This window comes from Pseudorhodoferax sp. LjRoot39 (genome assembly GCF_964253035.1).
In the GTDB taxonomy this organism is placed as follows: Bacteria; Pseudomonadota; Gammaproteobacteria; order Burkholderiales; family Burkholderiaceae_C; genus Pseudorhodoferax.
In genome coordinates, this window is record NZ_CAXUQL020000001.1 from 6,553,769 (window position 1) to 6,610,506 (window position 56,738).

Here is a 56,738-nt window from a genome sequence, read left to right on the forward strand (position 1 = left end):
GAAGCCGAGGGCGAGACGCTGGACATGCAGGCCGCCGTGGCCGCGCTGGCGGACCGGCGCCGCAGCCGCGCCTGGGACCCGCGCCTGTTCCGCCGCACGCTGCCGCCGGTGCGCGCCAGCGTATTGCTGCTGCTGGACCTGTCGCAGTCGACGCTGGCCCCCTGGGGCGGCGGGCCGCTGACCGTGCAGGCCGCGCAGCAGCAGGCAGCGCTGTGGCTGGCGCGCCGGCTGGCGTCGCAGGGTGCCCGCGTGGCCGTGCATGGCTTCGCCTCCAACGGACGCGCCGCGGTGGCCTACTGGCGCGCGGTGGAGTTCGGCGCACCCTGCGACGCGGCCGCCCTTGCCGCGCTGCCCGTGCGCCACTCCACGCGCCTGGGCGCCGCCCTACGCCACGCTCAGGCGCTGCTGGCCGAGGAAGGCAGCCCGCGCCGCAGCCTGGTGCTGCTCAGCGACGGGCAGCCCTGGGACATCGACGTGTTCGAGGCCGAGCATCTGCTGCACGATGCGCGCAGGGCCGTCGACGCACTGCGGGCGGCCGGCGCGCAGGCGCACTGCATCACCGGCGACGCCGCTGGCCTGGCAGAACTGCAGCCGGTGTTCGGGGCAGCCTGCCTGCACCTGCTCGACGCTGCCGCACCGATGGCGCGTTGCCTGTCGGGCGCCTCTCGGTCCCTTCTCGGCCGTTGAGGGACGCGGCCCTCCCGCACGCCCGGAGGCGCCGCGCGGCTGTTCGGCACCAGCGCCCGATCTCGTCTGAACTTGCCCACCACCCGTGCCTTTTGGTTTACAACCTGATACCAAGGAGGCAAGCATGGACGAACAGCTGTTGCTGGAACACCTGCGCAACGCCGTCGCGGCGGGGGAAATCTGGCCCGCCCTGCAGCCGCAGGTCGACCTGCAGACACGCCAGATCACCGGCTTCGAGGTGCTGGCACGCTGGAGTTCGCCCACGCTGGGGTCGGTCTCTCCGATGTGCTTCATCCCCGTGGCCGAGCAGGCGGGTTTGCTGGACGGCTTGATCCTGCACCTGGTCCGCCATGCCTGCGCGCAGGTCAGCACCTGGCCGGGCGACTTCCATCTCGCGTTCAACCTGGCACCGACGCAGTTCCTGGACCTGGGCATCGTCGACGATATCAGCGCGGCGGCCTCCGCCAGCGGCTTTGCGCTGCAACGCCTGTGCATCGAGATCACCGAGAGTTCGCTGTTCCACAGCAATACCACGGCGCAGCGCGCCATCACGCTGTTCAAGCAGGCCGGCATGCGGCTGGCGCTGGACGACTTCGGCACGGGCCATTCCAGCCTGACGCGGCTGCAAGCCCTGCCCTTCGACGAGATCAAGATCGACGCCAGCTTCGTGCGCGCCCTGGAGACCGACCCCAACAGCCTGAAGATCGTGACCGCCGTGCTGGGCCTGGGCCAGAGTCTGGGCGTGCATGTGGTGGCCGAAGGCGTCGAGAACGAGCGGCAGGCCGCCATCCTGGCCCGCATGGGCTGCGAACTGGGCCAGGGTTACCTGTGGGGGGCGCCCCAGGCGGCGCCGCAGGCGCAGCAGGCGCTCGTGCGGCAAGGCAGCTTCACCCGGCGCGAGCGCCCGCTGGACACGTCGCCGTTCCAGCGCTTCCACCAGCTCGAATCGCTGTACCAGGGCGCACCGGTGGGCCTGGGCTTCCTCGACGCGCAACTGCGCGTGGTCAGCGCCAACGCGCGCATCGGCGAGATGCTGGGGCTGGACGTGGCGCAGGCGATGGGGCGCAAGGCCGACCAGCTGCAGGGCGGCCGGCGCCACGCGGATTTCATCGCGCTGCTGCGGCGCGTGCTGCAGGGCGAAACGCTCGCGCCCATCGAGTACCGTCGCCGCGACGCCGGCACCACCAGCCTCATCGCGCTGCAGCAGGTGCGCAGCGTGTCCGGGCAGATCCTGGGGGTCTCGGTGTTCGCCATCGACATCTCCGAGCGGGTGGCTGCCGAGCGCACGCTGCAGGACACCATCGAACACTACCGCCAGGTGATCGCGCTGGCCCCCAATGTGGCCTGGGCTGCCGGCCCCGACGGCAGCATCGACTACATGGGCCAGACCTGGGAATGGTCACCCATGAGCACCAGCGCCGAACGCCACGCCCGCTGGCGCGAGCGCATGGACCCGGCAGACCAGTTGCGCGTGCGCGCCGAGTGGCTGGCACATTTGCCCAGCAAACAGCCGTTCGAGACCGTCTTCGGCATCCTGTGGCCGGATGGCACGCAAAAGTGGGTGCGCAGCCGGGCGTGCCCGCAGTTCGACGCGCAGGGGGAGGTCACGCGCTGGTATGGACTGATCACCGACATCACGGTCGAACATGAACTGCGCCAGCGCGTGCAGGCGCTGGAGGCCCAGCTCAGGCAGCGGGGTTGAGGCGAGCGCCCCTGGCGCGACAGTAGCGTGGCGGCGGGAATCACCACCGCGCCGAGGAAGGCGGCGCGGGCGCCACCGGCAGTGTCTTGCATGCGGGTCTCCTGGTGGGGGTTGGGTCGCGGCGGGGCTCAGTGCATGGCGGCCCCGGCGTCGAAGTCGGCGGCGCCGTCCAGCTGCGTCCACCGCGCGGGGCCCTGCGCGATCTCTTCCGGGGTCAGCAGGCAGGCGTCGAGTTCGCGCTGCAGGCCGGCGCGGTCCAGGTCCTGGCCGATGAAGACGACCTCCTGGCGGCAGTCGCCTGCCGGCTCTTCCCAGCGGGAGAGGATGGCGTCGCGCCGCGACGTGTCCTGCGGCCAGTCGCGCGGGGGCACGAAGCGCCACCAGCGCCCCACCCAGTCCCAGCGGAAGGGCCCGCCGGTCTGCACCAGCATGCCCGTCTCGCGCCAGCGGCTGGCGACCCAGAAGTAGCCCTTGCTGCGCAGCAGACGGCCCTGGCCCCAGGGCTGCCGCAGCCAGGCGAGCAGCCGGCCGGGGTGCAACGGTGCGCGCGCACGGTAGACCCAGCTGCCGATGCCGAACTCCTCGGACTCCGCAGCGCGCGCATCCTGCGGGCCCAGGTGGCGCATCCAGCCGGGTGCCTGCATCAGCCGCGGCAGGTCGAACTTGCCGGTGGCCAGCACCCTGGACAGGTCCACCCGGCCGTGGGCCATGGGTTCGATGTCGGCCTGCGGATTGAGGGCGCGCAGCAGGCTGCGCACCTGGGTGAAGCCCTCGTCGCCGATCCGGTCGGCGCGGCTCACCAGGATGACATTGGCGAATTCCACCTGCTCCGTCAGCAGCGCCGAGAGGTCGCGCACGGGCGTGGTGTCGGCTGTGGCATCTGGTGCCCCGCCACCCACGCGCTCGCCGCTGGCCAGCAGCTCGGTGAAGCGGCTGCCGTCCACCACGGTGACCAGCGTGTCCAGCCGCGCCAGCTCGCTCAGGCTGAAGCCATCGGCATCGAGGAAGGCGAAGGTCTCGGCCACAGGCAGCGGCTCGGAGATGCCGGTGGACTCGATGAGCAGGTGGTCGAAGCGCTGCTGGCGCGCCAGCTGGCTGACCTGCGCCAGCAGGTCGGCCCGCAGCGTGCAGCAGATGCAGCCGTTGTGCATCTCCACCAGCGCGTCCTGGCCGCGGTGCAACACCACCTCGCGCTGCACGTCTTCGGCGTCGATGTTGACCTCGCTCATGTCGTTGACGATGACCGCCACGCGCAGGCCCTGCCGGTTGCGCAGGATGTGCTGCAGCAACGTGGTCTTGCCGGCGCCGAGGAAGCCGGACAGCACGGTCACCGGCAGGCGCCGGAACCCCGCGCCTGGCGCGACCGCGCTGGCCGCAGCCGCAGCCTCGCTCATGCCGCGACGGGCTGCCGGCTGGGCCGGGCCGGCGCGCCTGCGGCCTGCCCGGCGGGGGCCTTGTCCAGGTAGCTCTCGAACAGATCCACGACCACGAAGCCGTCGTCGGCGGCGTCGCCCCACAGGTCCTTCACCTCGAACTGCACGTGGTACGTGGGCTGGTGGACGGCACTGGTGTCGCCATGGCCGATCGCGTCGGGGAAGGGCCACTTCTCGGTGGTGCGGTGCAGGACGACGCCCTGCCGGCCGCGCACATAGCCCGGCGCGCGAATGTGCCCGGCGACGTGCTCGTCGCGGACCACCACGCGGTCGCCCACCTCGAAAGGCGCGCGGCCGGTGATGGCCGGACGGCCGCCGGAACGGGCCGGGCTGGCCAGCTGGAAGTGCGCACCCAGTGCGGCGTCGAGTTCTTCCTGCGTGATGACGCCGCACTCCACCAGCAGCGTGGCCGAGGCGATGACGTAGCGCTCGTAGTAGCGCGTGCCCGCATGCTGGCGGAACTCGATGCGCTCGACCGCGTGCCGCACCTCGTCGATGCTGAACTTGCCCAGGTGGGCCGCACCCAGGAACATCAGGCCGTAGGCCAGGTGTTCCCAGTCTTCGTGGAAGACGGGCTTGTAGCTGTCGGTGTCGATGGCGTGCGCCACCTTGCCGAAGCCTTGGACACCGCCGAGGTCGTGAAAGCCGTCCATGGCTGGATCTCCGGAAATGGTTGGATGAAAGGAAGGACCGGGGCCGGGCGGCTCAGCCCACGCGCGGCAGGGCCACGCCGATGAGCACGTCCTTGGTGACGAGCGCGCGCAGCTGCTCCTCGTCCATGCCCTCGGTGCCGGCCGGGCGCATCGGCAGCACCAGGTAGCGGGTCTCGGCGCTGGTGTCCCACACCCGCACGGCCACGTCGTCGGGCAACGTGGTGCCCAGTTCGCGCAGCACCGTGCGGCCCTCGCGCACCAGGCGGGCGCGGAACTCGAAGCTCTTGTACCACTCGGGCGGCAGGCCCAGCACCGGCCAGTTGGTGCACGAGCACAGGCTGCACACGATGACGTTCTTGAGGGTGGGCGTGTCCTCCAGCGCGACGATGTACTCGCCCTGCGGGCCGGTGTAGCCGAACTGCGCGCAGGCGGCGGTGCCGTCGCGCAGCAGCAGCGCGCGGTACTCCGGGTCCACCCAGGCCTTGGCCACCACGCGGGCGCCATTGGCCGGGTCGAACTGGTGGGCCATCATGTCGGTTAGGCCCTCCAGGTAGCCGTCGGGAATCAGGTCCTTGTCCTTGAGGACCTGGAACAGCGCCCAGGCTCTCTGGCCCGGCGTGGGGGTGGCCGTTGCGGCGGCGTGCGTGCTCATCGTGTGCTCCTTGTCGCGTGGTGGAAGAAAAACGTGCGGCGTGCCGGGTTCACAGTGCCCTCCAGTCGCCACCGGCCTCGAACGCGGCCGCGGCCTGGTAGACGGTGGCCTCGGCCCAGGGCCGGCCGACCAGCATCAGCCCCACCGGCAGTCCGTCGACCATGCCGCAGGGAATCGACATGGCCGGGTGGCCGGTGATGTTGAACGGCGCGGTGTTGCCCAGCATCTCGAAGGCGCGGGCCACGTACTCGGCCACTGGCGCGTCGGCCGGTGGCAGCGGCGTGGCCGTGATGGGCACCGTGGGCATGGCCAGCAGGTCCCAGCTGCCCAGCGCACGGTCGTAGGCCGAGCTCAGCAGCCGCGTGAGGTTGCGCGCCTTGGCGTAGTAGCGGCCGTGGTAGCGCTCGATGCCGTACTGGCCCACCAGCATGCAGATCTGCAGCGTGGGCGAGAGCCGGTCGGCCTGCTCGCGCCACTGGGCATGGCGGTCGACCAGGCCCACGTCGTACAGACCCTTCCAGTTGAAGCCCATGCCGTTGCCATGCATCATCTGCGCGGTCAGCCCCTCGCAGCCCAGGGGCTGCCACAGCGCGGGGCCGATCGCGTGCTCGGGCACGGAGACGTCGGCAACGGTGGCGCCCAGCCGGCGCAGCCGCTCCAGCGCGGCGCGCACCTTCGCGGCCACGGCCGGGTCGAGGTTGGCCAGCGCGAAGCCTTCGGCCAGCACGCCGATCCGCAGGCCGCCGGCACCTTCCGAGAGCCCCGCCGCGTAGTCGTGCACGCGCACGCCGCCCTGCCGTGGATCCAGCCCGTCGGCACCGGCCAGCACCTGCAGCAGCAGCGCGTTGTCGCGCACGTTGGCGGTGATGGGGCCGACGTGGTCCAGCGTCGACTCGATGGGCATCACGCCCGTGTAAGGCACCAGCCCGTGCGTGGGCTTCATGCCGTAGGTGCCGCAGAAGGCCGAGGGAATGCGGATCGAGCCGCCCTGGTCGCCGCCGATGGCCATGTCGACCGCGCCGGCGGCGACCAGCGCCGCGCTGCCCGAGGACGACCCGCCGGCGCTGTAGCCGTGGCGCCGCGGGTTGTGCACCGGCGCGGGGTCGGAGGTGTGGCTGCCGCCGGACAGGCAGAAGTGCTCGCAGGTGGCCTTGCCCGCGATGGTGGCGCCCTCCTCCAGCATGCGCGTGACGAGGGTGGCGTCGAAGGCGGGCACGAAGCCCTCCAGCGTGGCCGAGCCGTTCATCATCGGCACGCCGGCCAGCGCGATGTTGTCCTTGAGCGCCACCGTGCGGCCCGCGAGCCGCCCCTGTGCCGCGCCCTTCACCTCGGTCCTGACGTACCAGGCGTTGTCGGGGTTCTCCGCCGCCGACGGGCGGCGGCCCGGTCCACGTGGATGGTCGACCGGCGGCACGTGGTCCGGCATGCCGTCGATGAGGTCGTAGGCGTCCAGGCTGGGTTGCATGAGCGCCAGGAAGGTCTCGGCGCGCTCGGGTGTCAGGTGGATGTGCAGCCGCCGGGCGATGTCGGCGAGCTGTTCGGCGTTGGGACGGGCGATGGCCATGCGGGAAGTTCCTTGCACAAGCGGTGGTGGACCGGCGACGCCTGCGGGCCACGGGGGCCGACGCACGGCGTGCAGGGCATGGCGCCATCGTAGGAAGGGCGTGCGGTTCCGACTTGGCTGTGCCCGCCATCTTCTTGGCTGGCATGGACATGCGTTGCCGCAGGCGCGCGGCAGCGCAACGCCGGCCCCGCGGACTCCGGGTGAATCCGGATCGCCTCCCGCAGGTGGCCGCCGCATGCTTGCGGGCGGTGCCGCGCCGCCTCGCTGGTACGTGTCTTGCACGCATGGCGGCCCCCGCAGCCGCCACCATCCAGACCAACCGCGATGACCATCGAATACACCACCACCGAGATCGCACCGGGCCAGCGCTTCGAGTACTGGAAGGAGGTCGTCTGCCGCCACTGCATCGCCGCGCACAGCGACCCGCTGGACACCAGCGACTTCGACGGCAGCCTGTGGGTCCGGCCCCTGGGGGCCATGGACCTGTGCACGGTGCGCGCGCCCGTCCACCACTGGGAGCGCACGTCCGGGCAGGTGCGCGGCGAGCCCGACGACGATCTCTGGCTCGGCTTCATGGACCGCAGTGCCGGCACCCTGGAGCAAGGGGGCCGGCAGGCATCGCTGGGTGCGCGCGACATCGTGCTCTACGACGCCGACCAGCCCTTCCGCTTCGACTTCGGCGGCCAGGCCGCGCACCTGATGCGCATCCCCCGGCGCCTGCTCGCGCAGCGGGTGCGCGGCGTGGAGCGGCTGACCGCCGTGGTGCTGGACGAACGGCGGCCCGGGCTGGTGCCGCTGCGCGAGATGCTGCTGCAGGCTGTCGTGCACCCCAGCGTGCAGGCCGACGCGGCCATGGCCGCGCGGTTTGGCGAGACGCTGCTGGAACTGCTGGTTCTGAGCCTGGAACTGCAGGACGCGCCCGGCCGCGCGGCAGAGCGCGACCTGTACGCAGCCGCCATGCGCCACATCCGCGCGCACCTGGCCGACCCCGACCTGTCGCCGGAGGGCGTGGCGCAGGCCATCCATGTGTCGCCACGCACGCTGGTCCGCGCCTTCGCCCGCCACCAGAAGACGCCGATGGCCACGATCTGGCACGAGCGCCTGCTGTCGAGCCGCCTGGCCATCGAGCAGGGACGCGCGCGCAGTGTCTCGCAGGCCGCACTGGACAGCGGCTTCACCGACTTCTCCCACTTCAGCCATGCCTTTCGCAAGGCCTTCGGTACCGCGCCGAGCGCGCTGCTGCCGCGGCGCTGAGCACGGCAGGCGGGAGGCGGGCGACTGGCACGGTTCCTGCACACCCACACCGGCTCCGCACCAGCGCAGACACTCCACCCACGACAGCCGATGGCCTCCCTCCACGACACCGCCCGCCTCCTGGTGCACGCGCGCGATCCGCACGAGCAGGCCTCCAGCTTCGGCTTGCTGGAGCAGTCCTACGAGCAGCTCTCGCCGGGCCGGTTCTCGGGCAGCCTCTTCGCGTTCAGCGCCAACGACATCACCGTCTTCCAGGAAACGCTGGACCAGAGCGTGTTCCAGACCGGCGTGTCCGACCCGGGCCACTTCACCATCGCCATGGCCTGCGAACTGTCGGAGCGGGCGTACTGGAACGGCCGCCACATCGACCAGGACGCGGTGGTGGCGTTCACGCCCGGGCGTGAGTTCGAACTGCGCACGCCCACGCACGCGGTGTGCGTGGGCATCACGCTGGCGCCCTCCGCCCTGCATTCGCTGGCACCCGAGCGCACGCCCGAGCAATGGCACAAGGTCTTCGCCGACCATGACTGCTGGTCGCGGGCCGGAGGATTGAAGACGGCGCTGCAGCGCCGGATCGCCGAACTCCAGCAGGCCGACGACGACACGGCGGCCGCCGACTGGCCAGCCCGGCTGCTCGGCCTGCGCGAACTGACCATCGACTACCTGGGCAGCGTGATCGAGAGCGGCGGCGCCGCCGCGCACAAGCTGCGCGCCGACAGCTATCCGCGCATCGCCAGGCGCGCCCGCACGGCCATGCTCGAGCGGCTGCACGAGCCGCTGTCGGTCTCCGACCTGTGCCTGCAGCTGGGCTGCTCGCGCCGCTCCCTGCAATACGCCTTCGAGAGCATCTACGGCCAGAACCCGATGGCCTACCTGCGCACGCTGCGGCTGGCGGCTGCGCGCCGGCAGCTGACCAGCGGTGCGCCCGGCGTGCTGGTCCAGGACGTCGCGGCTGCCGTGGGCTTCAGCCATCTGCCGCGCTTCGCCCAGGCCTATGCACAGATGTACGGCGAGCGGCCGTCGGAGTCGCTGGCCGCCAGCGCGCCTAGAACAGGTAGAAGGCCCGCAGGTTGAGGCGCGCCTGCTCGCGCAGGCCGTTGCGCACGTGCACGTCGCGTGCAACGGTGGCCATCAGCTGCAGGTTCGGGGCCACGAAGGTGCTGGCCATGAGCTTGACGGCAGTGGTGCCCACGGTGTCGTTCAGCGAGACACCGTCGACGCGGCTTTCGCCGCCCAGGGTGTGCGTGATCCCCAGCGCCGTGGAGACGCCTGCGGCAGGGTCGTAACGCAGGTACAGCTGGCCGGCGTACAAGGGCTTTTGCCGCAGGGTCGCATCGGCCGCCGCACCGCAGGCGGCACGGCAGGCGTCGTTCTTGCCGAAGAAGGTGACGTCGCCCACCGCATCGACGCGCCAACGCGGCGCGATGGCGCGGGTATAGGCCGTCTGCAGCGCCAACTTCCAGCGGTTCTCGCCGAGGTTCAGGGGCTGGTCCGCGTCGTAGCTGCCGGTGGGCACGTACAGGTAGGGCGTGAAGCCGAAGACCTCGCCGGATGCCGCGTCGATCTTGTACTTGAAGGCCGTGGCCAGGATGAGGTCGCCCACGCCCGAGCGGCTGCCCAGCGGCGCCAGGTCGCCGGAGGCGCGCAGGTGACCGAACGGCAGCAGCAGCTGCGGGTCGACCGTCCAGCGGTCGTCGATGCGCAGCACCTGCAGGTAGCGCGCGATGCCCACCGTGCTGGCCAGCCGCGGCGTGCCCGGCTGGCGGTCACCGGCGGCATAGGCCGCGTCGCGCCGGGCGTACTGGCCATAGACGATGAAGGCACGGGTGCCATCGGGCAAGGCGGTGTAGTCGCCGGCTTCGACGTCGATGGCGAGGGCCGTGCAGGGGCCGAGCAGGATGCCCGCGGCGAGCGCGCAGGCACCGAGGCGGGACAGGGGCACGGGGCGGCTTGGTTGGCTGGTCAATTGGTTTCTCCCACGCCCGACAGCAGGCGCGGAGGAAATTCTGTTGGGCGTGGACGGGCCCGCGTTATCCAGATTCAGCAAGTTCATGGCCGGCTGCCGAGATACACGAAACACGCCAGCACCTCGCCTGCGCCGCAGGCCACCGCGCGCACCGCCGGATGCGCCACGCGCGGGCCGCTGAGGGCCTTGCCGGCATAGCCCAGGGCCGTCGCGGCGCCCAGCACCGCGCCCAGCGAGGCCCCCACGCTCATCCATTGCTCGTGCGGTGGCACCTGCGGCACGTCGGTGGCGATGCGCGCCACCACGCTGAGCAGGCACGGCGCGCCGAAGGCCTTGGCGCACTCCTCGTCGCGCACCTGCGCATCGAGCAGCGCCGCACACGCCAGGCCGCGCGCCGCCGCGGCGTAGGCCAGGAAGGCCTGGGCATAGCGCTCACGCTGGTCGGTGTCGGCCGGCACGATGCGGCAGGGGCGCAGCCGGCCATGGTCGGAGACATTCGCCGCGACCTGCAGCAGCAGCGCACATTCGCCCGGCCCCGGGCCCGGCGCCACCAGCTTGCGCGGGCCGGTGGAGCGGCGCGTGAGCCAGGGGGCCAGCAGGGCGCTGGTGTCGTCGCACCCGGGTGCGGCCACGCAGGCGGTCCGGTGCGCCGGTGCGCCCTCGCCCGGCCCGGCGATGCTCATGCAGGGGCCAGGGTGGCCAGCGTGCGCAGCGCGTCGTCCAGCGACAGCAGCTTCTCGCGCGGCTTGCCCAGCGCAGCGCCCTGCGCGCGCTCGTGCGCATCGAGCAGGCACCAGCTGGCATGGCCGAACGTGGCGATGCCGCGCGACTGCAGCAGGGCGCCGAAGTCGGTGGCCTGCGGCGGCGGGCCCTGCAGCAGCGCGGGCAGGGTCGCGAGCAGCGTCGCGGCGGTCTCGTCGCCGCAGGCCCGGTTCGTACCGATGATGCCGGACGGCCCACGCTTGGCCCAGCCCGCCACGAACAGGCCGGGCACCGCATGCCCCGCCTCGTCCAGCACCTGGCCCGCGCGGTGGTGCAGGTGGCCTGCCGCGTTGCAGCCGGGTGCGCCCGGGATCGCACGGCTGGCGAAGCCGACGCAGGTGACGGCGATTCCGCAGGCGATCTCGACGTCCTGACCAGCGCCCAGGCCCGAACGCAGCCGCACGCCACGCAGCGTGCCGGCACCGACGAAGGCCGTCGGTGTGGCGTGGAACCACAGGTTCACCGTCAGCCTGCCGTCCGTCGCGTCCACCGGCACGTCGCGCTGGGCGCGCAGCCACTGCAGCACGCGCCGGGCGTCCGGGCTATCGGCCTGCTCCCACATGGCCTCGGTGAAGCTGTCGGCCTGCGGCAGCCGGATGCGCACATTGGGCAGGTCGGCCAGCTGGCGGAACTCCTTGAAGGTGAACTTCATGCTGCCCGGGCCGCCGCGGCCCAGCAGGTGCACCTCGCGGATGCCGCGCTGGCGAAACGCCTGCAGCATCGGCTGGGGGATGTCGGAGACGGCCAGGTCGTCGAAGCTGCGGACCAGCAGCCGGCACACGTCCAGCGCCACGTTGCCGTGGCCGACGATGGCCGCGCTGTCCACGGCGAGGTCCGGCGCCAGGCCGGCATGCTCGGCGTGGCCGTTGTACCAGCCCACGAAGGCAGCCGCGCTGAACACCTGCGGCAGCGACTCGCCTGCGATGCCCAGGCGGCGGCCCAGGGCGGCGCCATGCGTCAGCACGACGGCGTGGCTGCCGGCGCGCAGCGCGTCCAGTGCGAGGTCGCGGCCGATCTCGACGCCGGCATGCAGCTGCAGCCGCGCGTGGCCGGCGATGCCATCGAACACGGCGGCGACCTGCTTGAGCTTCTGGTGGTCCGGCGCCACGCCGTAGCGCACCAGCCCGTGCGGCGCGGCGGCACGCTCGAACAGGTGCAGCCGGCCACCGGGCAGTGCCTGCAGCAAGGCCTCGGCGACGTAGAAGCCGGCCGGGCCGGCGCCGACGATGGAGATGACCGGGGCGGGCGTCATGCTGCGGCCTGCGCGGTCAGTGGCCGAGCGCGGCGCGCCGCTCGGCCGCGGTCGGCAGCGGCACGGCGCGCTCGCGCACCGTGGGCAAGGCCTTGGCGCGCTCGGCGTTCACGCCGATCCAGATCTGCTGGTCGTCCTCCAGGTCGAAGCTGTCGACGATGGCGTGCACCGGGCATTGGGGCACGCAGGCGCCGCAGTCCACGCACAGGTCGGGGTCGATGTACAGCCGCGTGCCGTCGCCGCGGAAGCAGGCGACGGGACAGACGGTCACGCATTCGGTGTAGCGGCACTGCGTGCAGTTGTCGGTGACGACGTGGGTCATGGTGGGTGGTGTGTTGCTCTGGAAAGGTCAGCCCGGCACGACCTCGACCAGGTTGTCGGAGAAGGTCGGCGCGCGGCCCAGGTCGGCGAACGCCGTGGGATTGAGCGCCGCCGGGGTGGCGCCGGCGATGCTGCCCGCGACCCAGAAACCCAGCGGCGCGACGACCACGCCCGCCATCGCATCCTCGGTGACGCGCGCCTGCGCCTTGAAGCTGCCGCGCCCGTTGCGCACCGTGACGACATCCTCGTGCCCGATGCCGCGCGCCGCGGCGTCGGCGGGGTGGATCATCACGTACTGCGGGCCCTGGTGGGCCAGCTGGCGGCGCATGTTGCCGTAGTTGGAATTGAGGAAGGCGTGGCCCTTGGGCGACATCATCGAGAGCGGGTAGGAGGCGGTCAATGCCGCGTCCGTCGCCCCGGTCTCGTGGCGTGGCCGGAATGTGGGCAGCGCATCGACCGGCCCACCGTCCTGCAGGCCGGCGTAGCCCTGGCGGAACACCGGCAGCACGAAGTTGCCGCCCGCCGCCATCGAGGCCTTCAGCTCGACCTTGCCCGAGGGCGTGGGAAAGCCGCCTTCGGCATGCGGTGCATAGCTCTCGGCCGCGGGCAGGTTCAGCCGCGCATAACCGGTGGCGCGCAGGCCCTCCATGCTGATGCCCTGCAGGGCGGGGTGGTCCCACACCATGGACTCGCGCATGATCTGTTCGTCGTCGCGGTAGAAGAACGGGTCGTCGAACCCCATGGCGCGCGCCAGCCGCCGGAACAGCTCGGCATTGCTCACGGCCTCGCCGATGGGCGCGACGGACGGCTGGTTCAGCGTCAGGTAGAAGTGCCCCCAGGAGAACATCAGGTCGGCCTGCTCGACCTGCGTGGTGGCGGGCAGCAGGATGTCGGCGTAGCGCGCGGTGTCGGTCACGAAATGCTCGCTCACCACCGTGAACAGGTCCTCGCGCGACAGCCCCTCGACCAGCCGCGCCTGGTCGGGCGCCACCACCAGCGGGTTGCTGTTGTAGACGAACAGCGTCTCGATCGGCGTCTGCAGCCCCAGATCGTGCGTGAGCGCGCGGCCCAGTTGCCACTGGTTGACGACCGGCGTGCCCTCGGGGATGAAGTCCGCGCGGTGCAGGCCGTCCCAGTTGATCGGGAATGCCCACAGCGGCAGCTGCAGGATGCCGCCGCCCGGCTTGCGCCAGGCGCCGACCAGGGCCGGCAGGCTCGTGACGGCGCGCACCAGCTGCCCACCGCCGGCCGAGCGCTCGATGCCCACGCCGATGCGGATCGCGGACGGCTGCACCGTGGCGTACTCGCGCGCCAGCACCCGGATGACCTCGGCGTCCACGCCCGTCACTTCGGCGGCGAACTCCGGGGTGTACTGCTGGACGTGCGCCTTCAGTTCGTCGAAGCCGGTGGTGTACTTCTCCACGTAGTCGGCATCGGTGAGGCCCTCGTTGACGATGACGTGCATCATCGCCAGGGCCAGCGCGGCGTCGGTGCCCGGGCGGATGCGGATGTGCTGGTCGGCCTGCTGCGCGCCACGGGTGCGCACCGGGTCGATGACGATCAGCTTGGCGCCGCTGCGCTGCGCCTTCTCCACGAACGGCCACATGTGGGCGTTGGTGCTCAGCATGTTGCAGGCCCACAGGATGATCAGCCTGGAGTGCTGGAAGCTCTCCGGGTCCATGCCGGGCGTGGGCCCCACGGTCATGATGTAGCCGGTGCAGGCGCCCGAATCGCAGAACGTGCGCTCGGACACCGTGGCGCCCAGCTTGTTGAAGAACGGGTCGCCGACGGTCAGGCCATTCACCAGGCCCTGGGTGCCCAGGTAGCTGTACGGCAGGATCGCGTGCGGGCCCGAGCGGGCGATGGTGGCGCGCAGGCGCGCGCTGACCGCCTCCAAGGCCTCGTCCCAGCCGATGCGTTCGAACTGGCCCGCGCCCTTGGGGCCCGTGCGGCGCATCGGGTAGAGCACGCGCTCGGGATGGTAGACGCGCTCCTGGTAGTGGTTGGTCTTGGCGCACAGGCGCCCCTGGGTGAACGGATGGTCGGGATTGCCCTGCACGCCCGTGACCTTGCCGTCCTTGACCTTGACCAGCATGGAGCAGGTGTCGGGGCAATCGTGGGGACAGGCGCCGAGGACGGTGGTCTCACCGCCGGCCGATGGTTGAGTGCTCACGTGGTGTTCCGGTCGTCATCGTTGGGAAGTCCATTGAAGCACCAGGGCGCTGGCCGCGGTTATCCAGTTTCGGCAAGTTTTCTGGCCCTCCCCGGCCCGGCGAGGGTATGTTTATTGCATGGGCCAGGGGTTCCATGGACGACACCTCCGCCGCCGCAGCCCCCGCCCAGAAGATCTTCCGCATCCGCCGGGAGTACAACACCTGGGTCGCCAACGAGACCATGGAGGATTTCTCGCTGCGCTTCACGCCGCGGGCGCGCCGCCACTGGTCGGAATTCCGCGTGGCCAACACCGCGCTGGGCGCGGTCTCCTTCCTGGCGCTGGAGGCCATCGGCGCGGCCATGGCGCTGAACTACGGCTTTGCCAACGCGCTGTGGGCGATCCTGCTGGTCGGCGCCATCACCTTCCTCACCGCGCTGCCGATCAGCTACTACGCGGCGCGCTACGCGGTCGACATGGACCTGCTCACGCGCGGCGCGGGCTTCGGCTACCTGGGCTCGACCATCACCTCGCTGATCTACGCCAGCTTCACCTTCATCTTCTTCGCGCTGGAGGCGGCCATCATGGCCTCGGCGCTGCAGCTGTACTTCACCGGCTGGTCGATCACGGCCTGCTACCTGCTGTCTTCGCTGGTGGTGATTCCGCTGGTGACCTACGGCATCACCTTCATCAGCCGGCTGCAGTCGTGGACGCAGCCGCTGTGGCTGGCGCTGCTGGTGCTGCCCTTCATCGCCATCGCGGTCAAGAACCCCGGCGTGTTCGCACAGCTGCCCGGCCTGGCGGGCTTCACCTCGGGCGAGAGCGACTTCTCCTGGCTGATGTTCGGCGCGGCCGCCACCATGGCCTTCGCGCTCGTGGTGCAGGTCGGCGAGCAGGTGGACTTCCTGCGCTTCCTGCCCGAGAAGACCGCGGCCAACCGGCGGCGCTGGTGGGCTGCCGTACTGGCCGCCGGGCCAGGCTGGATCGTGCCGGGCATGCTCAAGATGCTGGGCGGCATGTTGCTGGCCTACCTGGTGCTGCAGATCCAGCTGCCGCTGGACAAGGCGCTGGACCCGACGCAGATGTACCTCGCGGCCTTCGGCCTGCTGTTCGCCGACCCGGCCTGGGCGGTGGCCATCACGGTGGTGTTCGTGGTCGTCTCGCAGATCAAGATCAACGTGACCAATGCCTACGCGGGCTCGCTGGCCTGGTCGAACTTCTTCGCGCGGCTCACGCACAGCCACCCGGGCCGCGTGGTGTGGCTGGTGTTCAACGTGCTGATCGCGATCCTGCTGCTCACGCTCGGGGTGTTCCGCGCGCTGGAGGAGGTGCTGGGCCTGTACGCCAACATCGCCATCGCCTGGGTCGGCGCGCTGGTGGCCGACCTGGTCATCAACAAACCGCTGGGCCTGTCGCCCCGGGGCATCGAGTTCCAGCGCGGGCACCTGTACGACATCAACCCGGTGGGCGTGGGCGCCATGCTGCTGGCCGGAGCCGTGGGGGTGGCCAGCTACGCCGGTGCGCTGGGGCCGGGGGCGCGCGCGTTCTCGCCCTTGCTGGCGCTGGGCACGGCCCTGTTGGCCGCACCGCTGATCGCCTGGGGCACGCGCGGGCGCTGGTACATCGCGCGCCCGCGCACGCCGCTGTGGCAGCCCGGCGAAAGCGTGGCCTGCTCGGTCTGCGAGAACCGCTTCGAGTCCGAAGACATGTCCTTCTGCCCGGCCTACGGCGCGGCCATCTGCTCGCTGTGCTGCACGCTGGAATCGCGCTGCCACGACCGCTGCAAGAGCCGCTCCAGCGCGTCCGAGCAGACCCACGACCTGCTGCGCAAGCTGCTGCCCGGCGCGGTGGCGCAGCGCGTGAACTTCCGGCTCACGCACTACCTGGTGGTGCTGGTGTCGCTGGTGCTGCTGCTGTCCACCGTGATGGGGCTGGTGTACTACCAGGACGTGGTGGCCGCCGGCCTGGACGCCCATGCGCGCGCCAGCATGCGCGCGGGCTTCCAGAAGGTCTACACGCTGGCGCTGCTGCTGCTGGCCGTGGGCGCTTGGTGGATCGTGCTGGGCGTGGAAAGCCGCGAGGTGGCACAGGACGAATCCAACCACCAGAACCAGTTGCTGCTGCGCGAGATCGACGCCCACAAGCGCACCGACGCCGCCTTGCAGAAGGCCAAGGAGGTGGCCGAGGCCGCCAACCTGGCCAAGACCCGCTTCGTGACCGGCATGAGCCACGAGTTCCGCACGCCGCTCAACAGCATCCTGGGCTATTCGCAGGTGCTGCTGCGCAGCGCCGACAACGAGGCCGTGCGCGGGCCGGTGGCCACCATCCAGCGCAGCGGCCAGCACCTGTCCAGCCTGATCGACGGCATGCTGGACCTGGCCCGCATCGAGGCCGGCCGCATGCGCATCGAGCCGGCCGCGGTCTCGCTGCGCGACTTCCTGGACGACCTGGTGCGCATGGTGGAGCCGCAGGCGCATGCCAAGGGCCTGGCGTTCCGGCTCGAACTGTCGGCGCGGGCCTTGCCGGCCTACGTGCAGGCCGATGCCAGGCGGCTGCGCCAGATCCTGCTGAACCTGCTCAGCAACGCGATCAAGTTCACGGCCACGGGCCAGGTGGTGCTGCGCGTGTCGCACCGCATGGAGGTGGCGCGCTTCGAGGTCGAGGACAGCGGCGTGGGCATTGCCGCGCACGACCTGGAGCGCATCTTCCTGCCGTTCGAGCGCAGCGGCTCGGGCCGCGTCGCGCACGAGCCCGGCACGGGCCTGGGCCTGGCGATCACGCGGCTGCTGACCGACCTCATGGGCGGCGAACTGTCGGTCACCAGCAGCATCGGCCAGGGCAGCTGCTTCAGGCTCAGGCTGTACATGCGCGAACTGACGGCCATCGACCAGCACCAGGTGGAGAACCACCGCCAGGTGATCGGCTACCGCGGCGAGCGGCGCCGGCTGCTGCTGGTGGACGACCAGCCAGAGCAGCGCCAGCTGCTGGCCGCGATCCTGATCCCGCTGGGCTTCGTCACGCAGGAGGCGGCCAGCGGCCCCGAATGCCTGCAGGCCGTGGCCGCGCATGCACCCGACATGGTGCTGCTGGACGTGAACATGGGCGAGATGGACGGCTGGGCCACTTGCCGCGCCCTGCGCCAGGCCGGCCACGCGGCGCTGCCGGTGGTGATGGTGTCGGCCAACGTGTTCCACGCGCCGGGGCAGCTGGACGGCAGCGGTTGCAACGGCTTCGTCACCAAGCCGGTGGCCGAGTCCGAACTGATGGGCCAGCTGGAGCGGCACCTGCAGCTCGAGTGGGTCCACGAGGAGCCACCCGAGCGGCTGGTGCCCGAGCCCGCGCAGGCGCTGGCGCACACCCTGTCCAACGAGGCCACGGCCGAGCTGATCTGGCTCGCGCGCATCGGCGATCTGGGCTCGTTGAAACGCGGCATCGCCCGCATGGCCGATCCCGCCACGCAGCGCGAGTGCGACTACCTGCGCCAGCTGGTCGAGCGGGTCGATCTGGAGAGTCTTCTGAGATGGTTGCAACGGGAATGACGGCCGCACCGCAAAAACTGGTCGTGCAGGTCGTGGACGACGCGCCGGACACGCTGGGCTTCCTCGTGGACGCCCTGGAGGCAGCCGGCTACGGCGTGCTGGTGGCGCGCAGCGGCGAGGCCGCGCTGCAGGGACTGGAGTGGGTGATCCCGGACGCCATCCTGCTCGATGCGCTGATGCCGGGCCTGGACGGCTTCGAGACCTGCCGGCGCATCAAGGCCCTGCCCGAGCGCGCCCACGTGCCCGTGATCTTCATGACCGCGTTGTCGGAAACGGCGCACATCGTCGCGGGCTTCGAGGCCGGTGGCGTGGACTACGTGGTCAAGCCCGTCAAGATCGACGAGGTGCTGGCGCGCCTGGGCACCCATGTGCGCAACGCACGGGTCTCGCGGCTGGCGCGCGAGGCGGTCGACCTGGGCGGCCTGGGCGTGCTGCTGCTGGACCACCAGGACCGGCTGGCCTGGCGCTCGCCACGTGTGGCCGAATGGCTGCAGCGCTTCTCGGCCCGGCCGGCCGAGCAATGGCCGGCCTGGCTGGCGCCGCAGCTCGCGCCGCTGCGCGCGGCCGGCGGCGGCTCGGCCCTGCTGGCCACCACGGGCGGCGAGGAGCTGCGGCTGCAATGGATCGGCGCCAGCGGCATGGCCGAGGCCATGGCGCTCCTGCAGGTGCGGCCGCAGGCGGCATCGCGGCTGCGCGAGGCCGAACTCACGCCGCGCGAGGTCGAGGTGCTGTCCTGGCTGGCCAAGGGCAAGACCAACCGGGACATCGGCGACATCCTGGGCCTGTCGCCACGCACCGTGAACAAGCACCTCGAACATGCCTACGCCAAGCTGGGAGTGGAGACACGCGCCTCGGCCGCCGCGCTCATGACGCGCGAAGGCGCTCTGCCTGACAACTGACGCGGGCATTCGCGCCGCGTCGCGCACCGGTGCGAAGATGGCCGCATGGACGCCTTCGCCGCCCTGCAGTCCCACCCCTGGGCCTACCCAGCCCTCGAAGTGGTGCACATCGTCGGCATCGCACTGCTGCTGGGCAACCTCGTGGCGCTCGAGGTGCGCGTGTTCGGCGGTGCCGCCGCGCTGCCGGTGCCGGCGCTGGCGCGGTTGTCGCTCACGCTGGCGCTGGCCGGCTTCGCGCTGGCCGCCGGCAGCGGCCTGCTGATGTTCGCCAGCCACCCCGGCGAACTGCTGGCCAACCGAAGCTTCCTGCTCAAGATGGGGCTGCTGGCGCTGGCCGGCTGCAACGCAGCCTGGTTCCACGGCCGCGGCGCGCTGGCGCGGCTCGACCGGCTTGCCCGGCTGCAGATGCTGGCATCCACCCTGCTGTGGCTGGCTGCCATTGCCTGCGGCCGCTGGATCGCCTACGAATGAACCACCACCAAGGAGCGATGCCATGACCCTGCACCTCACGCGCCGCCGGCTGCTCGCGCTGGCCAGCCTGGCCACCCCGCTGGCGCTGCAGCGCGCCCACGCCCACCACGGCTGGAGCAGCTTCGACCAGGACCGGCCGATCTACCTGGAGGGCCAGGTCGTCGAGAGCCGCTGGCGCAACCCGCACGCCGAACTCGTGGTCGAGACGCCGGCCGCACTGGCCCTGCCGGCCGATCTGAAGCAGCGCACTCTGCCCTCCCAGAGCGCCGGCATCGACGGTGCCGCCTTGCTGGCCAACACCGTACTGCCCACGCGCAAGGACCGGCGCTGGGAGCTGGAACTGGCACCGCTCACGCGCATGCGCGCCTGGCAGGCCGCGGAAATCCGCACGGGCGACCGCGTCGCAGCCGTGGGCTTCACGTTCAAGGGCGAGCAGGGCGATGCCGTCATGCGGGTGGAGTACCTGTTCGTGGGCGACAAGACCTACGGGCTGCGCTCCAGCCCCGCATGAACAGGACAGCATTCAATGTGAATACAAAACTGTTGCTTGACAACAATCCATACAATCATGGCCGTTTTACAGCACCGACACAGCCACCATGTCCGCCCCGCTCCCCCGCTCCGTCGACCCGACCGGTCGCGGGAGCGTGCGGCCCCGGCGGCGCAACCTCGCCGCCGCGGCAGCTGCGCGCGCCACCTGGTGGTTTGCCGGTGCCGCCGTCACGCTGTTGCTCGCCTGGTGGCAGCCGGCAGGCCTGCAGCATCTGGATCTGCTGGCCTACCACCTGCTGCAGCCCGACGCCGCAGCGCCTGCTGCAGTGCTCCCCCTTCCTCCCGTGGCCGTCGACCAAGTGCCGACGCCACTGGCCGCGCTGTTCACGCTGCTTCTGGTGAGCGCGGTGGCGCTGCGGCCACGCAAGGCACCGGCACGCCTGCTGCTGGCCCTGGCACTGCTGTGCCTGCCGCTGGCCGCCAGCTCGGCCTTGCTGACCCAGCAGCGCTGGCTGCCCCCGGCCTTGCCGGTGGCCGGCCTGGCGGTGGCGTTGGGCTTCCGTGAGGCAGCGCGGGCACGCGCGGAGCAGCGCCAGCAGCAGCGCACGCGCGCCCAGGCCCAGGCCGCACTGCGCGCCATCGACGATGCAGTGCTCACCGTCGACGGCGCCGACCACACCGTGCGCTTCGCCAATCCCAGCGCGGTGCTGCAGGCCGCGCCGAGGGTGCTGGACGGGCGCCCGCTGGCCATCGCCTATCCATTGGAGGCGCACAGCCACGAGGCGCTGCATGCTGCCATCACGGCCTGTGTGGCCCAGGGTGTCAGCGTGCGTGTGCGCGAATTGCTGCGCCTGCGCTCGGCCGAGGGCCTGCGCAGCCTGCGCGCGACAGCCAGTCCGCTGCGCGCCACGGACGAGGTGATCGACGGCGCCGTGCTGGTGTTCACCGACATGACCGGAGCACTGGAAGCCGCCCGCGAGCGCGAGCATGCCGCGACCCACGACGCCCTGACCGGCCTGCCCAACCGCGTTCTGCTGCAGGAGCAGTTGCAGCTGACGCTCTCGCGCGTCAAGCGCCAGCACAGCGTGGCGGCCATCCTGTTCGTCGACCTGGACCGCTTCAAGCACATCAACGACACGCTGGGCCACCGCACCGGCGATGCCATGCTGCGCGTGCTGGCCCAGCGGCTGCAGGCCCTGTGCCGCAACACCGACACGGTGGCGCGCTGGGGCGGCGACGAGTTCGTGCTGATCCTCGAAGACGTGGGCGGGCCGGAGGGCGCCGCGCTGGGCGCCACAAAGATCGTCGACGCGCTGTCGCGCGACGTGGCGCTGGGCCCGGAGTTCAGCCACCGCCTGCTGCCCAGTTCGGCCAGCGTGGGCGTGGTGCTGGTGCCGCGCGATGGCACGCAGATCGAGGACCTGCTGTCCAAGGCCGACATGGCCATGTACCGCGCCAAGGGCCAACCCAAGGCCAGCTTCCACATCTGGGCCGCCGACATCAACGCCCGCATGCACGACCGCCTGGCGCGCGAGGTCGACCTGCGCCAGGCCCTGCTGCACGAGCGCCTGCAACTGCACTACCAGCCGCAGTTCGCCTTCGATGGCGGCCGCATGATCGGCATGGAAGCCCTGATGCGCTGGCATCCCGCGCCCGGGCAGTCCGTGCCGCCGTCCGAGTTCATCCAGCTGGCCGAGGAATCCGGCCTGATCGTCGACATGGGCGCCTGGGCCGTGCGCCAGGTCGCCCGGCAGCTGGCCAGCTGGCAGGCCGCCGGGCTGCGGCCGGTGCCCGTGGCCGTCAACGTGTCGGCGCGCCAGTGGACCAACGGCGAGATCGTGCAGGTCGTGCGGCTGGCGCTGCGCGAGGCCGCGATCCCGCCGGCGCTGCTGCGGCTGGAGATCACGGAAACCGTCGCCATGGGCGAAGGCGACCAGATCATCGCGCTGCTGCACGACATCCACGCGCTGGGCATCCGGCTTTCGCTGGACGACTTCGGCACCGGCTATTCGTCGATGGCCTACCTCAAGCGCTTCCCGCTGGACGAACTCAAGATCGACCGCAGCTTCGTCACGGCGCTGCCGCAGGACCAGCAGGATGCCGCCATCGTGCACGCCACGGTGGCACTGGCGCGCGGCCTGGGCCTGCGCGTGCTGGCCGAGGGCGTGGAAACGCAGGCCCAGGCCGAATTCCTGGCGGCCTGCGGCTGCGACGGCGCGCAGGGCTACCTCTACAGCCCGCCCGAACCGGCCGAAGCGGCGGCGCTGCGCCTGCAGAACTGAGCAAAACTGCGGCGTCCGCGCCACAACGGCGCGGGAAAACAGCGTGCATGTGGAAAGCTTGCATGCCTGCATCCGCTCCTTTGGCGAACATACGCACCGCACGATTTCGTCAGTTTTTGCAACAAGTTCAGATGCAGCCGCCACCCACATTCGATTGGTCCCGCTGGTTCCTGCTGGAGCCGGTGCCACCGGCGCAGCAGATCGCGGGCGGCTACAACCCCTGGCTGGTGGCGCTGTCGGTGCTGGTCGCGGTCGCCGCCTCGTGGGCCGCGATGCAGCTGGCCGCTGGCGCCCGCCGCACCACGCGGCCGGCAGCGCGCTGGTCTGCTTTGGGTGCCGGCTCCCTGGCGCTGGGCGCCGGCGTCTGGGCCATGCACTTCATCGGCATGCTGGCTTTCCAGTTGTGCACGAACGTCGACTACAGCCCGGGCATCACGCTGCTGTCCATGCTGCCCAGCCTCGCGGCCGCCGTCGCCGCCTTGCACCTGCTCGCGCGCCCGCGCGTGAGCGCCGGCCAACTGCTGCTGGGCGGCCTGCTGGTGGGGGCCGGCATCGGCACCATGCACTATGGCGGCATGCTGGCCATGCGCATGGACGCTCGGCTGGCGTTCGATCCGCTCGGCTTTGCCGCCTCCATCGCGCTGGCGGTGGTGCTGGCCGTGCTCGCGCTGTGGATCCGCTTCGGCCTGGCGCACCGCCTGCACCTGGGCGGCCAGGCGCTGAACCTGCTGGCTGGCGTGGTCATGGGCCTGGCCATTGCCGGCATGCACTACCTGGGCATGGCCGCCGCGCGCTTCATCGGGGAGACCGATCCGGCCTTCGACCCCACCCAGGACACCCAGGCCGTGCTGGCGCTGGGCATCGCCTTCGTGGCCGTGACCATTGGCGCGCTGGCCGTCACCGTGCAGGCACTGCTGCGCTCGCAACACCTCAACCAGCGCCTGCGCGACAGCGACGGCCGGCTGCGCGCGGTACTGGACGCGGCGGTGGACGGGATCGTCTCGACCGACCGCGAGGGCCGCATCCTGTCCTTCAACGCATCCGCCGAACGCATCTTTGGCTGGCCCGCGCAGGAGATCGTGGGCCGCAACATCGCCCTGCTGATGAACAACATGCCGGCCGATCCGCGCTCGGCCGCCCATGCCGCGCAGCTGCAGGACCGTTTCGGCCCGCTGCTGGGCGCCAGCCGCGAAGTCGTCGGCCGGCACCGCGACGGCCATCCGGTCGCGCTGCGGCTGGCGATCAGCCGTACCGAAGACACGGGCGAGCCCATGTACCTGGGCATCGTGACCGACATCTCCGAGCGCAAGGCCATCGAGGGCACGCTGCGCAACCGCGAAGCCCAGTACCGCACGCTGATCGCCAACATGCCCGGCGTGGCCTTCCGCAGCGAGGCCAGGCTGCACGCGCAGATGCTGTTCGTCTCCAAGCGCATCGAGACGCTGACCGGCTGGCGCGCCGATGAGTTCACCGGCAAGCTGCGCAGCCTGGAAGCCTTGATCCCGCCGGCCGACCGGCAGGCACGCAGCACCGCCATCGCCCAGGCGCTGGAGCAGGACCAGCCCTATGCAGTGGAATACCGCATCCGCCGCGCCGACGGGGCCGAGCGCTGGGTTTCCGAATCGGCCGGCGGCGTGCGCGATGCCGACGGCGTGCTGCAGTGGATCGACGGCGTGATGCTGGATGTGACCGACGAGCGCGCCCGCGCCAAGGCACTGGAGACCACCGGCTCGGTGCTGAACCGCGCCATGGCCGTGCTGGAGATCGATCCCGACGGCCGCATCCTGGCCTGCAATGACAACTACGTGGCCATGGTGGGCTACGACCGAGCCGCTGAACTGATCGGCCGGCCTTACCAGGACATGTTGCCGCAGCACCAGCGCGCCTCGCCGGAACAGCTGCGCATGATGGAGGCGCTCAAGCGCGGCGAAGTGCTGGCCGGCGAGTTCGAGCGCGTGGGCAAGAACGGCCGCGAACTGTGGGTGCAGGCCACCTACAACCCGGTGTTCGACGGCGCCGGCCGTGTCGTCAAGACGATGGCGTTCAAGACCGACATCACGCTGCGCAAGACCATGGAGCGCGAACTGCGCCGGGCCAAGGCCGCCGCCGAGCAGGCGGCCCAGGCGCGCAGCAGCTTCCTGGCCAACATGAGCCACGAGATCCGCACGCCCATGAATGCCATCCTGGGTTTCACCGACGTGCTGCTCAACACCGCGCTGGCGCCCACGCAGCGCCGCCACCTGGAGACCGTGCGCCAGGCTGGCCAGTCGCTGCTGGGCCTGCTCAACGACATCCTGGACACGGCCAAGCTCGAGAAGGGCGCGGTCGAACTGGAGATCGCCGACTTCTCGCTGCGCCAGCTCTGCGAGCAGGTGGTGAACTCCATGCGCCTGTCCGCCGAAAAGAAGGGCCTGGCGCTGACGCTGGACTACCCGGCCCTGCTCTCCGACTACCGCCAGGGCGACGCGCTGCGCATCCAGCAGGTGCTGGTCAACCTGGTCGGCAACGCGATCAAGTTCACCCACAGAGGCCATGTCGGCATCCACATCGAGCAGCGTGACCAGATGACCGTGATCGCCATCGTCGACACCGGCATCGGCATCGCGCCGGACCGCGTGGAGCGCATCTTCGACGCGTTCGCGCAAGCCGATGCCACCATCACGCGCCAGTTCGGTGGCACCGGCCTGGGCACCACCATCGCACGCCAGCTGACCGAGCGCATGGGTGGGCGCATCGTGGTCAGCAGCCAGCTTGGCGCGGGCAGCCGCTTCGAGGTGCAGCTGCCGCTACCGGGCGGCCAGGAGCCGGTGGCGAACGCTGCCGCCAGCACCAGCCAGCTGCCGCCGCTGTCGGTGCTGGTGGCCGACGACGTGCCGCAGAACGTGGAACTGCTGGACCTGCTGCTGCAGGCCGATGGCCACCGCGTGCGCAGCGCACGCAACGGGCGCGAGGCACTGGCGCTGCTGGCCGAGCACAGGTTCGACCTGGTGCTGATGGACATGCACATGCCCGAGCTCGACGGCCTCAGCGCCACGCGCACATGGCGCACGCGCGAGCGCGACCAGGGCCTGGTGCCCACGCCCGTCATCGCGCTGACAGCCAGCGTGCAGGCGGCCGACCGGCTTGCCGCACAGCAGGCCGGCATGGACGGCTTCGCCACCAAGCCGGTGGTGACCGGCCAGCTGTTCGGCGAGATGGCGCGCGTGCTGGGTCTGCAAACGCAGATGCCGGCCACGCGGCCACTGGAGCTGCGCGAGAGCGCCTCCGATGTGGTCGACTGGAACCAGGGCCTGGCCTTGTGGAAAACCCGCGAGCGGCTGCAGAACGCGATCGCCAACTTCGTGCGATCGTGTGCCACCACCCCGCTGGACCTGGCCGACGCACTGGACCGCCAGGACGCTGCCGCGCTGGCCGCGCTGGCCCACCGCGTCGGCGGCGCCGCCGGCAACCTGGCGCTGCCGGCCCTGCGCCTGGCCGCGCAGGCGCTGGAGCGCGCGGCACGTGCCGGGCAGCTGGCCGCCATGCAGGCCGGCGTGCCGGCCCTGCTGGCCCAATTGCAGGCCGTGGTGGCAACCCTGCCGGCTGCGGCGCCCGAGCCAGCGCCCGCGCAGCGCCCGCCCACCATGCTGGCCCCGTTGGAACAGCGCAGCGTGCTGTCGGACCTGGAGGACCTGCGGCGGGCCTTGAAGCGCAACGAACTCGACGAAGACGCGCTGAACCAGCTGGCCGACGTGCTGTCGCCAGCGGACATGTGCCAGTTGATGGACGCCATCGACAACTTCGACTTCGAAGCTGCAGTACGCTGCGTGGACAGGCTGCGCGCCAGCCTGCAGACCGAGCTGGGAACCTTGCCATGACGACCGAGACCGACCGCCGCCCGCGCCTGCTGCTGGTGGACGACGAACCCACCAACCTGCAGGTGCTGCGCGGCGTCCTGCAGTCCGACTACCGGCTGCTGTACGCGCGCGACGGCGCCACGGCGCTCAAGCTCGCGCGCGAGGAAAAGCCCGACCTGCTGCTGCTGGACGTGATGATGCCGGGCATGAGCGGCCACGAGGTCTGCCGCACGCTCAAGGCCGACGCCGTCACCCAGTCCATCCCGGTGGTGTTCGTCACCGCACTGTCGGACGCCGGCGACGAGGCGCAGGGTTTCGACGCCGGTGCGGTCGACTACATCATCAAGCCCGTGAGCCCGCCCGTGGTGCGCGCGCGCGTGCGCACCCATCTGTCGCTGGTGCGCATGGACGAGCTCAGGGCCTCGCGGCTGGAGATCGTGCAGCGCCTGGGCCGCGCCGCCGAATACAAGGACAACGAGACCGGCCAGCACGTGCTGCGCATGAGCCACTACGCCCAGGCGCTGGCGCTGGCGCTGGGTTTCGATCCGCGCGATGCCGAAGACCTGCTGCACGCCGCGCCCATGCACGACGTGGGCAAGATCGGCATTCCCGACCACATCCTGCGCAAGCCGGGCCAGCTGACGGCCGAGGAATGGGCCGTGATGCGTTCGCACGCGGCCATCGGCGCCGACATCATCGGCCAGCACGACAGCGGCGTGCTGCACATTGCCGCCAAGATCGCGCTGAGCCACCACGAAAAATGGGACGGCAGCGGATACCCGAACGGCCTGGCCGGTGAAACCATTCCGCTGGAGGCGCGCATCGTCGCCATCGCCGACGTGTTCGATGCGCTGACCAGCGTGCGGCCCTACAAGGCGGCCTGGAGCGTGGACGACGCCGTGGCGCTGCTCGAGCGCGAGGCCGGCAAGCAGTTCGACCCCGCGCTGGTGCCGGTCTTCGTCGATATCCTGCCGCAGGTGCTGGTGATCCGGGCCCGCTTCTCGGACGTGCCCACACCAGCCTGAATCAGCCCTGGAACTGCGGCTGCAGTTGCCGCACGCGCTGCAGTGCCACCGTAGCCGCCGCGGTACGCGTCTCCACACCCAGCTTGACGTAGACGCGCTCCAGGTGTTTCTTGATGGTGGCGGGGCTCGCGCCCAGGATCTCGCCGATGTCGCGGTTGGTCTTGCCCTTGACCAGCCAGTACAGCACCTCGGCCTCGCGCGCGGTCAGCGCCAGCGACAGGCCCAGCGCCTCGATCACGGCGGCATCGGACTCCTCGCGCATGACGATGAGCCAGTCGCCGCCCCCCTCGCCGTCGCCGGTCTGCTGGTGCAGCCGGAAGCTCAGCGCGCGGGGGCCTTGCTCCAGGCGCAGCGGCGGCGGCTCGATCTGGCGCTGTTCGGCATCGGCCGCATGGCGCCGCAGCCAGTCCAGCACGGCCTCGGGCGCCACGCTGCCCACGTTCGGGTCGCCGCAATAGCGCTGCAGCAACTCGCGCGCCAGCACGGTCTGCCACATCAGCCGGCCGTCGCTCAGGCGCACGGTGATGCTGGCGTAGCCGAAGGCGTCGAGCGCATTGCGCGCCTGGCGCCGCTCGCGCGCACTGGCCAGGTGGACACCCATGCGGGCGAGCACCTCCTTGGGCTTGATCGGCTTGGTCACGTAGTCCACGCCGCCGGACTCCAGTGCCGCGACCAGGTGCTCGGTCTCGGTTAGGCCGGTCATGAAGATGATGGGGATGTGGGCAGTGGCCGGCGAGGCCTTGAGCCTGCGCGCGACCTCGAAGCCGTCCATGCCCGGCATCATGGCGTCCAGCAGCACCACGTCGGGCAGCGCCTGGGCCGCGCGCTGCAAGGCCATCTCGCCGCCCGTGGCGACCAGCACCGTGAAGCCCGATTCGTCGAGCGCGTCGTGCAGCACGGCGAGGTTGTCGGGCACGTCGTCGACGATCAGCACCACATCGCTGTTGGCGCGGTCCAGGGTCTGGTCAAGGGGTGGGTGCGGCATCGGCTTGTTGCAGCAATCGGCTCATGGCCTCGAACTGGAATTGTCGGGCCAGCGCGCGCATCTGCTGCACGAAGCCGGCGCAGGCCGGCTGGCTGCGCTCGATGGCGTCCAGCGCATTCATGATGCCGCGGTGGAAGCCCAGGTCGACCGCCTGCTGCAGCGCTTTGCGGCTGGCCGCGTCGGGATAGGCCAGCGGTGCGGCCGGGGCCGGCTGCGCTGCCGCGGCGTCGGCGGCCGGCGCCTTCTCCAGCCACTCCAGCGCGAGCTGGCGGCCCAGCCAGTCCAGCAGTTCGGACAGGCGCACGGGCTTGACGAGAAAGTCCTCGGGCCGGATTTCCACGTCGTTCTCCAGGCCCTTGTCGAATGCGTTGGCCGAGACGATGGCGATGCGCGGCGGCCGCGGCAGCAGTGCGCGCACGCGGCGGATGGTCTCCCAGCCGTCGATGCCGGGCATGGCCAGGTCCATCAGGATGGCGTCGGGCCGGTAACCCGCGACCAGCAGATCCAGGCAGTCGTGGCCGCTGGCGGCCGTGCGCAGCTGCAAACCCAGCGGCTCCAGCAGGTGCACGAGCAGTTGGCGGTCGACCTCCTCGTTGTCGACCACGAGGATGCTGCGGCGCGGGCCGGCATAGCCATGGCGCGGCGTGGTGGTCCGCGCCACCTGCCGCCCGGCGCTGCCATGCTGCGCGGGCAGGAACAGCCGCACCCGGAACTGCGAGCCCACGCCAGGTTCGCTCGTGGCCGTGAGCTCGCCGCCCATGAGGTCGGTCAGCATCTTGGCGATGGTCAGGCCCAGCCCGGCGCCGCCCGGCGCGCTCTGGCCCGGCGCCGGCGCGCGCGCGAAGGGTTCGAAGATCTGCGCCAGCGCATCGGCCGCGATGCCGGGGCCGCTGTCGGCGATCTCCAGGGTCGCCATCTCGCGCTGGTAGCGCACGCGAAAACGCACATGGCCCACGGCCGTGAACTTGATGGCGTTGCCCAGCAGGTTGATGAGGATCTGGCGCAGCCGCTGCTCGTCGGCGCGCACGAGCTCGGGCAGCTGGCCCTCGGGCTCGAAGTGGAAGGCCAGGCCCTTGCCCTCGGCCTGCAGCTCGAACATGGCGGCAACCTCGTGCACGGTGTCGGCGAAGGCCATGGGCCGGATGTTCAGCGTGAGCTTGCCCGACTCGATGCGCGCGATGTCCAGCGTGCCGTCGACGAGCTGCAGCAGATGCTCGCCGCCGCGCTTGATCACCTGCACGGCATGGCGCCGGTGCGGCGGCACGGCGGCGTCCTCGCCCATCAGCTGCGCATAGCCTAGGATGCTGTTGAGCGGCGTGCGCAGCTCGTGGCTGATGGCGCTGATGTAGCGGCTCTTGGCTTGGTTGGCCTGGTCGGCCTGGCGGCGCGCTTCCTCGGCGACCTGGCGCGCACGCTGCAGCTCGGCATCGGTCTGGCGGTGCAGCGCGATCTCGCGCACCAGCAGGTGGGTCTGGCGGTTGGACTCTTCCTGGGCGACCTGGCGGCTCTTGTGCGCCAGCACCAGCCACCAGGCCACGATGCCGGCCGCCAGCAGCAGCGCCATGTAGGCCTTGGTGAAGCCCGAACGCAAGGCGTCCTCGGCCAACCGCGCGCCGGCCATGCCTTCGGTGACCGCCGTCTCCTGGCTGTAGAGCAGGCCGAAGACGGCCGCCAGCAGCGGCACCAGGATCAGCATGAGCAGCAGGTAGTGCGCGAGCCCGGTCTCCAGGTACGGCCAGATGCGCCGTGGCAACAGCCAGCGCAAGGCGGCCGACCATTGCCAGGACAGAGACGCGCGCGGCTTGCAGAGGTCGCCGCAGCGCGCGTCCAGCGTGCAGCACAACGAGCAGATCGGCCCCTGGTAGGCCGGGCAGTGCGCCATGTCGGGGCCCTCGTACTCGCGCTCGCAGATCACGCAGCGGTGGGCCTGGGGTGTCGACTCCCTGGCGATGTAGTAGCGGCCCTTGGTCAGCCATGCCAGCAGCGGCGAAGCCACGAAGGCCGTGCCCAGCGCGATCAGCGCCGAGAAGGCCTGCGCCAGCGGACCGAACAGTCCGATGTAGGCGCTGATGGACAGCGCCGAGGCGAGCGCCATGGCGCCCACGCCCACGGGGTTGATGTCGTACAGATGGGCACGCTTGAACTCGATGCCCTTGGGCGACAGGCCCAGCGGCTTGTTGACGACCAGGTCGGCCACCACCGCCATGATCCAGGCGATCGCCAGGTTGGAGTACAGGCCCAGCACCTCGCCCAGGGCCTGGAACACGTTCATCTCCATGAGCATGAACGCGATCAGCGTGTTGAACACCACCCAGACCACGCGCCCGGGGTGGCTGTGCGTCACGCGCGAGAAGAAGTTGGACCAGGCCAGCGAGCCCGCGTAGGCGTTGGTCACGTTGATCTTGAGCTGCGAGACCACCACGAACAGGGCCGTGGCCGCCACCGCCCAGCCGTAGTTCGGAAACACGTACTCGTAGGCCGCCAGGTACATCTGGTTCGGATCGACCGCACGCTCCTTGGGCACCATGTGGGTGATGGCCAGGTAGGCCAGCAGCGCACCGCCCAGCATCTTGACCACGCCCAGCACCACCCAGCCCGGCCCGCCGACCAGCACGCCCAGCCACCAGCGCCCCCGGTTGGCGCGTTCGCGCACCGGCATGAACCGCAGGTAGTCGGCCTGTTCCCCCATCTGGGTGATCAGCGCGATGCCTACGGTGAGGGCTGCACCAAACAAGTGCAATTCAAACCCATCACGCGAGGATTTTTCACCGACATAGTGCGTAACGCCCAAGAACGCACCAGGATCGCGCATCAGCACATAGACGAAGGGCACGACCAGCATGACCAGCCACAGCGGCTGCGTCCACATCTGCAGCCGGCTGATGGCCGAGACGCCGTGCGTGACCAGCGGGATCACGACCAGCGCACAGACAAGGTAGCCCCAGGTCGGCGGAATGCCCAGCGCGAGTTCCAGCGCATAGGCCATGACGGCGGCCTCGAGCGCGAAGAAGATGAAGGTGAAGCTCGCGTAGATCAGCGAGGTCAGCGTCGAGCCGATGTAGCCGAAGCCCGCGCCGCGCGTGAGCAGGTCCATGTCCAGCCCGTAGCGGGCGGCGTAGATGCTGATCGGCAGGCCGGCCAGGAAGATGATGAGCCCGGTGGCCAGGATGGCCCAGAACGCGTTGACGAAGCCGTACTGCACCAGCAGCGTGGCGCCCACGGCCTCCAGGATCAGGAACGATGCCGCGCCGAAGGCCGTGTTGGCCACGCGCCAGGACGACCACTTGCGAAAGCGCGTGGGCGTGAAGCGCAGTGCGTAGTCCTCCATGGTCTCGCGCGCGACCCAGCTGTTGTAGTCGCGCCGGACCTTGACGATGCGCTGCGGGGCGTTCTGTTCGAGGGGGGCGGAAGTCTCTTGCACGGGGCGTTGACAGCGCAGCTTTCATGCCACGTGCTCACACCACGGCACGATGCTTGCTGAATAATTGTTCGACACCACCCACCACAGCCCGATCTTCGAGCGACATGGAACTCACACCGCGAGAGAAAGACAAGCTGTTGATCTTCACTGCCGGCTTGCTGGCCGAGCGCCGCAAGGCCCGCGGGCTGAAGCTCAACTACCCCGAAGCCGTGGCCCTGATCTCGGCAGCCGTCATGGAGGGCGCCCGCGACGGCAAGACCGTGGCCGAACTCATGAGCGAAGGCCGCAACGTGCTGACGCGCGACGACGTCATGGACGGCATTGCCGAGATGATCCCGGACATCCAGGTCGAGGCCTCGTTCCCCGACGGCACCAAGCTGGTCACCGTGCACCAGCCGATCCCGTGATGACGCCGGGCGAACTGCTGGTCGACGCGGGCGACCATGAACTCAATCCCGGGCGCCGCACGCTGACCGTGCTGGTCAAGAACAGTGCCGACCGGCCGATCCAGGTCGGCTCGCATTACCACTTCGCCGAAACCAACGGCGCACTCGACTTCGACCGCGATGCGGCACGCGGCATGCGGCTCAACATCGCGTCCGGCACCGCCGTGCGCTTCGAGCCCGGCCAGCAGCGCACCGTGGAGCTGGTGGACTTCGCCGGCGACCGCACCGTGTACGGCTTTCGCGGCCTGATCCAAGGAAAACTCTGACATGGCGACCATCTCGCGCCGCGCCTACGCGGAGATCTTCGGCCCCACCACCGGCGACCGCATGCGCCTGGCCGACACCGACATCCTGATCGAGGTCGAACGCGACTACACCCTGGCCGCAGGCGGCTACGGCGAAGAGGTCAAGTTCGGCGGCGGCAAGACCATCCGCGACGGCATGGCCCAGGGCCAGCGCACCCGGGCCGAAGGCGCCGTCGATTGCGTGCTGACCAACGCGCTGATCCTGGACCACTGGGGCATCGTGAAGGCCGACATCGGCCTGAAGGGCGGGCGCATCGTGGCCATCGGCAAGGCCGGCAATCCCGACGTGCAGAGCGGCGTGGACATCGTCATCGGCCCGGGCACCGAGATCATCGCGGCCGAGGGCAACATCGTCACGGCCGGCGGCATCGACAGCCACATCCACTTCATCTGCCCGCAGCAGATCGAAGAAGCCCTGGCCTCGGGCGTGACCACCATGCTGGGCGGCGGCACCGGCCCGGCCACGGGCACCTTCGCGACCACCTGCACGCCCGGCCCCTGGAACATCGAGCGCATGCTGCAGGCGGCCGATGCGTTCCCGATGAACCTGGGCTTTCTGGGCAAGGGCAACGCCAGCCTGCCGGCTGCGCTGCACGAGCAGATCGACGCCGGCGTGATCGGCCTGAAGCTGCACGAGGACTGGGGCACGACGCCGGCCGCGATCAGCAACTGTCTGGACGTGGCCGACGCCACCGACACGCAGGTGGCGATCCACTCGGACACGCTCAACGAATCGGGCTTCGTGGAGAACACCATCGCCGCGACCAAGGGCCGCGCGCTGTGCGCCTTCCACACCGAAGGCGCAGGCGGCGGCCATGCGCCCGACATCCTGCGCGTGGTCGGCGAGGACAACTTCCTGCCCTCCTCGACCAACCCCACCATGCCGTACACCGTGAACACGCTGGACGAGCATGTGGACATGCTGATGGTGTGCCACCACCTGGACGCCGGCATCGCCGAAGACCTGGCCTTCGCCGAGTCGCGCATCCGCAAGGAGACCATCGCCGCCGAGGACGTGCTGCACGACCTGGGCGCGATCAGCATGATGAGCTCGGACAGCCAGGCCATGGGCCGGGTCGGCGAGGTCATCCTGCGCACCTGGCAGACCGCGCACAAGATGAAGGTGCAGCGCGGCGCCCTGCCCGAGGACAGCGCGCGCAACGACAACTTCCGCGCCAAGCGCTACGTGGCCAAGTACACGATCAACCCGGCGATCGCGCACGGCATCAGCCACGAGGTGGGCAGCATCGAGGTCGGCAAGTGGGCCGACCTGGTGGTCTGGAAGCCGGCCTTCTTCGGCGTGAAGCCCGCGCTGATCCTGAAGGGCGGCAGCATCGCGATGGCGGCCATGGGCGACCCCAATGCGTCCATCCCGACGCCGCAGCCCGTGCACTACCGGCCGATGTTCGGCGCCTACGGCGGCGCCATCGCCCGGGGCTCGCTGACCTTCGTGTCGCAGGCCGGGCTGTCGGCAGGCATCAAGGAGCGCTTCGGCCTGGCCAAGAACCTGAGCGCCGTGAAGAACATCCGCAATGTGCGCAAGCAGCACCTGATCCACAACGGCTACCTGCCGAAGATGGAGATCGATCCGCAGACCTATGCGGTGCGGGCCGACGGGCAACTGCTGACCTGCGAGCCGGCCAAGGTGCTGCCGATGGCGCAGCGGTATTTCCTGTTCTGACACGGCCGACCCGCCGCGGGTCTAGGATGGGGGCCGATGGCCGCCGCACGCTGCGGCGGCCCCGCTCCCACGCACACCTTCTTCGCCAATCATGCTCACCACCAGCAAACTCATGCCCCAGGGCGCCGGCCTCGCGCCCGTGCTGCTCAAGCGCGCCGCCACCGTCGAACTGGACTGGGACGTGCGCCAGAAGAGCCGCTTCGACGCCACCGACTCGCAGGGCCGCCAGCTCGGCGTGTTTCTGCCGCGCGGCACGGCCGTGCGTGGCGGCGACGTGCTGGTGGCCGAGGACGGCTCGCTGATCCGCGTGCTGGCCGCACCGCAGGACGTGCTCAGGATCACGCACTGCTCGGCCCACGGCACGCCCTTCGACCTCATCCGCGCGGCCTACCACCTGGGCAACCGCCACGTGCCGATCGAACTCAAGCCCGACCACCTCAAGATCGAGCCCGACCATGTGCTGGCCGACATGCTGCGCGCCATGCACCTGATCGTGACGCCCGTGGCAGAGGCCTTCGAGCCCGAGGGCGGCGCCTACAGCGCGCAGGGTCATGGGCATGACCACGACCACCATGACCATGACGACCATGGCCACGCGCACCACGACCACGACCACGCGCATGGGCACGGACATGCCCATGCGCACCAGCACGGCCACGCCCATCACCACGATGGTCAGGACCAGCAGCAGCAACAGTAACAGGCACACGCCCGACGCCGACCCTTGCCAGAATCCGTCCATCCCATTGCAGAGCGAGGCTCCCCATGCGCCAACTCTCCCCGACCGGCCAGCAGGCCATCGACGACATCGCCCGGCGGCACGGCATCAGCGCGGATGCCGCAATGAGCATGCTGGACGCCGTGGTCCGCGGCAACGGCGGCATGGCCCAGTTCAGCCATCCGGAGTTCGGTGGCTCGGGGCAGTGGATGCGCGGCGGCATGACCATGGTGTCGGACATGTTCAACAACCAGCTCAGGTCGCGCGTCGACGCGCTGTGCTTCGAGCTGGCCAACCTTGTCGCCAGCCAGCCGGATCTGCTGCGCAGCGGCAGCTTCCAGTCCCAGAGCCAGAACGGGCAGGAGCAGTTCAGCGGCAGCGGCACCAGCCACACCGGCGGCGGCAACAGTGCCAGCCTGTTCGTGCCACCGCCGCCCGACTGGTGGGGCCCCACGCTGCGCTGGCCTGACAGCACGGGTTCGCAGAACGGCATTCGCTATGCCAACTTTGCGCAGGCGCGGCGCCTGGCCATCGAAGCCAACGGCGTGGTCACGATCTACGACACGCTGGACCACCAGATCGGCGGCTTCTCGCAGCAGCAGTCCTACGGTGGTTCACTGAGCTTCAACAGCCAGTACGGCCTGATCGACGTGGCCAGCCTGCCGGTCGTCTCGGTCAATGGCATGGAGCCCGTGGCCGCGCCGCCGTACCAGCCCACGCCCGCGCCCTACCAGGCGCCTGCCGCAGCGGCACAGGGGAGCGGCAACGCGCAGGACATCTTCGCCACCATCGAGCGCCTGGCGGAACTGCGCGCCAAGGGCGTGCTGGACGAGGCCGAATTCCAGGCCAAGAAAACCGAACTGCTGGGCCGACTCTGAACACGCTGAGCATCTCTTCCCCCACCTTGCTGGGGCTGATCTGGCTGGCCTCGCCTGCACTTCCAGTGGGCGGTTTCAGCTACTCCGAAGCGCTGGAAGCGGCCATCGATGCCCAGCTCGCCAATGGCGAGCAACAGGCCGGCGACTGGCTGCTGGCGCAACTGCAGCTGAGCCAGGCGCGCAGCGACCTGGCCGTGGTGGCCGAGGCCGTCGCGGCCTGGCAGGCGGGCGACCACGACCGCGTGCAGGCGCTGGACGCCTGGCTGCGCTGCACACGCGAATCCGCCGAATTCGTGCTGCAGACCGAGCAGATGGGTCGCTCGATGCTGGAGTGGCTCAAGCTGCAGCACGGCGACGCCGTGGGCGCGTTTGCCGGGCTCACGCCCTGCTACCCCATTGCCTTCGCCTTCGCCGCGGCGCGCGCCGGCGCGCAGCCGCGCGAGGCCTGCCTGGCCTTCGCCTTCGGCTGGGCCGAGAACATGGTCGCCGCCGCCGTCAAGGCCGTGCCACTGGGCCAGAGCGCCGGCCAGCGCATGCTGCAGCGGCTGGCGCAGGCGATTCCGGCGGCCGTCGAGCAGGCACTGGCCACGCCCGACGATGCGCGCCAGGCCTTCTCGCCCATGCTGGCCATCCTGTCTGCGCAGCACGAAACCCAATACTCCCGACTGTTCCGTTCCTGAGAAGCCCTTGACCATGACCGCCCTGCACCACATCGCCCACCGCACCAAGAAACTGCCCCCGCTGCGCGTGGGCATCGGCGGCCCGGTCGGCTCGGGCAAGACCACGCTGCTGGAGATGCTCTGCAAGCAGATGCGCGCGCAGTACGACCTGGTCGCCATCACCAACGACATCTACACCAAGGAAGACCAGCGCCTCTTGACCGTCAGCGGCGCGCTGCCGGCCGAGCGCATCATGGGCGTGGAGACGGGCGGTTGCCCGCACACGGCGATCCGCGAGGACGCCTCCATCAACCTCGAAGCCATCGACCGCATGCTGGAGGACTTCCCCGATGCCGACGTGGTGTTCGTGGAAAGCGGTGGCGACAACCTGGCCGCCACCTTCAGCCCCGAGCTGTCGGACCTCACGATCTACGTGATCGACGTGGCGGCCGGCGAGAAGATCCCGCGCAAGGGCGGCCCTGGCATCACCAAGAGCGACCTGTTCGTGATCAACAAGACCGACCTGGCGCCGCACGTGGGTGCCGACCTGGCAGTGATGGAGGCCGACACGCGCCGCATGCGCACCAACGCGCGCGGCGAACTCAAGCCCTTCGTGATGACCAACCTGAAGACCAACGACGGGCTGGCCGAGGTGGTGCGCTTCATCGAGCAGCGCGGGATGCTGCAGACCGCCTGAGTAGAATCCGCGGCCTCGGAAGCTTGGCAGAGTGGTCGATTGCACCGGTCTTGAAAACCGGCGATGGGAAACCATCCGTGAGTTCGAATCTCACAGCTTCCGCCAGACCCGATTCGCGCCCATGCCCCAGACGCACCGCCACCGCACCCTCGCACCGCTGTTGGCGGCCCTGGTCATGACGGGGTGCGCGACAGCGCCGACGCCCCAACCCACGACGCCCCCTGCCTCCACCACGCCGGCTGCACCACCGTCGGCGTCCGCGCCAGCAGGAGCCGCGGTGCCCGCCCCCGCCGCAGCGGTGCCGCTGAGCCAGGACTTCGCCCAATGGGTCGAACGCTTCCGCGCCGAAGCGCGCGCGGGCGGAATCACGGAGGCCACGCTGCACGCGGCCTTCGACGGTGTCCGCCACCTGGACCAGGTGGTCGCGCTCGACCGCTCGCAGCCCGAGTTCACGCGCGCCGTCTGGGACTACCTGGACACCGCGGTCTCGCCCACGCGCGTGGCGCGTGGCCAGGACAAGCTGCTCGAGGTGCGGGCCTATGCCGATGCTGCCGCGGCACGCTACGGCGTGCCAGCCGAGATCGTCGTCGCCATCTGGGGCATGGAGAGCAACTACGGCAGCAACTACGGCGACACGCCCACCATCGATGCACTGGCCACGCTCGGGTTCGAGGGCCGGCGCGCGGCGTGGGCACGCGGCCAGTTGATGGCGGCGCTGCGCATCCTGCAGAACGGCGACATCCCGCGCGAACGCATGCTGGGCTCCTGGGCGGGGGCCATGGGCCAGACCCAGTTCCTGCCTTCGAACTTCCTGGCCTACGCGGTGGATGCGGACGGCGACGGACGGCGCGACATCTGGGGCAGCATGGCCGACGTGACGGCTTCCACCGCGCATTTCCTGGCGCGCGAAGGCTGGCAGCGCGGCCAGCCCTGGGGGCTGGAAGTACATTTGCCGGAGGGTTTCGACCTGGGCCGCGCCGACGACGCGCTGCGCCAGTCCAGTGCGCAATGGGCTGGCGAAGGCGTCCGCGCCGTGGACGGCACGACCCTGCCCGACCTGCCCGACGCGAGCCTGTTGTTGCCGGCTGGCGCGCGCGGACCGGTGTTCCTCGTCGGACCGAACTTCCGCGCCATCCTGCGCTACAACAACGCGACCAGCTATGCCCTCGGTGTGGGCCTGCTGGCGCAGCGCATCGCGGGCGGTCCTGCGATCCAGGCGGCCTGGCCCCGTGATCTCAGGCCGCTCTCGCGCAACGCGCTTCAGACACTGCAGCAGGCGCTGCAGTCCAAGGGCTTCGACCCCGGCAGCATCGACGGTGTGCTGGGGCCCGCTACGCGTGGCGCCATCCGGCGCTGGCAACGCAGCGCGGGCATGGCAGCCGACGGCTTCCCGACGCAGGAACTGCTGGACCGACTGCAGCAGCGCTGAACAGCGCCCTGCGCCTACGCGCACGCGGGAAAAATACAAACGCGCGGCAGCGGCGCGGGGGCATACCATGCTGCAGATGCACAATTCCAACGCGCGGCCTGGCCGCAGACCGCCATGTTGATCCGCATCGGCTATGACATTGCGCTCCGCGTCAATGCACCCACCGCGCTGATCTATCTGCTTCAACTGCATCCTTCGCGCGCAGGCGACTTGCTGGCACCAGAGGACATCACGCTGAGCCCGCCACTGGCCACGGACTTCTACCTCGATGGTTTTGGCAACCAGTGCGCGCGCGTGCGCGTCGACGCAGGCACGGGCGAGGTGCGGCTGCGCAACCAGGCTGTCGTGCAGGACAGCGGGCTACCCGACCCGGTGCACTGGGGTGCCTGGGAGCACGCCGTTGGCGACTTGCCTGTGGACAGCCTGCAGTTCCTGCTGCCCAGCCGCTACTGCGACTTCGACGGCGAACTGCTGGCCTTTGCCTGGAGCCGCTTCTCTGGCGTACAGCCCGGTTGGGGCCGTGTGCAGGCCATTTGCGACTACGTGCACCAGCACCTGCGCTTCGACTACGGCTGCGCGCGGCCGACGCGGACCGCCCTGCAGGCATGGCATGAGCGCGTGGGCGTGTGCCGCGACTTCGCCCACCTGGCTGTCGCCTTGTGCCGGAGCATGAACATTCCGGCACGCTACGCCACCGGTTACCTGGGCGACATCGGCATCCCGCCCGTGCCCTATCCCATGGACTTCAGCGCCTGGTTCGAGGTCTACCTGGGCGGACAGTGGCACACCTTCGACGCCCGCCACAACACGCCGCGGATCGGGCGCGTGCTGCTGGCGCGCGGACGTGACGCTGCCGACGTGCCCATCACCATGGTGTTCGGCGAGCACCAGTTGGCCCGGTTCGAGGTGGTCACGGAACTGGCGTAAGACCAGGGTCGTCCAGGCGCCGTTCGCTGTCGACGGCCAGATAGAACCACTCGCTCCCAGGTGTGGCCTGCGGATTCGGAAACACGATGACGCCATCGCACGGCGCTTCGACCGGGCGCCCATCGGCGCGCACGCCGATGGACTGGCCACGCTGCACCGGGTCGAAGCTGGCCCAGTCGCGCAGCAGGCGGTCGCCTTCGGCGTGGCGATCGACCACATCGACCAAGCGCAGCAGCCGCGGCGCCCTGGGCGGCCGCGGCGGGGCGCCTGCCATGTCCAGCAGGGCCAGGCTGGCCAGGATCGCGCGGTAGGCCACCTCGGGGGCCTGCGGATCGCGGTGCTGGCCGCATTCCAGCGTCACCGCGTAGCCGCCCTGGCTGCGCATGTACTCATTGGTGCCCCAACCGAAAGCCATGGCGCGCGCGTCCGTGGACCGACCGAGCCGGGCGAGCCGCGCGGCATACACGTCCAGCCATGACTCGACGACGCACTCCATGCCCAGATGCAGCGCCAACCGGCCCTCCTCCCGTGCCCGGCTGAAAGGTTCCAACGGCCCGCTGTTGTCGCGCGGTCCGATCATGGCGAACGGTGCCCCGGCTGTGTGGAAGGAGTGCAGATCCAGCAACACGTCGTGGCGTGCGAGCAGGGGGCACAACAGGTTGGTGATGCGTGCCTCGAAATCCGGCGGCTGTGGATCGGGCTGGAAAGAGCGGTTCAGGTTGCGCTCGCCCTCGCGGTGCTGGCGCTGGCGGGCCAGCGGGTTGGCAACCGGCACCAGGGTCAGCTCGCCGCGCCGCAGCGCCAGCCGGCCGGATTCGAGCTCGGCACGCACGCGCTCGATGGCGGCGGTTCCACAGGTCTCGTCGCCGTGCACCCCTCCCAGCACGACCAGCCGCGCGCCAGGCCGGGGGGAGGCGAAGGCATGCGAGCGCAGGGTCTCGTCCATGCGCGTTCAGTTCTTCGTCGCCGGAGCCGCCGTCGCCGGCCGGCGCGACTGGTCCAGCATCAGCGCGCGCTGGCCGGTGTTGCGCGGCGCGCTGGCTCCGCGCTCCGGATGCTCCGCCATCAGTTCCCGGCTCTGGCGTTCCGCGCGCGGGCCGACCAGTGCACCGTTACCCGGTGGCCGCGCCGTGTCCAGGCTTCCCGCACTGCCCGGCACACCAGGCCCGACACCGCCCAGGCCCACGCCGCCAGTACCGCCATTGGCCGAGTTGCTGCTGCCACCGCCTGCCGCAGCCGCCTGGGCAGCTGTCGACTGGGCGCCGGCGGGCAATGCCATCGCCGCCATCCACAGGGCCAGGCACCCACCGAGTTGAACAGTCCATGTCCGCATGTCTCGCTCCTGCTGCTGTTGTAAAGACGCAGTATCGAGGCCGGTCTGCGGGCCGGTGCTGCGCGCTGCCACAAATGGAACACCGCCGACAGCGAGCGCGACCGACCGGCTGACAAATGTACTTGCCAGCAACAAAAAACCCCGCACGTGGCGGGGTTCCTGGGAGCGGGCAGCCGTCACACGTGGGCAGAACGCAGGCGGACGGAGAAGTCCTGCAGCGCCTGGATGCCACTGCTCTCGGCGCGGTGGCACCAGGCTTGCAGGTTGGCGGTCAGCTGCTCGCGCGTCAGCGAGGTCGACAGCCACATCTGGCGCAGTTCCTCGCGCATGGTGACCATCTTGTCGAGCACCGGGTGCGCAGCCCGCGCCTCGGCGATCTTGGGCTGGACCGAGGCCGGCACACGCTCGTCGTCGCGGTGCAGCCAGCGGCGGGCGGCCACCAGCACCGAAGCGTCGGCCTGCTTGGCCTTGAGCGCGGCGATCTCGTCCTGGCAGGTACGCTTGAGCTCACGCGCATAGCCGGCCATGACTTCGTAGCGGTGGGCGATCAGGGCCTCGAGCGTCTTCTCGTCGGCAACCGGCTTGATCTGGCCCAGTTGCAGACGCGGCGGCGTCTTCTTGACCTTGGCCAGACCCACACGCTGCATCAGGCTGATGTACATCCAGCCCACATCGAACTCGTAGGGCTTGACCGAGAACTTGGCCGAAGTCGGGTAGGTGTGGTGGTTGTTGTGCAACTCCTCACCGCCGATGATGATGCCCCAGGGCGAGATGTTGGTGCTCGCGTCCGGTGCCTCGAAATTGCGGTAGCCCCAATAGTGGCCGATGCCGTTGACGACACCGGCGGCCCAGAACGGGATCCAGACCATCTGGACGGCCCAGACGACCAGGCCCGCCGCACCGAACAACGCCAGGTTCAGGACCAGCATGAGGCCCACACCCTGCCAGCTGTAACGCGAGTACAGGTTGCGCTCGATCCAGTCGTTGGGGCAACCCAGGCTGAACTTGTTGATGGTTTCCTGGTTGTTGGTTTCCGCGCGGTACAGCTCGGCCCCCTTCCAGAACACGGTCTCGATGCCGTGGGCATGGGGGCTGTGCGGGTCGTCGGCGGTTTCGCACTTGGCGTGGTGCTTGCGGTGCACGGCCACCCATTCCTTGGTGACCTGGCCCGTGGCCAGCCAAAGCCAGAAACGGAAGAAGTGCGCAGGCAGCCAATGCAGATCCATTGCACGGTGCGCCTGGTGGCGGTGCAGATAGATCGTCACGCTGGCGATCGTGATATGCGTTGTGAACAGTGCATACAAAACGATCTGCCACCAGGAAAAGCCCAGCAGGCCATTGGCGAGCCAGTCCACGGTAGCGTTCAGCACGGCCCAATCGGGTAGCAACATATAGGTATCAGCCCCTTCTCCGTTTCCCGCAGGCGCGCACATAGCACAGATGGCGCAGCCGCAAAAACCCGGTATTGTAGGACGCTGACCCGTTTCGGCCTATGGTGCCGAAACAACCTTTTCTCAGTCCTGTCTTTGCCAGATGGCGGCGAAAAAGCCGTCGGTGGCATGCCGGTGCGGCCACAGGCGCAGGAATCGGCCGTCGTCGCCGGCGCACAGGGCCTGCGGGCCTGCGACCTTGAGCCGCGCCAGTTCCTGCGCCACGGGCACGGGCATGAACGCTGGTTGCGCCGCTGAGAACGCGGCAGCGATGGCCTCGTTCTCTTGCGTGAGCAGGCTGCAGGTGGCGTAGACCAGCCGCCCGCCCGGCTTGAGCAGCCGCGCCGCGCTCTGCAGCACGGCCAGTTGGATGGCGGCCAGCGCATCGACGGCCGCCTGGTTCTGGCGCCACTTGAGGTCGGGGTGACGGCGCAGCGTGCCAGTGCCGCTGCAGGGCGCATCGACCAGCACGCGGTCCATCTTGCCGGCCAGGCGCTTGATGCGTTCGTCGCGCTCGTGCGCGATGGCGACCGGGTGCACGTTGGACAGGCCGCTGCGGCCCAGGCGCGGCTTGAGTGACTCCAGCCGGTGGGCCGAGGTGTCGAAGGCGTAGAGCCGGCCGGTGTTGCGCATGCTCGCGCCGATGGCCAGCGTCTTGCCGCCAGCGCCGGCGCAGAAGTCGGTCACCATCTCGCCGCGGCGTGCGTCCAGCAGCAGCGCGAGCAGCTGCGAGCCCTCGTCCTGGACCTCGACAGCGCCGCGCGTGAATGCGTCCACGCGGTTCAGGGAAGGCTTGCCCTGCACGCGCAGGCCCCAGGGCGAGTGCGGCGTGGGCTGGGCCTCGATGCCCGCGGCCTTCAATTCCTGCTGCACCTCGGCGCGCTTGGCGCTGAGTTGGTTCACCCGCAGATCGAGTGGTGCCGGGCCCAGCAGGCTGTCGGCCAGCGGCCAGAACTCCTGGCCCAGCTGGGCGCGCAGCGGCTGCGCAAGCCATTCGGGCAGGTTGTGGCGGTGGCGGTCGAGCAAGTCGGCCGTGGCCACGGTCTCGCACTGCTGCAGCCACTCCTTTTCCTGCGGCGTCAGCGCGGAGAACAGGAAGTCGCGCGGCCCGCCGAAGCCCAGGATGGCCAGGCGGCGTTCGCGCGGGCCCGAGCCCGAGGGCGCGAAATGCTCGTACTGCAGCTTGCGGCGCAGCACGGCGAACAAGGTATCGGTGAGCGTGGCACGCTCGCGCGGACCGAGGCCTTTGTGGGTACGGAAGAAGCGCGCCGCCACGGCGTCGGCGGGGTGGTCGAAGACCAGCGCCTCGCGCACGAGCTCGGCGCAGGCGTCCAGAATGGCTTTGGGATGCATGGTGCGATGGTCCTCAGGCGGCAGTCAGCAGGCGCTCGATCACGCGCGGGTACATGCGGTGCTCCTGCGCCAGCACGCGGGCCGACAGGGCCGCCTCGTCGTCGCCGGGCAGCACGGGCACCACCACCTGGTCGAGGATGGGGCCGTGGTCCAGTTCCTCGGTCACGCGGTGCACGGTGGCGCCGGCCACGCGGCAGCCGGCTTCGATCGCACGCCGGTGCGTGTGCAGGCCCGGGAAGGCCGGCAGCAGCGAGGGATGGATGTTGACGAGCCGGCCGGCGTAGTGGCGCACGAAGCCGGGCGTCAGGATGCGCATGAAGCCGGCCAGCACCACGAGATCGGGCGCGTACGCGTCGATGGCATCGGCCAGTGCAGCATCGAAGGCGGCGCGCGGGTCGGGCGCCTGGGCGAAGGCGCGGTGGTCGACGGCCGCAGTCGGCACGCCCAGGGCCTGGGCGCGTGCCAGGCCGGCGCAGTCGGGGCGGTTGCTCAGCACGGCGGCCACGCGGGCTTGCAGGCGGCCGGGCCAGTCGCGCTGTTGCGCGGTGCGCACGATGGCTTCCATGTTGGAGCCACCGCCGGAAATCAGGATCACAAGGTTCTTCATCAAGGCGCGGGATTATCCCCACACGCAGGTGACAGCCCAAAGTGCACGGTCGTGCTACAAAGCTGCGGGCCGTCGCTGGACGGCTTGAGACGACCCACAGGAGACCACCATGGATTTGGCTTTCACGGCCGAAGAGCAACAGTTCCGGGAGGAGGTGCGCGACTGGGTGCGCGCCAACCTGCCCCAGGACATTGCCTACAAGGTACACAACGCGCTGCACCAGACGCGTGACGACATGCAGCGCTGGGCCAAGATCCTGGGCAGCAAGGGCTGGCTGGGCTATGGCTGGCCCACGCAATTCGGCGGCCCCGGCTGGAGCGCCGTGCAAAAGCATTTGTTCGAAGAGGAATGCGCGCTGGCCGGTGCGCCGCGCATCGTGCCGTTCGGCCCGGTCATGGTGGCGCCCGTGATCATGGCCTTCGGCACGCCCGAGCAGCACAAGCGCTTCCTGCCCGGCATCGCCAGCGGCGAGGTCTGGTGGAGCCAGGGCTACAGCGAACCGGGCTCGGGCTCGGACCTGGCCTCGGTCAAGACCCGCGCCGAGCGCAAGGGCGACAAGTACATCGTCAACGGCCAGAAGACCTGGACCACGCTGGGCCAGTACGGCGAATGGATCTTCTGCCTGGTGCGCACCAGCACCGAAGGCAAGCCGCAGACCGGCATCAGCTTCCTCTTGATCGACATGAAGAGCCCCGGCATCACGGTGCGCCCCATCATCATGCTCGATGGCGGCCACGAGGTGAACGAGGTGTTCTTCGACAACGTCGAGGTGCCTGCCGAGAACCTGATCGGCGAGGAGAACAAGGGCTGGACCTACGCCAAGCACCTGCTGAGCCACGAGCGCACCAACATCGCCGATGTCAACCGCGCCAAGCGCGAACTCGAACGCCTGAAGCGCATCGCCAAGGCGGAAGGTGTCTACGAGGACATCCGTTTCCGCGACGAGATCGCCAGGCTCGAGGTCGACGTGGTGGCCCTGGAAATGATGGTGCTGCGCGTGTTGTCGGCCGAGAAGTCGGGCAAGAACCCGCTCGACGTGGCCGGCCTGCTCAAGATCAAGGGCAGCGAGATCCAGCAGCGCTACAGCGAACTCATGATGCTGGCCGCCGGCCCCTACAGCCTGCCCTTCATCAAGGAGGCCATGGAAGCCGGCTGGCAGGGCGACCACGTGGGCGCTGCGCACTGCGCGCCGCTGGCCGCCACCTACTTCAACATGCGCAAGACCACGATCTACGGCGGATCGAACGAGGTCCAGCGCAACATCGTCGCCCAGACCGTGCTGGGTTGAGCAGGAGACGCGAATGGACTTCAACTTCAGCGACGACCAGGAACAGCTGCGCGACGCCGTGCGCAAATGGGTCGACAAGGGCTATGGCTTCGAACACCGCCGCGGCTTGGTCAAGGCCGGCGGCTTCTCACGCGAGGCCTATGGCGAACTGGCTGGCCTGGGCCTGACCGGACTGTACGTGGCCGAGGAGCATGGCGGCATGGGCATGGGCCCGGTCGACGCCATGGTGGCCCTGGAAGAACTGGGCCGCGGCATCGTGCTCGAGCCGCTGGGCCAGACGCTCATCGCCAGCGGCGTGCTGTCGGGCTATGCCGACGCCGCGCTCCAGGGCGCCTGGCTGCCGCGCATCGCCGCGGGCGAGGCACTCGTGGTGCTGGCCTACCAGGAGCGCGCCGCGCGCTACCGGCTGGATGTCTGTGCCGCGCACGCCAAGAAGACGGGCGATGGCTGGTCCGTCAGCGGCCACAAGAGCGTGGTGCCGGCCGGCGACCAGGCCGACGCCTTCCTGGTGCCGGCCACCATCGACGGCAAGATCGCGCTGTTCCTGGTGGAGCGTGCCGCCTCCGGTGTCGCGGCGCGCGGCTACGCCACGCAGGACGGCTCGCGCGCGGCCGAGGTCGTGTTCCAGGACGCCGCCGCGGCGCTGGTCACGGCCGACGGCCTGGCCGCGCTGGAACATGGCGTGGACATCGGCATCGCCGCGCTGTGCGCCGAAGCCGTGGGCACCATCGACAAGACCATGGAGATCACGGCCGAGTACCTGAACACGCGCAAGCAGTTCGGTGTGGTGATCAGCAGCTTCCAGGCGCTGCGCCACCGCATGGCCGACATGAAGATGCAGCAGGAGCTGGCGCGCTCGATGAGCTACTACGCCACGCTCAAGCTCAATTCCCCGGCCGACGAGCGCCGCCGTGCCATGGCGCGCGCCAAGTACCAGCTGGGCCAGTCCATGCGCTTCGTCGGCCAGAACTCGGTGCAGCTGCATGGCGGCATCGGCGTGACCGACGAGTACGTGGGCAGCCACTACTTCAAGCGGCTCACGCAGATGGAAATGCTGTTCGGCGACACCCTGCACCACCTGGGCGAGGTCTCGGCCCGCATGCAGGACAAGGCCGGCGTGTTCGCCTGAAGCACTTGGTTCCAAAAGAAGAAGCCCCGCTCAGCGGGGCTTTTTCATACCAGGAGCCGAGACGACCGCGGCACATGCGCCATCAAAAACTCCATCTGGTCCGCCAGAATGCGGCGGTTGCGCAGGATGAAGTCCTCCCACAGGCTGGGCACGTAGGGCGCGTACAGCAGCGGCATGCGCGCCTGCTCGGGCGTGCGGTTGCTCTTGCGGTGGTTGCAGCTGCGGCAGGCCGTGACCACGTTCATCCAGTGGTCCTGACCCTTCTGGGCCAGCGGCACGATGTGCTCGCGCGTGAGGGCGTCCTCGGGCACATGCTGGCCGCAGTAGGCGCAGACATTGCGGTCGCGCGCGAACAGCTTGCTGTTGGTCAGGGCGGGCCGTGCGCGGAACGGGTTGACCCCCGGCACGCCCTTGGTGCCGATGATGCTGCTGATGGCGATCTTCGATTGCAGGCCCGTGACCGCGTTGTGGCCACCGCGGAACACCGCGACCTCGGCGCCGGACTCCCAGCGCACCTCGTCGGCGGCGTAGTGGAGCACCGCCTGTTCCAGCGTGATCCAGGATTGGGGCAGGCCCTGCCCCGACAGCTTCAAGACCTTCAAGTGACGCCTCCAGCTAGCGTGCATGCGCACGGACACGGAATCGCAAACATCCAGGCTGCGCGCACCACTTGTCCATGATGCGCCGCGTCACAATATACAGGGTTCGCCTGGCCTCCATATGACGGGCGCCGCCGGGGGTCTGCCTCTGGCGCTATGGAAAAGACAACGACACCATGAAGATCTTTCGCGGCTACCACTACCGGGGCATCGCACCGGCGTGCGCGCTGACCATTGGCAACTTCGACGGCGTACACCGTGGCCACCAGGCCATGCTGGCGCTGCTGCGCAACGAGGCCCAGCACCGCGGGCTGGAGAGCTGCGTGATGAGCTTCGAGCCGCACCCGCGCGACTACTTCGCCCAGGCCACCGGCAAGCCCGAGATCGCCCCGGCGCGCATCGGCACGCTGCGCGACAAGCTGACCGAGCTGGCCCGCTGCGGCGTCGACCAGACCATCGTGCTGCCCTTCCGCGCCGAGCTGGCGCGCCAGAGCCCGGAGGCCTTCATCCAGGACGTGCTGGTGGCCGGCCTGAACGTGCGCTACGTGCTGGTCGGCGACGACTTCCGCTTCGGCGCCAGGCGCGCGGGCGACTACGCCATGCTGGCCGCCGCTGGCGAAGCCCTGGGCTTCGAGGTGGCGCGCATGAACAGCTACGAGGTCTCGCTGCCCGACGCGGGCGCCGAAGGCGGCCGGCGCAGCGTGCGCGTGTCGAGCTCGGCCGTGCGCGAGGCGCTGGGCCAGGGCCGCATGGACGACGCGGCCCGCCTGCTGGGCCGGCCCTACAGCATCAGCGGCCATGTGGTGCGCGGCCGCCGACTCGGCCGCGAGCTGGGTTTTCGCACCATCAACATGCGTTTTTCCCACTGGAAGCCGGCCGCCTCGGGCATCTTCGTTGTCGAAGTCCACGGCCTGGCCGAGCAGCCGCTGGCCGGCGTCGCCAACCTGGGCGTGCGCCCCTCGCTCGACCCGAACGACATCAACGGCGGTCGCGTGCTGCTGGAGACGCACTGCCTGGACTGGCCCGCCCACCTGGGGCCGGAGGGGGGCTACGGTAAGATCGTGCGCGTGGAACTGCTGCACAAACTGCACGACGAGCTGAAGTACGACAGCCTGGATGCCCTCACGACCGGCATCAACAAGGACTGCGACGACGCGCGCGCCTGGCTGGCAGCCGGCCATGCGCAGACGCGCCGGCAGACCACGCGCGACCGAATTTAGCCGCCCGGCTTTCCCGCGCTCGCGCGTGTTCCCGGCCATCCGCCGGGCCGCATGTCCCCCTCCCCCAGTTCCACGGCGCCGTCGCTGACGACGCCCTGCCCGCACCATGACCGACACCACCGACTACCGCAGCACCCTGAACCTGCCCGACACGCCGTTCCCCATGCGCGGCGACCTGCCCAAGCGCGAGCCGGGCTGGGTCAAGGACTGGAACGAGCAAGGCCTGTACAAGCGCCTGCGCGCTGCACGCGCCGGCAAGCCCAAGTTCATCCTGCACGACGGCCCGCCCTACGCCAACGGCCAGATCCACATGGGCCATGCGGTCAACAAGATCCTCAAGGACATGATCGTCAAGGCGCGCCAGCTCGAAGGCTTCGACGCGCTGTACGTGCCGGGCTGGGACTGCCACGGCCTGCCGATCGAGAACGCCATCGAGAAGAAGTTCGGCCGCAAACTCAGCCGCGACGACATGCAGGCCAAGAGCCGCGCGTTCGCGACCGAGCAGATCGCCCAGCAGATGGCCGACTTCCAGCGCCTGGGCGTGCTCGGCGAATGGGACCATCCCTACAAGACCATGGACTTCGCCAACGAGGCCGGCGAGCTGCGCGCCTTCAAGCGCGTGATCGAGCGCGGCTTCGTCTACCGGGGCCTGAAGCCCGTCTACTGGTGCTTCGACTGTGGCTCGTCATTGGCCGAGTTCGAGATCGAGTACGCCGACAAGAAGAGCCAGACGCTGGACGTGGCCTTCAAGGCGCACGACCCGGCCAAGCTGGCAGAAGCCTTTGGCCTGCCCGCGCTGTCCAAGGACGCCTTCGTGGTGATCTGGACCACGACGGCCTGGACCATCCCGGCCAACCAGGCGCTGAACCTGAACCCCGAGCTGGAGTACGCGCTGGTCGACACCGAGCGCGGCCTGCTCGTGCTGGCCGCCTCGCTGGTCGACAAATGCATGACGCGCTACGGCCTGCAAGGCCAGGTGCTGGCCACCGTCAAGGGCGAGAAGCTGGGCGGCCTGGACTTCGAGCACCCGCTCTACGACGTGGACGCAGGCTACCGCCGCCTGGCTCCGGTCTACCTGGCCGACTACGCCACGGCCGACGACGGCACCGGCATCGTGCACTCGGCGCCGGCCTACGGCCTGGAGGACTACAACTCCTGCACCGCCCACGGCGTGCGCAACGAGGACATCCTGAACCCGGTGCAGGGCAATGGCGCCTATGCCGACGACTTCCCTTTGTTCGGCGGCCAGCACATCTGGAAGGCCGTGCCGGTGATCCTGGACGCGCTCAAGGCCGCCGGCCGGCTGCTGGCCACCGAGACCATCAGCCACAGCTACCCGCATTGCTGGCGCCACAAGACGCCCGTGATCTACCGCGCCGCCGCGCAGTGGTTCATCCGCATGGACGAAGGCGAGGGCGTGTTCACCAAGGACAAGGCCCCGCTCACGCTGCGCCAGACCGCGCTGGCCGCGATCGAGCAGACCAGCTTCTATCCGGAGAACGGCAAGGCGCGCCTGCACGACATGATCGCCAACCGGCCCGATTGGTGCATCTCGCGCCAGCGCAGCTGGGGCGTGCCCATCCCGTTCTTCCTGCACAAGGATTCGGGCGAGCTGCACCCGCGCACCATGGAGATCCTGGACCAGGCCGCCGACATCGTGGAGAAGGGCGGCATCGAGGCCTGGAGCCGCGTGACGACGGAGGACATCCTCGGCGCTGACGCCGCGCAGTACACCAAGAGCACCGACATCCTGGAGGTCTGGTTCGATTCCGGCTCGACCTTCTGGCACGTGCTGCGCGGCACGCACGCGCCGGGCTTTCACACCGAAGGCCCCGAAGCCGACCTGTACCTGGAAGGCCACGACCAGCACCGCGGCTGGTTCCACAGCTCGCTGCTGCTGGCCAGCGCACTGGAAGGCCGCGCGCCCTACCGCGGCCTGCTCACGCATGGCTTCACGGTGGACAGCCAGGGCCGCAAGATGAGCAAGTCGCTGGGCAACGGCATCGACCCGCAGGAGGTCAACAAGAAGCTGGGCGCCGAGATCATCCGCTTGTGGGTGGCGGCCAGCGACTACTCGGGCGACATCGCGGGCGACGACAAGATCCTCGCGCGCGTGGTCGACGCCTACCGCCGCATCCGCAACACGCTGCGCTTCCTGCTCGCCAACACCAGCGACTTCGATCCGGCCAAGGACGCCGTACCGGCTGAGCAGTTGCTGGAGATCGACCGCTACGCACTCGCGCGCGCCGCGCAGTTCCAGGCCGAGATCCTGGCCCATTACAAGGTCTACGAGTTCCACCCGGTCGTGGCCAAGCTGCAGGTCTACTGCTCGGAAGACCTGGGCGCGTTCTACCTCGACATCCTCAAGGACCGCCTGTACACCACGGCCGCCGGCTCGCTAGCGCGCCGCAGCGCGCAGACCGCGCTGTGGCAGATCACCCAGGCCATGCTGCGCTGGATGGCGCCGTTCCTGTCCTTCACAGCCGAAGAGGCCTGGAAGCTGGTCGGCAGCTCGGACTCCATCTTCATGGAAACCTACAGCGCCCTGCCCCAGCCCGACGAGGCGCTGCTGGCCAGGTGGTCGCGCATCCGCGCCGTGCGCGACGTGGTCAACAAGGAGATCGAGGCCGTGCGCACCACGGGTGCCGTGGGCTCGTCCCTGCAAGCCAATGTGGTGCTGTCGGCCCCGGCCGACGACCATGCCGTGCTGGCCGCGCTGGGCGAAGACCTGCGCTTCGTGCTGATCGCGTCCAAGGCCGAACTGCGCGAAGGCGCCGAGCTCGCCGTGCAGGTCACGCCGTCCGCGGACACCAAGTGCGAGCGCTGCTGGCACTACCGCGCCGACGTGGGCAGCGACCCGGCCCACCCGACGCTGTGCGGCCGCTGCACCAGCAACCTGTTCGGTGCCGGCGAAAACCGGGTCTTCGCCTGATGTTTGGCAGCGTGCGCGTGCGCTGGTGGCCCTGGCTGCTGCTGGCGGCCGCGATCTTCGTGGCCGACCAGTGGACCAAGCAGTGGATCCTGGACCACTACCAGCACGGCGACGCCACGGTCGTCACCAGCTTCTTCAACATCGTGCGTGCGCACAACCCGGGCGCGGCCTTCTCCTTCCTGGCCGGAGCCTCGGGCTGGCAGCGCTGGTTCTTCACGGCCATCGGCGTGGGCGCGGCGGTGTTCATCGTCTGGCTGCTGCGGGCACACGCGGGCCAGCGCCTGTTCTCGTTCGCGCTGACGCTGATCCTGGGCGGCGCCATCGGCAACGTGGTCGACCGGCTGCAGCACGGCTATGTGGTCGACTTCCTGGACTTCCACTGGGCCGGCTGGCATTTCCCAGCCTTCAACATCGCGGACAGCGGCATCACGGTGGGTGCCGTGCTGCTGATCCTGGACGAGTTGCGGCGCATGCGGCGCGGCCGCTGAGCCGCTGGCTGTGGCCACCAGGCCACAGCGTGGTGCAGGCGTATAGTCGTCTGCACATTCCATGAAGCATTTGCTGAATCTGTTGGCAGCCATCGCGCTGCTGGTCTGGGGGACGCACATGGTGCGCACCGGCATCCTGCGCGTGTTCGGCGCCAACCTGCGCAGCGCGCTGTCGCACAGCCTGTCCAACCGCTTCTCGGCCTTTGCCTCGGGCCTGGGCGTCACGGCCCTGGTGCAGTCCAGCACGGCCACCGCCCTCATCGTTTCTTCCTTCGTCGGCCAGGGCCTGGTGGCGCTGCCGGCCGCGCTCGCCGTGATGCTGGGCGCCGACGTGGGCACCAGCCTCATGGCCGTGGTGTTCTCGTTCGACCTGTCCTGGCTCTCGCCGCTGTTGATCTTCGTCGGCGTGGTGCTGTTCATGGCGCGCCAGTCCAGCAACGTGGGCCGCTTCGGCCGCGTGCTGATCGGCCTGGGCCTCATGTTGCTGGCGCTGCGACTGGTCACCGCCTCCACGGCCGTGCTGACACAGGCACCTGCCATCAAGTCCTTGCTGGGTTCGCTGTCCAGCGACCTCATGCTGGAGATCACGGTCGGTGCGCTGCTGGCCGTGGTCTGCTACTCCAGCCTCGCCATCGTGCTGCTGACGGCCACGCTCGCGGCCTCGGGCGTGGTGCCGGCCGAGGTGGCGCTGGGCCTGGTGCTGGGTGCCAACCTGGGCAGCGGTGCGCTGGCCGTGCTGACCACCGCGCGCTCGGCGGTCGAAGTGCGCCAGGTGCCCATGGGCAACCTGGTGTTCAAGGCGCTCGGCGTCGCGCTGGCCGCGCCCTGGGTCGGCCTGTGGATGCGGGCCGTGCAGCCCTACATCGCCGACACGGCCACGCTGGTGGTGCTGTTCCACCTGAGCTTCAATGTCGTCGTGGCCATCGTCTTCATCGGGCTCACGAACGGGATCGCGCGCGGCGTGGAGCGCTGGCTGCCGCGCCAGCCGCGCGGTCAGGGTGGGCCACTGGACCGGCCCCAGCACCTGGACCCCTCGGCCCTGGCCACGCCCTCGCTGGCGATCTCCTGCGCGGCGCGCGAGGCCCTGCACCAGGCCGACGTGGTGGAGACCATGCTGCGCGGCGTGCTCGACGTGATCGTGCGCAACGACCTGCGCCTGGCCGAAGACCTGCGCAAGCTCGACGACACGGTGGACCAGCTCTACTCCTCGATCAAGTACTACCTGACCAAGATCTCGCGCGAGGCGCTGGGTGAGGAAGAGAGCCAGCGCTGGACCGACATCATCAGCTTCACGATCAACATGGAGCACATCGGCGACACCATCGAGCGCGTGCTGATCGACATCGAGGACAAGAAGATCCGCCCCGGCCGCAGCTTTTCGGAGGCCGGCATGGCCGAGATCCGCGAACTGCACGAGCGCCTGCTGTCCAACCTTCGGCTGGGCATGAGCGTGTTCCTCAACGGCACCGTGCACGACGCGCGCAAGCTGCTGGAGGAGAAGGCGCGCTTTCGCGACCTGGAACGCGCCTACTCGCGCACCCACCTGGCGCGGCTGACCGACAAGACCGTGCCCAGCATCGAGACCAGTTCGCTGCACATCGACCTGCTGTCCGAGCTCAAGCGCATCAACTCGCACATCTGCTCGATCGCCTACCCGATCCTGGACTCGGCCGGCGCGCTGGCGCCCAGCCGCATCCGCGAGTCCAAGTTCGACGAGCTGGGCTGATCAGCCTTCGCTGACGACCCGGTTGCGGCCGGCGCGCTTGGCCGCATAGAGCCGGCGGTCGGCCTGCAGCAGCAGCGCGGCGCCAGACAGATCCTCCGACCGCGCCGCATGCGTGACGCCCATGCTGACGGTCACGCAGGGCGCGGCGTCCGACCAGGCATGCGGCAACGCCAGCTGCTCGATCTCCGCGCGCAGGCGCTCGGCACGCAGCGCCGCGCCCGGCAGGTCCGTGTCGGGCATCAGCAGCACGAATTCCTCGCCACCGTAGCGTGCGGCCAGGTCCGCTGGGCGGCGCATGCCGGCCTGCAGCACGCGGGCGATGGACTGCAGTGCCCGGTCGCCCTTGGCGTGGCCATAGTGGTCGTTGTATTGCTTGAAGCAATCGACGTCGAGCAACGCCACCGCCAGCCCCACGCCCCCCCGGGTGGCCCGCGCCGTCTCCTGGGCCAGCATGTCGTCGAAATGGCGTCGGTTCGGGATCTCGGTCAGGCCGTCGATGCGCGCCAGCTGCTCCAGCAGGCGGCGCTGGCGCGCCAGCTGCAGATGCAAGGCGACGCGGGCGCGCACGACCGCAGCATGGAAAGGCTTGACGACGTAGTCGGAGGCGCCGGCGCGCAGGCCGCGTTCCTCCTCGGCCGCCGAATCCAGGCCCGTGATGAAGATGACGCCGATCAAGGAGGTGCGCCCATCGGCCTTCAGCAGGCGCAGCACCTCATGGCCGTCCAAACCCGGCATCACCACATCCAGCAGGATGAGATCGGGCTGATGCTGGCGCGCCAGCTCCAGGCCCTGTTCGCCGCTGCGCGCGGCGATCACGGCGTAGTCCGACCGCAGCAGGTCGGTCAACATCTGGCGGTTCAGTGCCGAGTCGTCCACCACCAGCACAGTCTGCCGCTCGTTCGAATCCATGTGGTGCCCCTTTGTGCAGGCTCCCCATGCGCCTTCAGCCCGGGGGGCCGGTGCTCCACTACATCGTATCCGCTGCGTCCCGCTGCCCACTTGCATTCCATGGGCGCCAGATGCATACATGAAACGTCCGTGGCGTTTGGGCGACGCCAAGGGTGTCAACAATGACAGGGTGTGAACAGAAGGCGCGCTACTCGCCCAGCGCCTGCAGCAGGATCAGCGCGGCCTCCTCGGTGAACAGGCCCTGCTGCAAACGTGCCACCACCTCGTCGGGCGGCACGCATTCGAAGCGCTCCACCTCGCCGTCCTGGTTGCGGGGCACCACGCCATCGGGCAGCACGCAACGGCTCCACGCGATGTCCTCGACGAGGTAGCCGTGGCGCGTGCCGTCACCGGCCGGCCGGCGCTGGTGCACCCATCCGGCCTGGTAGAGGTCCTGCAAGGCCTCCAGGTGCAAGCCGGCCTCCTCCCAGGTCTCGCGTTCCAGAGCGGTGTCCAGCGTGTCACCTGCAGCCACCATGCCGCCCATCAACGTGTCCCACAGGCCGGGGTCGTTGGGCTTGTCGAAGGCGCGCTGCTGCAGCCAGACATGGCCGCGTGCATCGAAGCCGACCAGGTGCACGGCGCGGGTCGCGATGCCCAGCACGCGAACCACGGCACGTTCCACGCTGGCCAGCGGCACGCCGTGCACGTCGCAGACGGCCAGCTGTTCGTCGCGCCAGGCATGGGCCAGGCCTGCGGCGCGCAACGCCCGGGCCAGCCGCTCCAGGCTGTCGCCCAGCGCGCCGCGCACGCAATAGGCCATCCCTTCGCGGCACAGCAGCGCCGTGCCGTCGGCCGCCGCCAGGCGGCCCAGCGCCAGCGGCAGCGCCGGCTCGATGCTGCCGATCTCGCGTTCCTGCCACAGCAGCGGCACGCGCGGGGCCAGTGGCGCCTGGTCGGCGCGCGCCAGCAGCGCCGCGCACCAGGCCGGTTCCAGCGCCAGCGCGTTCACAAGGTCAGGACGGTGCAGCCGGTGGTCTTGCGCGCCTCCAGGTCGCGGTGCGCCTGCTGCACCTGCTCCAGGGGATAGCGCTGGTCGATGCGGATCCTCACGTCGCCGCGCAGCACCACGTCGAACAGGTCGTCGGCCATGGCCTGGGTGCTCTCGCGCGTGGCGATGTGCGTGAACAGCGTGGCGCGCGTGAGGTACAGCGAGCCCTTGTTGCCCAGCAAGCCGGGCGCGAACGGCGGCACCGCGCCAGAGGCATTGCCGAAGCTGGCCATGAGGCCGAAGGGCTGCAGGCAGTCCAGCGATTGGTCGAAGGTGTCCTTGCCGATGGAGTCGTACACCACCTTGACGCCCTTGCCGCCCGTGATCTCCTTGACGCGGGCCAGGAAGTCCTCGCGCTTGTAGTCGATGGCATGGGCTGCGCCGTGTTCCAGGGCCAATTGGCACTTCTCGGCCGAGCCGGCGGTGCCGATCAGCTGCAGGCCCAGCGCGCGTGCCCACTGGCAGGCGATCAGTCCCACGCCGCCGGCCGCGGCATGGAACAGCACATGGTCGCCGCGCTGCAACCCGCCCTGGGGCAGCGTCTTCTTGAGCAGGTACTGGGCCGTGAGGCCCTTGAGCATCATGGCCGCACCGGTCTCGAAATCGATGGCGTCGGGCAGCTTGCACACGTTCTTGGCCGGCATCACGCGCACTTCGCAGTAGCTGCCGGGCGGCTGGCTGGCGTAGGCCGCGCGGTCACCCACCGCGAGGTGCGCGACGCCGGAGCCCACGGCTTCGACGATGCCGGAAGCCTCCATGCCCAGCTGCAGCGGCATGGGCAGCTGGTACAGGCCACTGCGCTGGTAGACGTCGATGAAGTTCAGGCCGATGGCCTTGTGGCGGATGCGGATCTCGCCCGGGCCGGGTTCGCCGACCTGCACCTGCACCACTTGCATTTCTTCAGCGCCGCCGTGGCGGTCGATGCGGATGGCCTTGCTCGTCGTCTTCATGTCTTCCTCACTGCGCGTTCTCTCGAAGCGGCGGATGCTAGCAGCGATGGCGCGTTGTTACAGTCGCTTCAATGCCTTCGCAACGCCTGACACCTTCCACGGTCGCCCTGCTCACACTGCCCCCCCTGATGTGGGCCAGCAACGCCATCGTCGGCCGGCTCGTGGCCGGCATGATCCCGCCCGTCCTGCTGAACTTCCTGCGCTGGGTGCTGGTGTTCGCGCTGCTGCTGCCGCTGGCAGCAAGCGTGCTGCGGCGCGGCTCGGGCCTGTGGGAACACCGCCGCGGCCTGTTGCTGCTGGGCCTGCTCAGCGTGGGCTGCTACAACGCGCTGCAGTACCTGGCGCTGCAGACCTCCACGCCCATCAACGTGACGCTGGTCGGCTCCAGCCTGCCGGTCTGGATGCTGGCCATCGGCCTGCTGTTCGGCGCACCGGTCTCGCACCGGCAACTGCTCGGCGCGGCCCTGTCGGTCGTCGGCGTGCTCGTGGTGCTGGCCCGTGGCGAGCTGCAGCAGCTGCTGCACCTGCGCCTGGTGCCGGGCGACCTGTACATGCTGGCCGCCACGCTGGCCTGGGCCGCCTACAGCTGGCTGCTGACGCGGCCGGGCTACCCGGCCTCGCTGCGGGCGCACTGGGCGGGCTTTCTGATGGCGCAG

General features: G+C 69.9%; 47 protein-coding genes and 1 tRNA gene (2 of these 48 running past the window's edge). 28 read left to right on the top strand and 20 right to left on the bottom strand.

Annotation, left to right across the window (positions count from 1 at the left end; all coding sequences use genetic code 11):
- Together ACSQ4M_RS30640 and ACSQ4M_RS30645 are read left to right on the top strand one after the other, a co-directional pair.
- Positions 1-687 carry the end of a hypothetical protein gene (locus tag ACSQ4M_RS30640; RefSeq protein ID WP_436193141.1) on the top strand. Its footprint begins 807 nt before the window's first position, so 687 of the gene's 1,494 nt are visible here — the last part of the coding sequence; its start codon lies off the left edge, out of view; the stop codon is at positions 685-687.
- Between the two features lie 124 nt (positions 688-811).
- Positions 812-2,389 (top strand): sensor domain-containing phosphodiesterase, encoded by a 1,578-nt coding sequence (locus tag ACSQ4M_RS30645; protein WP_436193142.1) that lies wholly within the window; start codon positions 812-814, stop codon positions 2,387-2,389.
- Between the two features lie 128 nt (positions 2,390-2,517).
- Here ACSQ4M_RS30645 and ACSQ4M_RS30650 read toward each other — a convergent pair whose 3' ends face one another.
- Genes ACSQ4M_RS30650 through ACSQ4M_RS30665 form a run of 4 tightly spaced genes read right to left on the bottom strand, consistent with a single transcriptional unit; the run spans position 2,518 to position 6,691 of the window.
- On the bottom strand, positions 2,518-3,783 hold the full coding sequence (locus ACSQ4M_RS30650; RefSeq protein WP_436193143.1) for a GTP-binding protein: 1,266 nt from the start codon (positions 3,781-3,783) through the stop codon (positions 2,518-2,520).
- On the bottom strand, positions 3,780-4,475 hold the full coding sequence (nthB, locus tag ACSQ4M_RS30655; RefSeq protein WP_436193144.1) for a nitrile hydratase subunit beta: 696 nt from the start codon (positions 4,473-4,475) through the stop codon (positions 3,780-3,782). The genes ACSQ4M_RS30650 and nthB overlap by 4 nt, the downstream gene beginning before the upstream one ends.
- 52 nt (positions 4,476-4,527) lie before the next feature.
- Complete coding sequence (gene nthA / locus ACSQ4M_RS30660) at positions 4,528-5,127, bottom strand: nitrile hydratase subunit alpha (RefSeq protein WP_436193145.1); 600 nt, start codon at positions 5,125-5,127, stop codon at positions 4,528-4,530.
- A gap of 49 nt (positions 5,128-5,176) precedes the next feature.
- On the bottom strand, positions 5,177-6,691 hold the full coding sequence (locus ACSQ4M_RS30665; RefSeq protein ID WP_436193146.1) for an amidase: 1,515 nt from the start codon (positions 6,689-6,691) through the stop codon (positions 5,177-5,179).
- A gap of 324 nt (positions 6,692-7,015) precedes the next feature.
- Here ACSQ4M_RS30665 and ACSQ4M_RS30670 point away from each other — a divergent pair, with 324 nt between their 5' ends.
- Together ACSQ4M_RS30670 and ACSQ4M_RS30675 are read left to right on the top strand one after the other, a co-directional pair.
- Positions 7,016-7,945, top strand: coding sequence for a helix-turn-helix domain-containing protein (locus tag ACSQ4M_RS30670; protein WP_436193147.1), 930 nt, complete (start codon positions 7,016-7,018; stop codon positions 7,943-7,945).
- 90 nt (positions 7,946-8,035) lie between these two features.
- Positions 8,036-9,019 carry a helix-turn-helix domain-containing protein gene (locus ACSQ4M_RS30675; protein WP_436193148.1) on the top strand — a complete coding sequence of 328 codons (984 nt, stop codon included), beginning with the start codon at positions 8,036-8,038 and terminating at the stop codon, positions 9,017-9,019.
- On the opposite strand, the gene ACSQ4M_RS30680 is transcribed toward ACSQ4M_RS30675, so the two are convergent.
- From ACSQ4M_RS30680 to ACSQ4M_RS30700, 5 genes are all read right to left on the bottom strand, one after another.
- Positions 8,991-9,887, bottom strand: coding sequence for a transporter (locus tag ACSQ4M_RS30680; protein WP_436193149.1), 897 nt, complete (start codon positions 9,885-9,887; stop codon positions 8,991-8,993). The genes ACSQ4M_RS30675 and ACSQ4M_RS30680 overlap by 29 nt on opposite strands.
- Before the next feature lie 107 nt (positions 9,888-9,994).
- A complete protein-coding gene (locus ACSQ4M_RS30685; protein WP_436193150.1) occupies positions 9,995-10,594 on the bottom strand; it encodes a nitroreductase family protein in 600 nt (199 codons plus the stop codon).
- The gene (locus ACSQ4M_RS30690; RefSeq protein ID WP_436193151.1) at positions 10,591-11,925 is read right to left on the bottom strand and encodes an FAD-dependent oxidoreductase; all 1,335 of its coding nucleotides are present in this window, start codon (positions 11,923-11,925) and stop codon (positions 10,591-10,593) included. Before ACSQ4M_RS30690 ends, ACSQ4M_RS30685 begins: the two co-directional genes overlap by 4 nt.
- Positions 11,926-11,941: 16 nt before the next feature.
- Positions 11,942-12,247 carry an indolepyruvate ferredoxin oxidoreductase subunit alpha gene (locus tag ACSQ4M_RS30695; protein ID WP_056656384.1) on the bottom strand — a complete coding sequence of 102 codons (306 nt, stop codon included), beginning with the start codon at positions 12,245-12,247 and terminating at the stop codon, positions 11,942-11,944.
- Between the two features lie 27 nt (positions 12,248-12,274).
- Positions 12,275-14,419, bottom strand: coding sequence for a molybdopterin-containing oxidoreductase family protein (locus ACSQ4M_RS30700; protein ID WP_436193152.1), 2,145 nt, complete (start codon positions 14,417-14,419; stop codon positions 12,275-12,277).
- A 134-nt stretch (positions 14,420-14,553) separates the two neighbouring features.
- On the opposite strand from ACSQ4M_RS30700, the gene ACSQ4M_RS30705 reads away from it, so the two are divergent.
- The 7 genes from ACSQ4M_RS30705 (at position 14,554) to ACSQ4M_RS30735 (ending at position 26,942) form a co-directional block, all read left to right on the top strand.
- Positions 14,554-17,937, top strand: coding sequence for an ATP-binding protein (locus tag ACSQ4M_RS30705; protein ID WP_436193153.1), 3,384 nt, complete (start codon positions 14,554-14,556; stop codon positions 17,935-17,937).
- Positions 17,919-18,836: a response regulator gene (locus ACSQ4M_RS30710; RefSeq protein WP_436193154.1), complete on the top strand. Its 918-nt coding sequence runs from the start codon at positions 17,919-17,921 to the stop codon at positions 18,834-18,836. The genes ACSQ4M_RS30705 and ACSQ4M_RS30710 overlap by 19 nt, the downstream gene beginning before the upstream one ends.
- A 45-nt stretch (positions 18,837-18,881) precedes the next feature.
- Positions 18,882-19,307, top strand: a complete 426-nt coding sequence (locus ACSQ4M_RS30715; RefSeq protein WP_056656397.1) for a hypothetical protein — start codon at positions 18,882-18,884, stop codon at positions 19,305-19,307.
- Positions 19,308-19,329: 22 nt separating this feature from the next.
- Positions 19,330-19,818, top strand: a complete 489-nt coding sequence (locus tag ACSQ4M_RS30720; RefSeq protein ID WP_436193155.1) for a DUF6152 family protein — start codon at positions 19,330-19,332, stop codon at positions 19,816-19,818.
- 88 nt (positions 19,819-19,906) lie between these two features.
- On the top strand, positions 19,907-22,081 hold the full coding sequence (locus ACSQ4M_RS30725; RefSeq protein ID WP_436193156.1) for a putative bifunctional diguanylate cyclase/phosphodiesterase: 2,175 nt from the start codon (positions 19,907-19,909) through the stop codon (positions 22,079-22,081).
- Positions 22,082-22,212: 131 nt separating this feature from the next.
- A complete protein-coding gene (locus tag ACSQ4M_RS30730) occupies positions 22,213-25,938 on the top strand; it encodes a PAS domain S-box protein (protein ID WP_436193157.1) in 3,726 nt (1,241 codons plus the stop codon).
- Positions 25,935-26,942 carry an HD domain-containing phosphohydrolase gene (locus tag ACSQ4M_RS30735; protein WP_436193158.1) on the top strand — a complete coding sequence of 336 codons (1,008 nt, stop codon included), beginning with the start codon at positions 25,935-25,937 and terminating at the stop codon, positions 26,940-26,942. Before ACSQ4M_RS30730 ends, ACSQ4M_RS30735 begins: the two co-directional genes overlap by 4 nt.
- A gap of 1 nt (position 26,943) precedes the next feature.
- On the opposite strand, the gene ACSQ4M_RS30740 is transcribed toward ACSQ4M_RS30735, so the two are convergent.
- Both ACSQ4M_RS30740 and ACSQ4M_RS30745 read right to left on the bottom strand, forming a co-directional pair.
- A complete protein-coding gene (locus ACSQ4M_RS30740) occupies positions 26,944-27,927 on the bottom strand; it encodes a response regulator (protein WP_436193159.1) in 984 nt (327 codons plus the stop codon).
- Positions 27,908-31,255 carry an ATP-binding protein gene (locus ACSQ4M_RS30745; protein ID WP_436194093.1) on the bottom strand — a complete coding sequence of 1,116 codons (3,348 nt, stop codon included), beginning with the start codon at positions 31,253-31,255 and terminating at the stop codon, positions 27,908-27,910. Before ACSQ4M_RS30745 ends, ACSQ4M_RS30740 begins: the two co-directional genes overlap by 20 nt.
- 197 nt (positions 31,256-31,452) lie before the next feature.
- Between ACSQ4M_RS30745 and ureA the strand changes: the two genes are divergently transcribed.
- The 10 genes from ureA to ACSQ4M_RS30795 all read left to right on the top strand — a co-directional run bounded on the left by ureA (position 31,453) and on the right by ACSQ4M_RS30795 (position 39,088).
- A complete protein-coding gene (gene ureA, locus ACSQ4M_RS30750; protein ID WP_436193160.1) occupies positions 31,453-31,755 on the top strand; it encodes an urease subunit gamma in 303 nt (100 codons plus the stop codon).
- The gene (locus tag ACSQ4M_RS30755; protein ID WP_436193161.1) at positions 31,755-32,060 is read left to right on the top strand and encodes an urease subunit beta; all 306 of its coding nucleotides are present in this window, start codon (positions 31,755-31,757) and stop codon (positions 32,058-32,060) included. Before ureA ends, ACSQ4M_RS30755 begins: the two co-directional genes overlap by 1 nt.
- 1 nt (position 32,061) lies before the next feature.
- Positions 32,062-33,780 (top strand): urease subunit alpha, encoded by a 1,719-nt coding sequence (gene ureC / locus ACSQ4M_RS30760; RefSeq protein ID WP_436193162.1) that lies wholly within the window; start codon positions 32,062-32,064, stop codon positions 33,778-33,780.
- 91 nt (positions 33,781-33,871) lie between these two features.
- Positions 33,872-34,480 (top strand): urease accessory protein UreE, encoded by a 609-nt coding sequence (gene ureE, locus ACSQ4M_RS30765; protein WP_436193163.1) that lies wholly within the window; start codon positions 33,872-33,874, stop codon positions 34,478-34,480.
- 65 nt (positions 34,481-34,545) lie between these two features.
- Positions 34,546-35,376: an SHOCT domain-containing protein gene (locus tag ACSQ4M_RS30770; RefSeq protein WP_436193164.1), complete on the top strand. Its 831-nt coding sequence runs from the start codon at positions 34,546-34,548 to the stop codon at positions 35,374-35,376.
- A gap of 26 nt (positions 35,377-35,402) precedes the next feature.
- Complete coding sequence (locus ACSQ4M_RS30775; protein ID WP_436193165.1) at positions 35,403-36,056, top strand: urease accessory protein UreF; 654 nt, start codon at positions 35,403-35,405, stop codon at positions 36,054-36,056.
- Between the two features lie 13 nt (positions 36,057-36,069).
- Entirely contained in the window at positions 36,070-36,732 is a 663-nt protein-coding gene (gene ureG / locus ACSQ4M_RS30780; RefSeq protein WP_056657444.1) for an urease accessory protein UreG, read from the top strand.
- A 17-nt stretch (positions 36,733-36,749) separates the two neighbouring features.
- Positions 36,750-36,837: transfer RNA gene (locus tag ACSQ4M_RS30785), tRNA-Ser, on the top strand.
- 16 nt (positions 36,838-36,853) lie between these two features.
- Positions 36,854-38,161 carry a lytic murein transglycosylase gene (locus ACSQ4M_RS30790; RefSeq protein WP_436193166.1) on the top strand — a complete coding sequence of 436 codons (1,308 nt, stop codon included), beginning with the start codon at positions 36,854-36,856 and terminating at the stop codon, positions 38,159-38,161.
- A 114-nt stretch (positions 38,162-38,275) separates the two neighbouring features.
- Entirely contained in the window at positions 38,276-39,088 is an 813-nt protein-coding gene (locus ACSQ4M_RS30795; RefSeq protein ID WP_114465718.1) for a transglutaminase-like domain-containing protein, read from the top strand.
- Here the strand turns inward: ACSQ4M_RS30795 and ACSQ4M_RS30800 are convergent.
- The 5 genes from ACSQ4M_RS30800 to purN form a co-directional block, all read right to left on the bottom strand.
- Complete coding sequence (locus ACSQ4M_RS30800; RefSeq protein WP_436193167.1) at positions 39,072-40,034, bottom strand: succinylglutamate desuccinylase; 963 nt, start codon at positions 40,032-40,034, stop codon at positions 39,072-39,074. The two genes, ACSQ4M_RS30795 and ACSQ4M_RS30800, sit on opposite strands and share 17 nt — an antisense overlap.
- Before the next feature lie 6 nt (positions 40,035-40,040).
- Complete coding sequence (locus ACSQ4M_RS30805; RefSeq protein ID WP_436193168.1) at positions 40,041-40,367, bottom strand: hypothetical protein; 327 nt, start codon at positions 40,365-40,367, stop codon at positions 40,041-40,043.
- A gap of 230 nt (positions 40,368-40,597) precedes the next feature.
- Positions 40,598-41,812, bottom strand: a complete 1,215-nt coding sequence (locus tag ACSQ4M_RS30810) for a DesA family fatty acid desaturase (RefSeq protein WP_436193169.1) — start codon at positions 41,810-41,812, stop codon at positions 40,598-40,600.
- 123 nt (positions 41,813-41,935) lie between these two features.
- Positions 41,936-43,204 carry an RsmB/NOP family class I SAM-dependent RNA methyltransferase gene (locus ACSQ4M_RS30815; protein ID WP_436193170.1) on the bottom strand — a complete coding sequence of 423 codons (1,269 nt, stop codon included), beginning with the start codon at positions 43,202-43,204 and terminating at the stop codon, positions 41,936-41,938.
- Positions 43,205-43,217: 13 nt separating this feature from the next.
- Complete coding sequence (gene purN / locus ACSQ4M_RS30820; RefSeq protein WP_436194094.1) at positions 43,218-43,811, bottom strand: phosphoribosylglycinamide formyltransferase; 594 nt, start codon at positions 43,809-43,811, stop codon at positions 43,218-43,220.
- A gap of 109 nt (positions 43,812-43,920) precedes the next feature.
- Between purN and ACSQ4M_RS30825 the strand changes: the two genes are divergently transcribed.
- Positions 43,921-45,099, top strand: coding sequence for an acyl-CoA dehydrogenase family protein (locus ACSQ4M_RS30825; RefSeq protein ID WP_436193171.1), 1,179 nt, complete (start codon positions 43,921-43,923; stop codon positions 45,097-45,099).
- Between the two features lie 13 nt (positions 45,100-45,112).
- Positions 45,113-46,228, top strand: coding sequence for an acyl-CoA dehydrogenase family protein (locus tag ACSQ4M_RS30830; RefSeq protein ID WP_436193172.1), 1,116 nt, complete (start codon positions 45,113-45,115; stop codon positions 46,226-46,228).
- Positions 46,229-46,272: 44 nt separating this feature from the next.
- On the opposite strand, the gene ACSQ4M_RS30835 is transcribed toward ACSQ4M_RS30830, so the two are convergent.
- Positions 46,273-46,830 (bottom strand): HNH endonuclease, encoded by a 558-nt coding sequence (locus ACSQ4M_RS30835; RefSeq protein WP_436193173.1) that lies wholly within the window; start codon positions 46,828-46,830, stop codon positions 46,273-46,275.
- A 173-nt stretch (positions 46,831-47,003) separates the two neighbouring features.
- Between ACSQ4M_RS30835 and ACSQ4M_RS30840 the strand changes: the two genes are divergently transcribed.
- The 4 genes from ACSQ4M_RS30840 (at position 47,004) to ACSQ4M_RS30855 (ending at position 53,193) form a co-directional block, all read left to right on the top strand.
- The gene (locus ACSQ4M_RS30840; RefSeq protein ID WP_436193174.1) at positions 47,004-48,047 is read left to right on the top strand and encodes a bifunctional riboflavin kinase/FAD synthetase; all 1,044 of its coding nucleotides are present in this window, start codon (positions 47,004-47,006) and stop codon (positions 48,045-48,047) included.
- Between the two features lie 106 nt (positions 48,048-48,153).
- The gene (gene ileS, locus ACSQ4M_RS30845; protein ID WP_436193175.1) at positions 48,154-50,979 is read left to right on the top strand and encodes an isoleucine--tRNA ligase; all 2,826 of its coding nucleotides are present in this window, start codon (positions 48,154-48,156) and stop codon (positions 50,977-50,979) included.
- Positions 50,979-51,467 carry a signal peptidase II gene (lspA, locus tag ACSQ4M_RS30850; RefSeq protein WP_436193176.1) on the top strand — a complete coding sequence of 163 codons (489 nt, stop codon included), beginning with the start codon at positions 50,979-50,981 and terminating at the stop codon, positions 51,465-51,467. The genes ileS and lspA overlap by 1 nt, the downstream gene beginning before the upstream one ends.
- 61 nt (positions 51,468-51,528) lie before the next feature.
- Positions 51,529-53,193: a Na/Pi cotransporter family protein gene (locus ACSQ4M_RS30855; protein ID WP_436193177.1), complete on the top strand. Its 1,665-nt coding sequence runs from the start codon at positions 51,529-51,531 to the stop codon at positions 53,191-53,193.
- Here the strand turns inward: ACSQ4M_RS30855 and ACSQ4M_RS30860 are convergent, their stop codons facing one another.
- The 3 genes from ACSQ4M_RS30860 to ACSQ4M_RS30870 form a co-directional block, all read right to left on the bottom strand.
- Positions 53,194-54,102 (bottom strand): diguanylate cyclase, encoded by a 909-nt coding sequence (locus ACSQ4M_RS30860; RefSeq protein ID WP_436193178.1) that lies wholly within the window; start codon positions 54,100-54,102, stop codon positions 53,194-53,196.
- A 187-nt stretch (positions 54,103-54,289) separates the two neighbouring features.
- Positions 54,290-55,093: an NUDIX hydrolase gene (locus tag ACSQ4M_RS30865; RefSeq protein WP_436193179.1), complete on the bottom strand. Its 804-nt coding sequence runs from the start codon at positions 55,091-55,093 to the stop codon at positions 54,290-54,292.
- The gene (locus tag ACSQ4M_RS30870) at positions 55,090-56,082 is read right to left on the bottom strand and encodes a quinone oxidoreductase family protein (RefSeq protein ID WP_436193180.1); all 993 of its coding nucleotides are present in this window, start codon (positions 56,080-56,082) and stop codon (positions 55,090-55,092) included. Before ACSQ4M_RS30870 ends, ACSQ4M_RS30865 begins: the two co-directional genes overlap by 4 nt.
- 71 nt (positions 56,083-56,153) lie before the next feature.
- Between ACSQ4M_RS30870 and ACSQ4M_RS30875 the strand changes: the two genes are divergently transcribed.
- Positions 56,154-56,738, top strand: the 5' portion of a protein-coding gene (locus ACSQ4M_RS30875; RefSeq protein WP_436193181.1) for a DMT family transporter. Its footprint extends 333 nt past the window's final position; 585 of the gene's 918 nt are visible here — the first part of the coding sequence; its start codon is at positions 56,154-56,156; its stop codon lies off the right edge, out of view.

What these genes read in the sequence shown, in the direction of transcription:
- ACSQ4M_RS30645 (WP_436193142.1), top strand. Translation starts at nt 812, where the DNA reads ATGGACGAACAGCTGTTGCTGGAACACCTGCGCAACGCCGTCGCGGCG.
- ACSQ4M_RS30650 (WP_436193143.1), bottom strand. Translation starts at nt 3,783, where the DNA reads ATGAGCGAGGCTGCGGCTGCGGCCAGCGCGGTCGCGCCAGGCGCGGGG.
- nthB (WP_436193144.1), bottom strand. Translation starts at nt 4,475, where the DNA reads ATGGACGGCTTTCACGACCTCGGCGGTGTCCAAGGCTTCGGCAAGGTG.
- nthA (WP_436193145.1), bottom strand. Translation starts at nt 5,127, where the DNA reads ATGAGCACGCACGCCGCCGCAACGGCCACCCCCACGCCGGGCCAGAGA.
- ACSQ4M_RS30665 (WP_436193146.1), bottom strand. Translation starts at nt 6,691, where the DNA reads ATGGCCATCGCCCGTCCCAACGCCGAACAGCTCGCCGACATCGCCCGG.
- ACSQ4M_RS30670 (WP_436193147.1), top strand. Translation starts at nt 7,016, where the DNA reads ATGACCATCGAATACACCACCACCGAGATCGCACCGGGCCAGCGCTTC.
- ACSQ4M_RS30675 (WP_436193148.1), top strand. Translation starts at nt 8,036, where the DNA reads ATGGCCTCCCTCCACGACACCGCCCGCCTCCTGGTGCACGCGCGCGAT.
- ACSQ4M_RS30685 (WP_436193150.1), bottom strand. Translation starts at nt 10,594, where the DNA reads ATGAGCATCGCCGGGCCGGGCGAGGGCGCACCGGCGCACCGGACCGCC.
- ACSQ4M_RS30690 (WP_436193151.1), bottom strand. Translation starts at nt 11,925, where the DNA reads ATGACGCCCGCCCCGGTCATCTCCATCGTCGGCGCCGGCCCGGCCGGC.
- ACSQ4M_RS30695 (WP_056656384.1), bottom strand. Translation starts at nt 12,247, where the DNA reads ATGACCCACGTCGTCACCGACAACTGCACGCAGTGCCGCTACACCGAA.
- ACSQ4M_RS30705 (WP_436193153.1), top strand. Translation starts at nt 14,554, where the DNA reads ATGGACGACACCTCCGCCGCCGCAGCCCCCGCCCAGAAGATCTTCCGC.
- ACSQ4M_RS30710 (WP_436193154.1), top strand. Translation starts at nt 17,919, where the DNA reads ATGGTTGCAACGGGAATGACGGCCGCACCGCAAAAACTGGTCGTGCAG.
- ACSQ4M_RS30715 (WP_056656397.1), top strand. Translation starts at nt 18,882, where the DNA reads ATGGACGCCTTCGCCGCCCTGCAGTCCCACCCCTGGGCCTACCCAGCC.
- ACSQ4M_RS30720 (WP_436193155.1), top strand. Translation starts at nt 19,330, where the DNA reads ATGACCCTGCACCTCACGCGCCGCCGGCTGCTCGCGCTGGCCAGCCTG.
- ACSQ4M_RS30725 (WP_436193156.1), top strand. Translation starts at nt 19,907, where the DNA reads ATGTCCGCCCCGCTCCCCCGCTCCGTCGACCCGACCGGTCGCGGGAGC.
- ACSQ4M_RS30730 (WP_436193157.1), top strand. Translation starts at nt 22,213, where the DNA reads ATGCAGCCGCCACCCACATTCGATTGGTCCCGCTGGTTCCTGCTGGAG.
- ACSQ4M_RS30735 (WP_436193158.1), top strand. Translation starts at nt 25,935, where the DNA reads ATGACGACCGAGACCGACCGCCGCCCGCGCCTGCTGCTGGTGGACGAC.
- ACSQ4M_RS30740 (WP_436193159.1), bottom strand. Translation starts at nt 27,927, where the DNA reads ATGCCGCACCCACCCCTTGACCAGACCCTGGACCGCGCCAACAGCGAT.
- ACSQ4M_RS30745 (WP_436194093.1), bottom strand. Translation starts at nt 31,255, where the DNA reads ATGGAGGACTACGCACTGCGCTTCACGCCCACGCGCTTTCGCAAGTGG.
- ureA (WP_436193160.1), top strand. Translation starts at nt 31,453, where the DNA reads ATGGAACTCACACCGCGAGAGAAAGACAAGCTGTTGATCTTCACTGCC.
- ACSQ4M_RS30755 (WP_436193161.1), top strand. Translation starts at nt 31,755, where the DNA reads ATGACGCCGGGCGAACTGCTGGTCGACGCGGGCGACCATGAACTCAAT.
- ureC (WP_436193162.1), top strand. Translation starts at nt 32,062, where the DNA reads ATGGCGACCATCTCGCGCCGCGCCTACGCGGAGATCTTCGGCCCCACC.
- ureE (WP_436193163.1), top strand. Translation starts at nt 33,872, where the DNA reads ATGCTCACCACCAGCAAACTCATGCCCCAGGGCGCCGGCCTCGCGCCC.
- ACSQ4M_RS30770 (WP_436193164.1), top strand. Translation starts at nt 34,546, where the DNA reads ATGCGCCAACTCTCCCCGACCGGCCAGCAGGCCATCGACGACATCGCC.
- ureG (WP_056657444.1), top strand. Translation starts at nt 36,070, where the DNA reads ATGACCGCCCTGCACCACATCGCCCACCGCACCAAGAAACTGCCCCCG.
- ACSQ4M_RS30790 (WP_436193166.1), top strand. Translation starts at nt 36,854, where the DNA reads ATGCCCCAGACGCACCGCCACCGCACCCTCGCACCGCTGTTGGCGGCC.
- ACSQ4M_RS30795 (WP_114465718.1), top strand. Translation starts at nt 38,276, where the DNA reads ATGTTGATCCGCATCGGCTATGACATTGCGCTCCGCGTCAATGCACCC.
- ACSQ4M_RS30800 (WP_436193167.1), bottom strand. Translation starts at nt 40,034, where the DNA reads ATGGACGAGACCCTGCGCTCGCATGCCTTCGCCTCCCCCCGGCCTGGC.
- ACSQ4M_RS30805 (WP_436193168.1), bottom strand. Translation starts at nt 40,367, where the DNA reads ATGGCATTGCCCGCCGGCGCCCAGTCGACAGCTGCCCAGGCGGCTGCG.
- ACSQ4M_RS30810 (WP_436193169.1), bottom strand. Translation starts at nt 41,812, where the DNA reads ATGTTGCTACCCGATTGGGCCGTGCTGAACGCTACCGTGGACTGGCTC.
- ACSQ4M_RS30815 (WP_436193170.1), bottom strand. Translation starts at nt 43,204, where the DNA reads ATGCATCCCAAAGCCATTCTGGACGCCTGCGCCGAGCTCGTGCGCGAG.
- purN (WP_436194094.1), bottom strand. Translation starts at nt 43,811, where the DNA reads ATGAAGAACCTTGTGATCCTGATTTCCGGCGGTGGCTCCAACATGGAA.
- ACSQ4M_RS30825 (WP_436193171.1), top strand. Translation starts at nt 43,921, where the DNA reads ATGGATTTGGCTTTCACGGCCGAAGAGCAACAGTTCCGGGAGGAGGTG.
- ACSQ4M_RS30830 (WP_436193172.1), top strand. Translation starts at nt 45,113, where the DNA reads ATGGACTTCAACTTCAGCGACGACCAGGAACAGCTGCGCGACGCCGTG.
- ACSQ4M_RS30840 (WP_436193174.1), top strand. Translation starts at nt 47,004, where the DNA reads ATGAAGATCTTTCGCGGCTACCACTACCGGGGCATCGCACCGGCGTGC.
- ileS (WP_436193175.1), top strand. Translation starts at nt 48,154, where the DNA reads ATGACCGACACCACCGACTACCGCAGCACCCTGAACCTGCCCGACACG.
- lspA (WP_436193176.1), top strand. Translation starts at nt 50,979, where the DNA reads ATGTTTGGCAGCGTGCGCGTGCGCTGGTGGCCCTGGCTGCTGCTGGCG.
- ACSQ4M_RS30855 (WP_436193177.1), top strand. Translation starts at nt 51,529, where the DNA reads ATGAAGCATTTGCTGAATCTGTTGGCAGCCATCGCGCTGCTGGTCTGG.
- ACSQ4M_RS30860 (WP_436193178.1), bottom strand. Translation starts at nt 54,102, where the DNA reads ATGGATTCGAACGAGCGGCAGACTGTGCTGGTGGTGGACGACTCGGCA.
- ACSQ4M_RS30870 (WP_436193180.1), bottom strand. Translation starts at nt 56,082, where the DNA reads ATGAAGACGACGAGCAAGGCCATCCGCATCGACCGCCACGGCGGCGCT.